This is a genomic window from Kitasatospora sp. NPDC096204 (assembly GCF_044763205.1).
Taxonomy (GTDB): Bacteria; Actinomycetota; Actinomycetes; order Streptomycetales; family Streptomycetaceae; genus Kitasatospora.
In genome coordinates this window covers 1-57,406 of the sequence record NZ_JBIWFT010000028.1, presented here as the reverse complement: position 1 = coordinate 57,406, position 57,406 = coordinate 1, and the positions used below count along the sequence as shown (strand labels likewise).

Genomic DNA, 57,406 nt, shown 5'->3' with positions numbered 1-57,406 from the left:
GTGGCGCCGACACGGAGCTGCCGCGCTCCGGCGGACCTTCGAGTTCAGGACCGACCGAGTTCAGGACCAACCGAGTTCAAGACCGACCGGCGGCGGTGGAGTCCCGGACGTTCAGCGCCCAGTCGTGGCGACGTACGACGCCGGGCTCGGCCTCCCCCGCCAGCAGATCACTCAACAGGGCCGCACACGCGCGCCCGTACTCCGCGGCCCGCAGGTCGACGGCCGTGACCGGGGGACTCGAACCGCGCGCCGCGGCGCCGTCGACACAGACGGCCACCAGCAGGTCGGTCCCCGTCCACAGGCCGGCCCGTGCCGCCGCCGCCAGCACGCCCGGCACCGCGCCGTCGGGGGCGCACACCACCGCGTCCAGGCCCGGGACGCCGGCGATCAGGTCCGTGGTGGCGGCCTCGGCCTCGGCCGGTGTGGCCGCGAACGGCACCGTCCGCAGGAGCACCTCGGTGCCGTGGCGCGCGCTCCAGGTGTCGGCCGCCGCCCGGAGCGCGGCGGCCCAGTCGGAGCCGGGGCCGGGCGCCAGCAGGGCGGGGCGGCGGGCGCCGCGCTCGGCGAGGTGGTCCAGCAGCGCGGCCAGCGAGGCGGCGTTGTCACACACCACGGCCCCGCTGGGTGCGGCCCCGCCGCCGAGGTAGCGCTCGCCGGTGACCACCGGCACCCCCGCGTCCAGCAGGTGGGGGACCTCCGGGTCGTCGACCTCGGGGTCGATCACCAGCAGGCCGTCCACCCGGGCGGCGAGTCCGCCGCCGGACGCCGTGCCGGGGGCCAGCAGGACGAGGTCCAGGCCGTCCTCCCGGGCCCGCTCCACCGCGCCGAACGCCAGGTTCATGTAGTACTCCAGCCGGGTCGCGGTGCGCGGCAGGTGCAGGCCGATCGCACCGGTGCTGGAGCGGCGCAGGCTGCGCGCCGCGGTGTTCGGCCGGTAGCCGAGCCTCCGGGCCACGTCCTGTATGCGCCCGCGCGTGGTCTCGGACACCCGGCCGGAGCCGCCGAGCGCGTTGGAGGCGGTGCTCTTCGACACCCCGGCCGCCCGGGCCACGTCGATCAGGGTCACGGAGCGGCTGGTCACAGCCAGGAAGTCTAGACGCAGCCCGGAACAGGCCACCCGCTCCGGTACGCGCTCCTTGCTGGAACGTTCCAGCAATGCATAAGGTGCACGTGCTGGAACGTTCCAGCAGCGGCTGCCGACTTCTGACGCGGTGCACGTGCGACCGGAAGCATGCGGGCCGCGCGAAACCCGATCACCCCAGGAGCCATCCGCATGACGCGGGGATTCGACGTAGTGGAAACCGGTATCGCCGACCTGCGCGCAGCGCTGGAGAAGGGCGAGACCACCGCGGTCGGGCTGCTCGACGCCTACCTCGCACGGATCGAGGCGTACGACCGGCCGGGCACCGCCACCGCGCTCAACGCGATGGTCGTGATGAACCCGGACGCCCGCGCCGACGCGGAGGCCTCCGACGCCCGCCGCGCGCGCGGCGAGACCCTCGGCCCGCTGGACGGCATCCCGTACACCGCGAAGGACAGCTACCTCGCCAAGGGCCTGACCGCCGCGGCCGGCTCGCCGGCCTTCGAGCACCTCGTCGCCCAGCGCGACGCCTTCGCCATCGAGCGGCTGCGCGCCGGCGGGGCCGTCCTCATCGGCCTGACCAACATGCCGCCGATGGCCAACGGCGGCATGCAGCGCGGCGTCTACGGCCGCGCCGAGAGCCCGTACGACGCCGACTGGCTCACCAGCGCCTACGGCTCCGGCTCCTCCAACGGCTCGGGCACCGCGACGGCCGCCTCGTTCGGCGCCTTCGGCCTCGGCGAGGAGACCTGGTCATCGGGCCGGGCACCCGCGTCCAACAACGCGCTGTGCGCCTACACACCCAGCCGCGGCGTCATCTCGGTGCGCGGCAACTGGCCGCTGGTGCCGACCATGGACGTCGTGGTCCCGCACACCCGCACCATGGCCGACCTGTTCGAACTGCTCGACGTCATCGTGACCGACGACCCGGACACCCGCGGCGACCTGTGGCGCGCACAGCCCTGGATCCCGCTGCCCGCGGCGTCCCGGGTCCGCCCCGCCTCCTACCCGGCGCTGGCCCCCGCGGACACGGCGGCGGCGCGCGCGGCCCTGGCCGGCAAGCGGGTCGGCGTGCCCCGGATGTACGTCAACGCCGACCCCGACGCCGGAACGAACCCCGACGGCGGCATCGGCGGCAGCACCGGACAGCGGATCGACACCCGCCCCTCGGTGATCGACCTGTGGAACGCGGCGCGCCGTGACCTGGAGGCGGCCGGCGCCGAAGTGGTCGAGGTCGACTTCCCCGTCGTGACCAACTACGAGTCCGACCGCCCCGGCGCGCCCTCGCTGCTCACCCGCGGGCTGGTCGGCCGCGACTTCCTGAAGGTGGAGATCGAGGACCTCTCCGCTTGGGCCTGGGACGACTTCCTGCGTGCCAACGGCGACCCCGCGCTCGCCACCCTGACCGAGGTCGACGGCGACCGCATCTTCCCGAAGTGGGAGGGTGAACTCCCGGACCGCTACGACGGCTTCGAGGACTCGATCAGCGACTACCCGCGCTTCGTGCGCGAGCGCCCGTACGCGTCCTTCACCGACATGCCGCACCTCGAAGAGGGACTGCGCGGGCTGGAGGAGACGCGCCGGATCGACCTGGAGCAGTGGATGGACGAACTCCGCCTGGACGCGGTGGTGTTCCCCACGGCCGCCGACGTCGGCCCGGCGGACATGGACGTCTGCGAGGCGTCCGCCGACCTCGGCTGGCGCAACGGCGTCTGGGTCGCCAACGGCAACCTGGTCCCCCGCCACCTCGGCATCCCGACCGTGACCGTCCCCATGGGCACCATGACCGACACCGGCATGCCCGTCGGCCTGACCTTCGCCGGCCGCGCCTACGACGACAACGCCCTGCTGACCCTCGCCGCCGCTTTCGAGGCGACCGACGACCGCCGGACGGTACCGCCGCGCACCCCGCGGCTCACGGCGCAGTGACCTGACGGCGTCGCGGCACCGCCCTGCGCGGTGCCGCGGGCCTGCACCCCCAGGTCGCCGTCTCCACCCTCGACCTGCTGACCGCGAACGACGTCACCGTGGAGGCCCGGGTCGGCGCGGAGTCCGACGGCCACCAGTCCGCCGACCGGTCCGTCTTCGGACGCGACGCACACTGACGGCACACGCCCGCCGAGCCGAAGGGGCCGGCCTCCCACCGTTCCACCGATCGGGCGAGCGAGGCCGCCCAGGTGGTCACAGCGGGGTGCCGGTACCGGCGGGGTCGGTGGGCAGGGACGCGATGTCGATCGCGAGGTAGCCCGACGAGGTGCCCGCGATGAGCAGCCCGTGGCCTTCCGCCAGTGCCTCGACTCGGTCCGCCAGGTTCAGTGTCTGCCCGGTCCGGGTGTGCGGGTCCCAGATCCGCACCGTCTTGTCGATGCCGCCACTGGCCACCCGCGCCGTGCCGTCGGGCGCGTCGAACGCCACCACCGCGCTCACCCAGTGGTCGTGCCAGGTCAGGGGTGCGCCCTCCAGGGCGCCGGTGGCCGGGTTCCAGACCCGCACCGTCCCGTCCTCGCCACCGACGGCCATGCGTGGCGCGCCGTCGGCCGCGGTGAACGCCGCCGCCTTCCGCGCCCCGCTGGTGCTCCCGGTGAGGGGGCCGTCCTCCTGGGTGCAGGTGACCGGGTTCCAGATCCGCACGTTCCCGTCGCTGTCGGCGACGGCCAGGCGCGCAGTGCCGTCGGCGGGGGTGACCACCATCACCGAATCCACCACCCTGCCGTTCCCGGTGAGGGGCACGCCCTCCTGGGCGCGGGTGGCGGGGTTCCAGATCCGCACCGTCCCGTCGCCGTCGCCGGCGGCCAGGCGCGGCGTGCCGTCGGGCGCGGTGAACACCGCCACCGCGCGCAGCCAGCTGGTGTGGCCGGTGAGGGGCGCGCCTTCCTGCCTGCCGGTGGCCAGGTTCCAGATCCGCACCGTCTTGTCGTGGCTGGCGGTGGCCAGGCGCGCAGTGCCGTCGGGCGCGGTGAACACCGCCACCGCCATCACTCCGTAGATGCTGTCGTCGGCGGGTTCGCCTTCCTGGGGGCGGTCGGCCGGGTTCCAGATCCGCACCGTGTGGTCCTCGCCGCCGGTGGCCAGGCGCGGGGTGTCGTCGGCCGCGGTGAACTGCACCACCGCGCTCACCCAGTGGTCGTCGCTGGTGACGGGTACGGCTTCCAGGGCGCCGGTGGCCGGGTTCCAGACCCGCACCGCCCCGTCGAAGCCGCCGGTGGCCAGGCGCGGGGTGCCGTCGGCCGCGGTGAGCACCATCATCGCCGCCACTCCGAAGTTGTGGGTGATGGTGTCGCCCTCCTGGGTGCCGGTGGCGGGGTTCCAGATCCGCACCGTCCCGTCGCCGCCGGTCGTGGCCACGCGCGCGGTGCCGTCGGGTCCGGTGAACGCCACCATCGCACGCACGACGCCGCTGTGGCCGCTGAGGGTTCGGCCCTCCTGGGTGCCGGTGACGGGGTTCCAGATCCGCACCGTCGTGTCGTCGCTGCCCGTGGCCAGGCGCACGGCGCCGTCGGGTGCGGTGAACACCGCCACCGCGTTCACCTTGTCGGTGTGGCCGGTGAGGGTTCGGCCCTCCTGGGCGCGGGTCGCCGGGTCCCAGATCCGCACCGTCCGGTCGTCGCCGCCCGTGGCCAGGCGCACGGCGCCGTCGGGCGCGGTGAACACCGCCACCGCGGCCACTCCGCTGCCGTGGCCGGTGAGGGGAACGCCGTCCTGGGTTCCGGTGGCCGGGTCCCAGATCCGCACCGCCCCGTCGTCACCGCCCGTGGCCAGCCGCACGGTGCCGTCGGCTTCGGTGAACACCGCCACCGCACGCACCTTGTCGGTGTGGCCGGTGAGGGAAGGACCGTCCTGGGCTCGGGTCGCCGGGTCCCAGATCCGCACCGTCCGGTCCGCACCGGCCGAGGCCAGACGCGGAGTGCCGTCGGGTGCGGTGAACAGCGCCACCGCGTTCACCTTGTCGGTGTGGCCGGTGAGTTGCAGGTGGAGTTGACGTTGCCGGAGTTCGCCGACGGTCAGATCCGGAGGCCATCCGCGCGGGTCGCGGGGGCGTGCTTCGGCCGGGGGCGGGGCGCCCTGGATGTAGCTGGTGCCGAGTCGGCGCCACCAGCGACGCCAGCCGGCCGTACTGCCCGCCGCCTGCTCGGTGGCGGCGGTGTCGCGGGCGTGGTGCTGGAGCAGGACGGTTCCGGCGATGGCCGGGGGCAGTTCGTGGGAGGGCAGGCCGTGGTCGAAGGCCGCGGCGGTGATGCTGGTGAGGTCGAGGGCGTCGAGGACCTCGGTGTGGTCGGCGAGGGTGTGGAGGGCCCCGGCACTGTGGCCCAGGCGGGCGTGGACGGCGAGGTGGTGGCGGATGTACGGGCTGACGACCGCGTCCGGCGGGACGGTGGCGTCCTCCTGCGTGGCGTCCTCCTGCGCGCCCAGGCTCTGCCGGCCGTGCCCGGCGAGGGCGGCGGTGAGGAGGGCGTGGCCGCCGGCCGTGTCCGGGGCGGCGGTGAAGTGTTCGGTGAAGGTGCGGTGGGCGAGGCGGTAGACGCTCCGCTCGTGTTCGTGGTCGAGGGTGAGGTAGGGAGCGGCGTCCCGTAGCAGCTCGGGGATGCTGCCGCCGGTGTCGGTGCGGCCGTCGAGGGCGTCGGCGGCGAGGGCCCAGATGCCGTCCTGGGCGGGCAGGCCGCGCCCCTGGGCGAGGCCGAGGGCGCGCAGGAGGGGGGCGTAGTCCGGGTTGGTGCGGTGGAGTCGCCGGAGGGCGCGGGTGAACAGTTGGCGGTGGGTGCGGCCGATCAGGGGGGTAGGGTCGGCGAGGAGGCCCGGGTCGTTGAGGAGTTCGTGGGCGGCGAGCCGGGCGTAGAGGAACTGCTGTGGCTCGGCGCCGTGTTGCTGGTGGTCGGTGACGAGGCGGTGGACGGCGTCCTCGATGGTCGCCTCGTCGGCGTCGAGGACGCCGCGGTGTCTGGCGGCGTCGAGCTTGGTGCGCAGGTATCCGGCGAGGGCCTGAGGGTCCTGCTTCACCTCGACGTGTTCGACGTCGGCCCACGGTCCGGCCTCGCCACGGGACGGTCGGGGGCCGGTCGGCCGGGGGCGGAGCGCGTCGAGGATGTCGGTGTCGGTGGGGGTGGGCTGGTCGGGGCCTTCGTGGGTGGAGCGGCGGGTGCCGATGACGACCCGGACGGCGGGCAGGGCGGCGAGGGGGCGCAGCAGGAGGGCGGCGATGAGCAGCGGCTGCTCGGCTTCGTCGAGGGCGTCGAACAGCAGCGTCAGCCGGGTCGGCCGGGCGCGCAGCCGGGCGACGAGTCGGGCGGCGAGGACGGCGGGTGGCTGACCGTCGTCGGCCTGCCGGACGAGGTCGGGCAGGCCGGCGGCTTCGGCGAGGAGCTGGACGGTGCGGGCGAGGGTGAGGCCGGAGAGGTGGGCGACGAGGTCGAACGGGTCGTCCGGGCACGGCACTTCGGCGGGCAGCGCGGTCAGGTGGCCGTGGCGGACGAGGACGTCGCGCAGCCGGGTACGGGTGTGCAGCAGGACGTGGCCGAGGAGGGCCGACTTGCCGGAGCCGGCGGGGCCGGTGACGACGAGGGCGCCCCGGGTGGCGGTGGCCAGCCAGCGCAGGATGCGGTCGCGTTCCTCGGTGCGGCCGTGGAAGTACCAGGCGAGTTCGCCGAGTTCGGCACCGGACGCCTTGGGGAGGAAGTGGCGCTGCTCGTCGGTGGGCAACCGGTCGATGACGGCCTGGAGTTCGGCGAGCTGGTCCAGCGGCGCGGACACGGTGGTGGCGGCATCGGGGGTGAGACGCACGAGCCGGTCGCCGTGCACGGCCCGGTCACCGCGGTAGCCACCGCGGAGTTCGCGGTTGAGTTCGACGCCGAGTTCCGCGAGGCCGATGTCGGGCTTCCCGCGGAAGGTGACGGTCAGGACGCGGCGGAGGGCGCCGGTGAAGGTGCCGAGTTCGGTGTAGCCCTCGGCCGCGGTGGACAGCAGCAGGTAGCGGCCGGCATCGCGGTACTTCTTGCCGAGGAGGATGCGGTGCACCTCCTGGGCGAAGCCCTGGGAGAAGCAGGCGTCGATGACGACGATCGCCCAACTGTCCTCGCTGTCGGGGTGGACCTGGCGGCTGCCGATGGCGCGGGCGACTTCCTCCGGGGAGATTCCGTCGTCGATGGGGGTGGGGGTGCGGTGGTGGGCGAGGTGTTCGGCGCTGCCGTGGCCGACCCAGTAGAGCACCGTGTTGCCACCGCGGGAGGCGGTGGGCCGCTTCCATTCGCCGAGCCGGTCCTCGACCGCCTGCCGGTCCCGTTCGTCCTCGGGGGTGGCCCAGCTGTTGACGCGCGGACCGTACGGGGCGAGCAGGTCGGCGATCGCCCGGACGTGGGACCCGGTGTCCAGGTCGTGGTGGTGTTGGTAGGCGGTGAAGTTCACCGGGAACAGCTCGATCCCTCCGCCCTCGGGGGGCGGTTCGGTCGGGTTCCGGTCGGTACCGACGGGTGTGGTCAAGGCGGGGTTCCGATTCAGGCGTCGGGCGGGTCAGGCGTCGGGCGTCGGGCGGGGTTTCCGGCTCAGGCGTCGGGCCGGCTCTCCGACTCAGGCGTCGGGTGCGGTCGAGGCGGCGTTCCGGCTCAGGCGTCGGGCGGGCTGACGAGGACGAGCTGGGTGATCGGTACGTGGTCCTCGACGTCCAGGGTCACGCGGTACAGGTCGGGCGCGTCGGCGGTGAAGCGGGCGGCGAGGGCGCCGTCCGTTCGGTCGGGGTCGCGGCGGAGGGTGAGGGGGTGGCCCATGCGGCCGGTGGTGGCGCTGCGGACGGTGAGGCTCCCCCTGGCCGGGGTGTCGAGGCCGGTCACGTGGAGGGTGAGCGGCTGCCCGAACGTCCCGCCGAGCCGCGGGGTCTCCAGGCCCGGTCCGGCGCTGGTGCCGGAGAGGCGAGGCCCCTGGGGGCGTTCCACGGCGATGTTGCGGAGTTGGCGCAGGACGTCGTCGTGGCGCATCAGGGTGCCGTGCTGGCCGAAGACGTAGGTGCGCGCCTCGGTGCCGCCGGCCTGGGCGGAGGGGGTGTGCACGGTGCCGTCGCCGCGGGAGTCGCGGCGGGCGGGGATGCCGGTGGCCGGGTCGCGGACGAGTTCGCCGTCCGCGCCGGCGTCGAAGGAGTGGTGCCGTCCGACGGCGACCGCATGCCCGGCGCGCTGCTGTTCGTCGAGGGTCTGCACGGTGGCCTGTCCCTCGCCGACGATCGCGCGGTGCCCGGGCATCGCGAACGGGTGCTCCCAGCGGCGGGTGTGCTCGTCGAGCGAGCGGGCGGCCAGGTGTTCGTCGCCGCCGAGCCGGGCGACATCGGCGGGGGTGAGACGGTCGACCTCCAGTCCGCGGTCCAGGCAGCGGTAGTCGGGCAGCAGGTCGTGGACGCCCGGCAGGGTCGCCGCCATCGCCTGCACCTGTCGCAGCAGCCTGGCCGGTTTCGCCCCGGCGTGCAGGAGGTTGAGGGTGAGGACGGACTTCACGGAGCCGAGGAACGGGGTCCCGACGGTGACCACCGCCCGGGTGTCAGCCGCGAGTTCGGGGTCCTGCTCCAGTGCGGCCCGCACCACCAGCCCGCCCATCGAGTGCGCGGCGAACAGCAGCCGCGGCTGCCGCCCACCGGCGGCCCGCCACTCGGGCCGGGCGGCGACCCGCTCCCGCCAGTCGGTCAGGTGCGCGCGGGCCGCGCGGGCGAGCACCGCGCCGTTGTAGGCGACGGCGAGGCGCCAGTCGTACGGGAACGGCGCCACCGCCTCCGGCGCCAGCGTGACCTTCCGCAGGCTCTTGACCGCCTCGCCATAGGGGTCCAGGCCCTCCAGGACGGGCAGCCACCACGGCTTCGCCAGCAGCCCGGTCGCCCGGACGCGGGTCAGCGGCGCCCGCCGGAAGGTGTCCGCGTCGGCGGCCCGCTCCGACTCGTCCGCCCGCAGCGCACCGAACAGCCCCTCACCGGCCGACGCACCCGTCAGCATCCCGAGGTCCACACCCCACAGCGGGCGCCCCGTCGCGGCGTCCTCCAGGACGCTGCCCATGATGCCCGGCACCACGACACACGCGTCCGGCGTCCGGTCCTCGAACACCGGCGGCACACCCGAGTAGGGCACCGAACCGCCGAACCCGCCGTCCCCCAAGCTCCCCATGCCACCCGACGATAGGGGAGCAGACCCGCCACGCGTGCGGCTTCGTCGAGAAACCACCAGCCGTCCGACCGCCGCCACAGGGTGCGGAACTCGGGCCGGACGTCGACGGCCGGCTCCCCGGGGCGGGAGCTGTCGTCACGACCTGTGGCCGGGGTGATCGTCGTCAGTCCGGTTCGGACGGGTTGACGGCGACGAGTTCGACCTCGAAGCCGTCGGTGTTCTCCAGGTAGGCGGCGTAGCTCTGTTCGCCGCCGGCGTGCGGGTGGCGGTCGGGGAACATCAGGTTCCAGCCGTGCCGCAGTGCCTCCGAGGCCAGTGCCTCCACGGTGTGGTGGTCTTCGACGTGGAACGCCAGATGGTTCAGCCCGGGCCGGCACCGGTCGTGCCGGCCGGCGGTAAGGTCCGGGGACTGCTCGAAGACCAGGTAGGTCGCTCCGAGCCTCCAACTGCGGCCGTTGCCCCAGCTCTGGAAGAGCGTGTAGCCCAGGGCCTCCAGCAGCCAGCCGAAGGAGACGACGGCCCGCTCCAGGTCCGGCACCCAGATCTCGACATGGTGCAGTGCCCCGTTGGTCGGCCGGTTCATGCCGCCACCGCCGGGGCCGGTCCGGCCGGGCGCCCTGCGCCGGCGAACGTCGACTCGATCAGACCGGTCGAGCGCCGGTGGGCCCGGTGCTCGGCCGGGAAGTCATGGAACGTCAGCAACTCGTCCTCATCGTGGGTGATCTCGCAACGGCCTCGGGGAACCTCTCCCCCATACTGCCCGACGAACGCCTTGATGCCCCGGCCCGTGTGCTCGCGGAGCGCCGACGACTCCCACACCCCAGACCTCGACCACGCTCGCCACCTCCCTCACGCCCTCCGCCGGAACGCCGCCCCGGGCTTGGCAAGCCACCGCCGACCAGCCGGGAGCACCGGCGTTTCCTCGGGCACGTAGGGTGCCGCAACCGACCCAACTGCCCGCCGAGATTGCCATCCTCGGCCCGCACCCGGCCTCCATCGACGGCCTGGCTCGAATCCTGGGCCGACGAAGTGGCCGCGTACTACGCGGACGCCCCATGCGGGCCGCTGGTTCGGGCCCGATGGCCGGCTTGTCAGCCTGTGCGAGGGGAACCGGGTGCCGGGGCACCTGAGCGACTGGCCTTCCGCAGTGAGCGTCCAGGAGGGCGACCACGCGAAGGGAGTGCCGGCGTCCTGGTTCTGTCTGACGGGCTGAAGCTGCTCGGTGTACTGGTACGTCTCGTTGCAGAGGGCCGGGGCCTGCCGACGGTGCTACGCCCCGTGATGCCTATTGGTTGTCCTCGTCATCCTCTGGCTCGGCGGTCCACCACAGGTCGATCCGGTAGGTCCCAAGGACCTCCCCCATGGGCCATCCCGGACTCCCTACCGCCCACCCTGCAGTTGACGGCCCCGGCGAGGCGTCAGACGGTGCGCCGCAGCAGCGCCGGGTACAGCGCGTCGACCAAGAACTCGACAACCGGACGGCGACCGCCTGCCGCGAGGCCGCTGTCCGGCTCGGGGCGGGTATGCGGGACGCCCGGCGGGCTCCAAGTGCTCCTGAAGGAGGCAGATGGAGCCCGCCGGGCGTGTGACGGCATCCGGCCGAACGAGTCACCCGGGCTGTGCTTGGTATTGGTTGACGCAGCGATCAGGCGAGGGTGTTGGTGGCCCAGATGGCGTTGCCGATGCCTTCGCCGCCGTCGGCCTTGTAGACGACGAGGTTGCCGTCGTCCTGGAGCTTCAGGTAGGCGCCCGCCGACCAGAAGGTGCCGGTGGCCCAGAGGCTGCGGTTGCCGTCCGCGGAGGAGACGATGGCGTTGCCGTCGGCCTGGATGCGAAGGGATGCGTAGTTGTTGCCGGCGGTGTTGCTGTGCCACAGGACCGTGTTGTCGCTGAGGCGGTAGAGGACGAGGTCGCCGTCCCACTGCATCGCCAGGCGGGTGGTCTTCGCGTACACCTGCTGGCCTGCCGCAAGCTGGCTGACGGGTCGGAAGGTGCCGGAGGACCAGACGGAGTTGGCGGCCGTCTCGGCGGCGCCCTTCTTGTACAGCACGAGGCCGCCGTCGTCCTGGAGCTTGAGGAACGCGCCGCTCTGGCCCCACGTGTTGGAGCCCCACAGGGCACCGGTGCCGGCGGACGGGTTGGCATCGCTCTTGTAGACGACGAAGTTGCCGTCCGGCTGTACGTGCGCCCACGCCCCCTTGTTCCCGGAGGTGTTGGTGTTCCAGGTGGGCTCGGCGTCGGCGCGGCGGTAGCGCACCAGGTTGCCGTCCTCCTGCATCTCGACCACGGCGGTCTGCGACTGGAACCACTGACCGGTCTTGATCTTGGTGTCGCTGTTCAGCTTCGGGTCCAGGCGGGTGGCGCCGGTGGACCACAGGGCGGCGCTGCCGTCGGCCTTGACCACGGCCAGGCTGCCGTCGTCCCGGAGCTTGAGGAACGCGCCGCTCTGGCCCCACGTGTTGGACGCCCACAGGGCACCGGTGCCGGCGGACTGGTTGCCGTCGCTCTTGTAGACGACGAAGTTGCCGTCCGGCTGCACATAGGCCCACGCCCCCTTGTTGCCCGAGGTCCCGCTCGACCACAGGACACCGGCGTTGACCTGCCGGTGGGTGAGGACCAGGTTGCCGTCCGCCTGCATGGTCAGCTTCAGATCCGCACCGGTGATCGACTGGCCGGACTGCAGCTTCGTGTCCGACTTGACCACCACGCCACCGGTGGCCACGGCCGAGGTGACCCAGGCGGCCAGGCCGTCGGTACGGGCGGCGTAGGCGCCGGTGCGGGTCTCGGTCGCGGGGGTGTCGAGGCAACCGCCCCGCCAGGAACGGGAGATGACGCCGACCAGGGCGGCCTTGCCGTTCTCGGTGCTCCAGATCGGCCCGCCGGCGTCGCCCTTGCAGATCAGGCCGGGGGCGGTGGGGGTGAGGTCGAAGCCGGCGGCCACGACGGCGCCTGCGATGGCGGCAGGCGCGTGGAGCTTGCCGGGGGCCCACTCGGTGGCGGTGCGGCCGTAGCCAGCGGCGGTCAGCGTTCCACCGGCGGCTGCCGCGGTCGTGGCGAGGGCGATCGGCGCGATTCCGTCGGCCGGGACGTCCAGGCGGGCCAGGACCAGGTCGCGGTCCTGGTGGGGTGCCAGCTCGATGATCCTGGTCTGGTGTCCGCCGGTGGCGTTGAGGTCGGTCCTGCCGATGGTGGCGGTGGTGGGCTGCTTGGGTGCCCCGGCCGTGACGGTGCCAGGGTTGGAGGGGTCGTCGGCGAAGCAGGACTTGGCGGTGAGGATCCACTGCCGGTCGACGAGTGCGCCAGTGCAGGTGCGGCCCTGGTCGCCGACGGCGAGGTGGGCGGCGAACGCGCTGGCGGGATCGGGTTGTCCCGTGGGCGGGGTCACGGTGGAGCCGGTGACGCGCAGTTCGAGGAGGACGGCGTGGGCCTTGGGGTCGAGTGACTCGCCGATGCCCTTGGTGCCGTTGGCGGGGACATCGGTGGTCTCGGTGGGCTTCTGGTCGGTGGACAGGCTGGCGCGCACCGAACGGTTGTAGGTGGTGATGCGGTAGGCGTCGGGGATGGTGAAGGCGAGGTAGCCGGTGGCGCCGGGGGCGGCGAAGCAGATGATATCGCCGTCGTCTTCGAGGGCGGTGCGTGCGAGGACCTTGATCTGGTAGCCGCCGGGCTGGGTGCAGTCGGCGAGGGTGATACCACCGTCGCCGCGAGTGAGGGTGATGCCCTTGTCGGCCAGGATCTGGGCGGCGTCGGGATAGGCGCCGTCCTCGACCACGGTGGGGGCGTCCGCGGCGGAGGGGGTTTCGGCGAGTGCGGGCGCGGCGGACGCCAGCCCGGCGAACACGGTGAGTGCCACGGCGGCTGACGCCGCCCTGGCACGGGGAGCACGGTATCTCATGAAATTCCTTTGACTTGTCCCGGTTTGGTTAATGTCTTTATGCGTTTTTTCGAGGGCAAAACCGGACATCATGGCCGGCCACAGTCCCGACAGCCCCACCGGCCACCCGACCCTAATGTATGGTCAGCGACCGCGTCGACATGGATACTTGGGTGTTGCGGAGACTGCCTAGGAATTGCCTAAAGCACTCCGATTGTTCGTGCTGAAAACAGGTCAGGCCTTCGATGAAGGCCTTATTTGTGCTGCCCGCGTCCAATTTCCTTGGTTCTTTTGGAGGGGTTTTCGTGAATTTGCCGGAACTGAGAAGAGCATTCCGAGAGAGGGGGCCGGGCACACGGTGGTTGTGCCGCGGGATCCTGCCGATCGCGTTGATGGTGTCGCTGGTCTCCGCGACGCCGGTGTCGGCGGACACGGATCCTGCGGCTCCCGTGCTGTCCGATCGGGGCCGGGTTCTGCAGGCCTGGAAGGGCGGCGGTCTGGCAGTTCAGGCCGCCGCGGAGGAGGCGCTTGCAGGGGGCGACGACAAGGTCGCGTCGTTCCTCGGCCCGGCGGGCCCCGGCCAGGACAGCGAGTGGGCGAAGGCCGAGGCCAAGGACAACAGCCAGGCGGTTCTCCAGATCGTTGTGACCGGGGGCCCGGCCCTGCGTCGAGCCGCGGCAGCCGCACTCGACAGCCACGACAACGCCGTCGTCGCCGCGTTCCTGACCCAGGGCTTCAAGGCACCGCTGGAGCAGGACCAGCGGGTACTGGTCTCACAGCTCGCCGAGTCCGGCGGCCCGACCACCAAGGCCGCCGCACTCAAGGCGCTGGACGGTTCGATCGAGGACGTCCGCACGTTCCTGAACCACACGCAGGACGTCACGCGCGAGAGCGACCAGCGGGTCCGGGTTTCCCAGGTCGTGGAGACCGGAGGACCGGCCACCAAACAGGCCGGCATGCTGGCCCTGGAAGGGTCGCTCGACGACATCACCGAGTTCCTGGCGGTCGGTCAGCACATCTCCGCGGCCCGGGACCGGGAGTACGCGGACGTCGCCCAGCTCGCCCAGCAGGCCAAGGAGGCCGGCGACCAGGCGGAGCGCGAGAAGAACTCCGCCGTCGAGACCGCCGACCAGGCCGTCACGGGAGCGCGCCTGGCCCGCGAGGAGGCCGAGAAGGCCAGTAACGAGGCCGCGGCCGCACAGGGCGACGCCGTCAAGGCTGCCGCCGCCGCGAAGCGCGCCGCCGAGGCGGGACGCCAGGCCGCGATGGCGGCGAAGGCTGCCATCGCCTCCGCACAGGCTGCCAACACCGCCGCACGTCTGGCCGCGGCCGCCGCGTCGCAAGCCGAATCCGCCGCTGCCGGCGCGGAGAAGGCATCCACCCAGGCGCTGGCCTCGGCGGCCGACGGAAAGGTCAACGAGGAGGCGGCGAAAGCCGCCGAACACGCAGCAGAACGTTCCCTCTACGCCGCCGACGCCGCCGACCGCGCCGCCGGCGCCGCGACCGCGGCGGCGAATGCGGCCCGCGCCGCGGCCGCCGCGGACAGGGACCTCGAAGCCACCAGCCAGGCAGCGGCGGCGGCCAACAACTACGCCAACGCGGCGGGCGCCTACTCGGAGGAGGCCACACAGGCCGCAATCTCCGCCGGTCGGCACGCCGCCGAGGCGACGCGCTCGGCGAACAAGGCCGCCGCCCTCGCCGACCAGGCCTCCGCGGCAGCCCGCGAGGCCGGGGCCGCGGCCCGGTCCGCCGGCACCCACGCAGCGAACGCGGCCGAGGCGGCCCGCAACTCCGCCCTGCACGCCGGGAACGCCGCCACTGCGGCGGAGCGCGCCACCGCGCACGCCGCCAGCGCGACGACGGCCGCCAACACCGCCACGGAGGCGGTGAACAAGGCCGTACAGGTCCACCAGATCGCCCTGGCCGGTGAAAAGGAGGAACGCGAGGCACGCAAGGCCACCGGCATCAACCAGGCCCGGGACCTCAAGGCCGCCTTCGACCTCGGCGTCATCGAAGCCGACAAGGCCAAGACGCAGGCCCTCGCCCTCGACCAGAGTGCCGCCCAGCTCGCCGCCCAGGCATCCCAGCCAGGCGCCGACACCGCCACCGTCGTGGCCAACGGCCGCAAGATGGCCGTCACGGCGCTGAAGACCCGCGGGCCGTGGAGCAAGGCGGCCGCCGAGTACGCCCTCACCGGCTCCGACCAGGCCGTCATCGACTACGTGCGCTCCGCCTGGACGGCCTCCGGCCAGCAGGACGAGATCACCCAAGCCCGACAGCTCGCCCAGGACAGCGAGTTCCCGGCGGTGCGCACCGCCGCCACCACCGTCCTCGCCGGCGGCGACGCCGCCCAGGTCCACACCTTCCTCACCACCGGCCGCCACCAGGCCGCGCTGAGCGAGTACCGGGTCAAGGTCTCCCAGCTCCTGGAGACCGGCGGACCGGGGGTGAATGCCGCCGCGCAGGCAGCGCTGGAGACCAACACCGCCGAGGCCCTGACCGCCTTCCTGACCCGCGGCCAGTACACCGCCAAGGCCAGCGACGACCAGGTCGTGGTCTCCCAGCTCATGGAGTCCGGTGACGGCAGCGGGGAAGAGGTCAAACTCGCCGCGGCCATCGCCATCGAGAGCCCCGGCCCAGCCAAGACGGAATTCCTCACCAGCGGCCGCTACCGGGCCCGCCAGCAGGACGACCTCGCCCGCGCGCACGAGGCGACGGTCGCCAACACCATCGCCTCCGCCTACCAGGTCGCCGCCCTCGCACAGGAGAACGCCGCCGTCGCGGCCAAGGCGGCAGCCGATGCCAACAACGCCAACGCTCAGGCTCAGGAAGCCGCCGCCCAGGCCCAGAAGTCCGCGGACAATGCGGCCCGCTACGCCAGGGACGCCAAGACGTCCGCCGACCAGGCGGACACCTCGGCCGCCCAGGCCAGGACCTCGGCAGCCACCGCGGGCAAGGCCGCCGCCCAGGCCCGGGCCAGCGCCAGTGCCGCACAGGACTCCGCGCTCCGCGCCACGGCCAGTGCCACCGCCGCCCGACAGTCCGCCGACGTCGCCTACGCCGCCGTCACAGCCGCCCGCCAGTCCGCGGAGAACGCGCACGAGTCCGCGGACCGCGCGACCGCGATCGCCATCGAGACGCAGAAGCAGGCCATCGCGGCGGCCCAGGCGGAAAAGGCCCGCGCGGCGCAGGACGAAGAAACGTTCTGGGCCTACACGAAACTCCGTCAGTTCGCGGAGGACAGCGGCATCTCCTGGGAGGACGCACTCAACGGCTACCTGACCTACCAGAAGTACTTCGGCACCAGCGTCAACCCGGCGGACTACGCCAGCTACGACAGCTTCGCCGACATGATGCACACCAAGCTCGACCTCATCGGGCTCGTGCCCGGGCCGGGCGAGGCCGCGGACCTCATCAACTGCCTCTGGACCGGCGGCGAGTACCTGGCCGACTACGCCAGCGGCGTGGACTTCGGCCTGTCCTGCTTCAGCATGATCCCCATCGCCGGCTGGGCCAGTGCCGGGGCCAAACTCATCAAGAAATTCGGCAAGAAGGCCCTCGCCGGGGTCGAGGCCGCCTGGAACTGGATCACCGGCACCAAGAAGGCGGCCAAGGCTGTCACCAAGGCCTGCCGCAACAGCTTTCCCGCAGGCACCCTCGTTCTCATGGGCGACGGCACAACGAAGCCCATCGAACAGATCAGGATCGGCGACACCGTCCAAGCAACCGATCCGCAGACCGGCGAAAGCGGACCACGCCCAGTCGAGGCAACTATCTACACGCCTGACGACCGCGATTTCACCGATCTGACCGTCACCTCGGCGGATGGTGCCGACGGTACCGTCACCGCGACTGACAACCATCCGTTCTGGTCGGAGAATCGGCACACCTGGCAGGACGCTGTTGCACTTGAGCCCGGCGACACCGTACTGACTGCTGCCGGCCAGGCCGCGTCCATCACCACCACCACGCACCGGAAGGCTCTTCAGCCCGCCTACAACCTGACTGTCTCGACCGTTCACACGTACTATGTACTCGCTGGCGCCACGCCACTCCTGGTGCATAATTCCGGCGGCTTTTCCTGCGCCGTCACGATTGACCCCAAGCAGCTAGATAAGAAGTTTAAGCACGCGATAGACTTCGGCATCACGGGCAACAACAACGGAGCGAACAGGAAAGCCTTCGAGGCGGCAATCGGGAAATTTCTGGACGGAGACAACGTGAAGCACGTTTTCATTAGCTACAGGGGCAATCCCGCAAGCGCCTTCTACGACGACAAGACCGGCCTTGCCGTGCTCGCAAACCCGGACGGCAGTTTCCTGAGCGGATGGAAGCTGAGCCCGAGTCAACTGCAGAGCGTAATTCACGATGGGTTTCTTTTCTGATGGACAGCAGAGTTGTTCCATTTGCTGTAGTATCGAGGGCATTCGCGGAGGACAGGATTTCCGCGAGCGAGTTCGAGGCCGTTTTTCTTGCACTGTTCCGCGCCATTGATCCCGGCCTCGACGCAGGGTCGGCAAGGGCCGTGGACAAGCTCTTTTCGGCCGTTGATTCCTACTGCGCGAATCCGAACCTTCGAGATGATTCCGACATAGACGAGATGATGCTCAAGGCCGCATCGGTGGATTTCCTTGAAAATATCTAGGCGGACGCCAGATCATCAATCGTCAATGGCGTGATCTCCGGTAGCGGTTCCTAGCAGCGACCATCAGTGAATGTTCGGGTCCCTGCCGCATCTGTCGGCAGGGACCCGAACGTTTTGACGATCGGCCCGGTCTCCCACGCGGTGATCCACCACGCCCAGGCTCCGGTCGCCGTCGCACGGCCGCTCGCCGCACGTCAACGGCCCGCCACCGTGGCTTCGGTGGCGGGCCGTCGGCGTGCGGACCGGGGAGCGGCCCCGCCGGGCCGGCTCGCGCCGGCTACCGCACGGGGGTGATGACGCCGTAGTGGCCGTCGTACCGGTGGTACAGCACGTTGCCGCGCCCCGCGGCGGCGGGCTGCCCGGCGTGGTGGTGGTGCCGGTGGGCCCGGACCCGGGCGATCCTGGCGTTCAGCCGGTCCTGGAGCAGGTCGACGGCCTCCTGCATGGTGGCGGCGGCGACATGGGCCCGCACCGGACGGCCGTTCAGATCGATCGTGGCCTGGGCGGTCGACGGCCTGGCCACGGCGTGGTTGGGCTCCTGGGTGAGCCTCACCCGGACGGAGAGGACCGGCTCGTCGAGACGTTCGAGTACGGCGAGCAGCTTGGTCCGGGCGTAGTCGGGCGCGGCCAGGGCGACCTCGCCGCGGGTCGTCACCGTGACGGCGGGGGCGGGTCGGGTCTGCGGTCGGTTCATCGTGGTTCCCTTCCTGGTGTGTCAGACCGTGGTGCGCGTTCCCGCGCGGCCGTGGACCGGGGTTCCGGCCGGCAGCGCCGCGGGCCGCGGCCCCGCGACCGTCGGCAGTGCGCGGACGGTGGTGCCGGTGGTGCCGAGGAGCGCGCCGAGGGCGTTGTCGAGGGGGCCGATGGCCGCGAGGCCGCCGGTCCGTTCGACGAATCCGGCGGCGGCGTCGGCCTTGGGCCGCATCGAGCCCTCGGGCAGGTCCAGCGCGCGCAGCCGCTCGGGGGTGGCGGTGACCAGCGGGCCCGGGCGGGTCGTGCCGTAGTGGGTGAACACGTGGGTGACGTCGGTGAGGATCAACAGCGCGTCGGCGCCGAGCTGTTCGGCGAGCAGCGCGGCGGCCAGGTCCTTGTCGACGACGGCCTCGACGCCGCGCACGCGGCCGGTGTGCGGGTCCCGGGTGACCGGGACGCCGCCGCCTCCGGCGGCGATCACCACCGTTCCCGTGGCCAGGAGGGCCTGGACGGCGGGGAGTTCGACGATCGCGGTGGGGTGGGGCGAGGGGACGACCCGGCGCAGGTGCGCGCCGTCCCGCGCGGTGGTCCAGCCGCGCTCGGTCTCCATCGCCCCGGCCTGCTCGTCGGTGAGTTGCCCGCCGATGAACTTGCCCGGGCGCCGGAAGGCGGGATCGTGGGGGTCGACCTCGGTGTGGGTCACCAGTGCGGTCACGGCGCGGCCCGGCAGCCGCTCCATGAGCTCGCGGGCGAGCAGGGTGCCGATCATGCCCTGGGTCTGGGCCCCGAGGACGTCCAGCGGGTACGGCGCGGTGAGCGCCGGGTCGGCCTCGCTCTCCTGGGCGAGCAGGCCGATCTGCGGCCCGTTGCCGTGGGTGATCACCACCTCGTGCCCGGCGGTGACGAGTTCGGCGAGCGATCGGGCGGCGTCGTGGACGTGGTGCTGCTGGACGGCGGCGTCGGGGTGCTCGCCCCGCTGGAGCAGGGCGTTCCCGCCGATGGCGGCGACGATGCGCATGGTCACTTCCTCCCGAGGGTGGCGACGAGGACCGCCTTGATGGTGTGCATGCGGTTCTCGGCCTGGTCGAAGACCAGCGAGGCCGGCGACTCGAAGACCTCGTCGGTGACTTCGAGGCCGTCGAGCCCGTGTTCGGCGGCGAGTTCGGCGCCGAGGTCGGTGCGGCGGTCGTGCAGGGCGGGCAGGCAGTGCAGGAAGGCGGTGTCCGGGTTGCCGGTCGCCGCCATCGTCTTGGCGTTGACCTGGTAGGGCAGCAGCCGGGTGATGCGCTCGGGCCAGCGGGCGTGGTCCTCGCCCATGGACACCCAGACGTCGGTGTAGAGGTAGTCCGCGCCGCGCACGGCCTCGTCGACCTCGTCGGTGAGGGTGATCCGGGCGCCGCTGTCCCGGGCGAGCCGCCGGCACTCGGAGACGAGCAGCGGGTCGGGCCACAGCTCGCGCGGTGCGGCGATCCGCACGTCCATGCCGAGCAGGCTCCCCATCGTGAGCAGGGAGTTGGCGGTGTTGTTGCGGGCGTCGCCGAGGTAGCAGAAGGAGATCTCCTCGACCGGCTTCCCGCTGTGCTCGCGCATGGTGAAGACGTCGCACAGGCTCTGCGTGGGGTGGCACTGGTCGGTGAGGCCGTTGTACACGGGGACGCCGGCGTTCCGGGCGAGTTCGGTGACGACGTCCTGGCCGAAACCGCGGTACTCGATGGCGTCGTACATCCGGCCGAGGACCCGGGCGGTGTCGGCGATGGTCTCCTTGTGGCCGATGTGGGACCCGTCCGGGCCCAGGTAGGTGGTCATGGCGCCCTGGTCGGCCGCCGCGACCTCGAAGGCGCAGCGGGTCCGGGTGGAGTTCTTCTCGAAGATCAGGGCGATCCTGCGGCCGGTCAGCCGGGGCGTTTCGGTGCCCGCCCGCCGGGCGGCCTTCAGCTCGGCGGCGAGGTCGAGGAGGCGGTGGATCTCGGCGGCGGTGAAGTCGAGTTCGCGCAGGTAGTGGCGGCCGGTGAGGTCGGTGGTCATGGGGTTCGCTCCTCGCTGGTCAGTTGACGGCGTCACGCTGGACGGGGCAGCTCATGCAGCGCGGGCCGCCGCGGCCGCGGCCGAGCTCGGAGCCCGCGATGGTGACGATCTCGATGCCCTGCTTGCGCAGGAAGGTGTTGGTGGTGGTGTTGCGCTCGTAGCCGACGACGACGCCGGGTTCGAGCGCGAGGAAGTTGCTGCCGTCGTCCCACTGCTCGCGCTCGGCGGCGCGGGCGTCCTGGTCGGCGGACAGGAAGCGGACCTTGTCCAGGCCCAGGGCCTCGGCGAGCGAGGCGGCGAGGTCGGTGTCGGTCCGTACGTCGAAGCCGGCCGCCCGTTCGGGGGCGGGGGTGAGGGTCCACGAGCGCAGCTGGTGGGCCAGGCCGGGGTAGAGCGTGAAGGTGTCCCGGTCGATCATCGTCATGACGGTGTCCAGGTGCATGAACGCCCGGCTCTCCGGCAGCCGCACGGCGATCAGCCGGTGCGCGGTGTCGGTCAGGAACAGCTGCCGGGCGAGGTTCTCGACCGCCGGTGCGGTGGTGCGCTCTCCCATGCCGACCATGACGACGCCCGGGGCGATCACGTGGACGTCCCCGCCCTCGACGCTGAGTCCCGGCGCCGTGGTGGTGCCGTCGAGCAGCGCGGGCGCGGTCTCGGCGAACAGCGGGTGGAAGCGGTAGATCGTGGCGGTGTGCAGGGTCTCCCGCCGGCGGGCCGGCTTCGCCATCGGGTTGAGGCTGTACCGGGCGCCGATCCAGCAGGAGTTGTCGCGCGGGAAGAGGTGGTTGGGCAGCGGCGGGAGGGCGAAGTCCTGGTCGCCGAGGGTGTTCCACACCAGGCTGTGCGGCTTCTTCAGCGGCAGGTCGTCCTTGAGGACGCCGCCGATCAGGTACTCGGCGAGCGTGGCGCCGTCCAGTTGCTCGCACAGTTCCCGGACCGGGTCGACCAGGGCGGGGCCGACGACGGCCGGGCTGGCCACCCGGTCGAGCAGCCAGGACCGGGCCGACGGCAGGTCGAGGGTCTCGGCGAGCAGGTCGGCGTAGTGGTGCACGCGCACGCCGTGGTCGCGCAGCGCCTGGGCGAAGGCGTCGTGCTCCTCGCGGGCGCGCTTGGCCCACAGGATGTCGTCGAACAGCAGCTCGTCGACGTTGTGCGGGGTCAGCCGGGCCAGCTCCAGGCCCGGTCGGTGCAGGATCACCTGGTGCAGGCGGCCGGCTTCGGAATCGACACGCAGGGTGGACATGGGTGGTGCTCCTCGGGGTTCGGTGCGGACGGCGTGGGGTCAGCGCGGGGTGGCGGTGCCGGTGGGAGGCGCCGCGGCGGGTCGGGTGTGCGGTCGCTTGAGCCAGATGTAGACCGGGATGCCGAGCAGGACGGTGAACAGGCCGTAGTAGACGGTCTGGTAGCCGCTGCCCTGGATCGACCAGTACGAGAAGCCCATCGCCAGGACGGTGACGGTGACGTCCCGGGCGAAGCGGCGCCGGCTCAGCTCCTCCCGGCCCCGGCGGACCAGCCAGTACAGCTGGGCGGCGGCCGAGACCAGGTACGGGATCACGGCGGTGAGCACGCTCAGCAGCACGATCTCGGTGAAGACCTGGGTGAAGCGGGTGTAGCTGATCACGGTGAGCACCGACGCGAGGACCGTCGCCGAGACGATGCCGAAGACGGGCACCTCGCGCCGGGTCCTGGTGAAGGCGGCCGGGAACAGTCCGTCGCGGGCGGCGGCCATGGGCATCTCCGCGCAGATCATCGTCCAGCCGTTGAGCGCTCCGAGCCCGGAGACGATCGCCGCGGCGGCGACCAGGTTCCCGGCCCAGGTGCCGCCCGCGATGCCGTTCATCGCGTCCGTGAACGGCGCGGTGGAGGAGGCGAGTCGGTCGTGCGGGACGGTGCCGAAGACGGCCAGGGTGCCGAGCAGGTAGATCGCCGCGCAGGCCAGGGTCCCGTACACGGTGGCCCGGGGCACGTTGCGCTTCGGGTCCCGCACCCGCCCGGCCGCCACCGAGGCGGTCTCCAGGCCGATGTAGCTGAACAGCGCGATCGCCCCGGCCGCCGAGACCGCGCCCAGGGCCGAGCCGCCGCCGGCGTTGAAGGCCCCGAAGTTGCCGGACTTCACGAACAGCAGGCCGGCCGTGGCCATGAACGCCAGCGGCAGGAACTTCAGCACCGTGGTGACCACCTGGAACGCCCCGATGCTGCGCACACCGGCCAGGTTCACGATCGCCGGCAGCCACAGGCCCGCCAACGCGATCGCGACCGAGGCCCCGGTGTGGTGGCCCTTGTTGACGAACACCTCGACGTAGCCGACCCAGGCCACCGCGATGGCCGCGTTCCCGGCCCAGGCGGTGATCCAGTACGACCAGGCGGTCAGGAAGCCCGCGAACTCACCGAACGCCTCACGGGCGTAGACGTACGGTCCGCCGCTGCCCGGCACCCGCTCCGACAGCCGCCCGAAGGTCACCGCCAGCGCCAGCGCCCCGACGGTCACCAGCACGAACGCCACCAGCGCGACCGGCCCGTACGGCGCGAGCGCCAACGGCAGCGCGAACACGCCGGTGCCGATGATGCTGCCGACCACCAGCGCCGTCGCGGCGGGCAGCCCGAAGGACGCGCTGCGCCCCCGTGGGCCCTCCTCCGACGTGTCCACCGGTGGTCTCCCGCTGTCGTGTACGGACATCACAGGCTCCTTCGCGAGGTGCTGAACCGTGCGGACGGGCCCCGGTCCGCGCCGTTGCCCGTCGCGGAAATCCTCGATCCCGCGAGCGGCGCGCCCCATGGGCCAACGGTCCCGTCACCCGCGTCCGGCGGTCCCTGACTCCCCCGCCGGCGGTCCCTGTTCCCCCGCCCGATGGTCCTGGCAGCACCGGGCCGCGCACCGGCGTACCGGCGCCCGGCGTACGGCGTACGGCGCCTGACGCACCGCCGGGCCCCCTCGGGACCACCGGCCCAACGGCGGGTTCCGTCCGGCCCTGGGCTCCCCACGAGGCCCGGCGGGAGATTGGTGCCACCGGGCGGCGCTCGCGCCCGGCCCACGACCCGATCCCGAGGGAGCACTTGTGACGACGCGACACGTCCTGGCCGGACTCGACGGCTCACCGCGGAGCGAGAGCGCCGCCATGTGGGCGGCCGCGGAGGCCCGGCGGCTCGGGGCGCCCCTGCGCCTCCTGCACGTCTGGCCCTGGCTGAGCGGCGAGAACCTGGACCGGGCCGAGCCCGGGGACCTACGGCCCGCCGCACTCGACGCCCTCGCCCGGGTCGCCGACCGGATCCGCCTCGCCCACCCGGACCTCACGGTGGAGACCGCGGTGAGGCCCGACGACCCGGTGGACGGGCTGGTCGCCGAAGCGCGGGAGCAGGAACTGCTGGTGCTCGGCTCCCGCGGCCTCGGGGGTTTCGCCGGCCTGCTGGTCGGCTCCGTCTCCCTCGCCGTGGCCGCGCGCGCGACCGTTCCGACCGTCCTCGTCCGCGAGACGGCGCCCGTCCCCGACGGGGACACCGCGCCCCCCGGCGAGGTCGTGGTCGGGCTCGACTCCGGCGAGCCCGCGGAGGCCGTCCTCGCCTTCGCCTTCGCGCAGGCGCGACGCCGCGGCGCCGCACTGCGCGCCGTCCACGGCTGGGAACCGCTCCCCGCCTGGGCGTACGCCGGCATGATGCCGCCGCCGGTGGACGTCCCCGGGCAGGAGCGCACGGAGGCGGCCCTGCTCGCAGAGCACCTCGCGGAGCACCGCGGGAGGTACCCGGACGTGCCGGTCGTCGAGGACGTCCGGCTCGGCGGCGGGACGAGGGCCGTCCTGGACGCGGCCGCCGGCGCCGAGCTGGTCGTGGTCGGCCGGCGCGAGCGCCGTCATCACCTCGGCATGCTGCTCGGCCCCGTCGCCCACGCGGTGCTCCACCACTCCACCACCCCGGTGGCAGTGGTCCCCCATCCGTGAGACCGGGCCGCAACCGCCGCCGTCCGCCCGGCAGTCGGAGAACCCGCCGCTTCCACCGGGCTGTTGGAGAAGGAGCACCCACATGACCGCCGTTCCCGACCCCGCCGGACGGGTCCCGCGCCTGCGCACCCACCTGCGGCAGGCGTTCCGGCGGGACGGCAACCCGCTGGTCCGCCCGATCGACCGCGCACGCAGCCGGGCCCTGCTGTCGGCCGCACTCGGCATCGTGCTGGCCCTGCCCTGCTGCGCCGCCGCGGCGACGGCCGGCTTCGTCTCGCTCCGGCACCGGGACTCCGTGACGGCCACCGGTCCGCACGACGTCCAGGCGGTCGCACTCACGCCGGCACACCGGCTGGTCGGGGCCGGCACCGGAAGGGCGCGGTACGAGGCCGACGCCGCGTGGACCTCCCCCGACGGCCGCGGTGCCACCGGAACCGTCGCCGTTCCCGGCGGCACCGTCCCCGGTTCGACGGTCGGGATCCGGGTGGACGACGCCGGCCTGCCCGTCTCCGCCCCTCCCGGTGCGGTCCGTACCGCCGCCGAAGCGGCCTGCCTCGGGCTCCTCGCCTTCGGCGGCCTCGCCGCCCTCGTCATCGCCGCCCTCGGCGTCCGGCTGACGGCCCTCGACCACCGGGCCGACCGGGCCTGGCAGCACTCCTGGGGGCTCCTCGAACCCCTCTGGAGCGGCCGCACCCCCCGCGACGACCGGACGGGCTGACACCACCGACCGCGTCCCGGAGGACCACACCGGCGACACCGACGGCCCGGCACCGCGACACGGGCGGCAGCACGCCCGAACGGCCCGTCAGCATCGCCCGTGCGCGGATGGGGCCCGTCCGGCCCTACCTGGGCCGGACGTGGAGGCGACGGCCGGTGGTGGCGGCGTCGGCGAGGAGTGTCCTGAGGTCCGGGAGGCCGACGGTCCGCGCTGTGGTCGGGTTGTCGCCCTCGGGCTTGCGCGCCCCGAGCGCGCCGCCCCGGTCGACTTCACGGGACCGCGGGGACGTGCACCGGGGCAACGCGGCGCACCCGACCGGCGGGGCGGGTCGGTACGCGTCCCGGGTCAGTCGCGGGCGGGGCCCTCGGGCTGGGAGAGCAGGCCGTCGAGGAGTTCGACCTGTCCGCTGATGACACCACCGAGGATGACCCGGGCGACCCGCAGGAGCTCGGCGACCTGGGGGTTGGTCAGGCGGTAGTAGACGGTCGAGCCTTCCCGGCGGGCGATGACGAGGTTGGAGCGGCGCAGGACGGCGAGCTGCTGGGACAGGTGCGAGGCCTCGACGCCGACTTCGGGGAGCATCTCGGCGACCGCGTACTCGCGCTCGCTCAGCAGTTCCAGGACGCGGATGCGCACGGGGTGCCCGAGGGTCTTGAAGAACTCCGCCTTCAGCTGGTACAGGGGCGCGCCGACCACGGGAGGCGGGGTGGGTGTTTCGGCGTTCACGTCGTCACCGTCTCCGTCGGGTGGGCCATCGTCAAGGAGTTGACCTTAGCAACCGGCCGGACGGGCTCGCCCGCCGGACGGGCGTCGAGCGCGTGGTCGCGCTCGCCGCCGTCCCCAGGCACAACTCCGGGGACGGCGGCGAGCGCTCATGCACCCCGCGCGACCAGCGGGGCCGGACAGGAACCAGGGATGCCCGCAGCACCCGCACGGGCCGCGCCCACCCGGCACACGGCGGCACACCACCACTGCCGGCACCGGGTACGGAGCGGACGTGGCCGCCGTGCGGCTCTGCGGTGAGATACGCACTCCTCTTCCTGACCATGCATGCAATTGACAATCTTATCAACTGCTAAGGTCATCATGTGCAGCGGTCCACCGGAAGCGGGCCGCGGCAACGAGGCCGCCCCGGAACCGACGCCGGGGCGGCCTCCGTCCGGGCGGGAACCGGCCACGTCTCCAGGGCCCTACCTCGACGTCCGCAGGACGGGGAACGCGCAAGTTGCGATCACCCACACGGGGTAACAGGCTGAAAGCGGAAACAGGACGGGTGTCGAACCCCAGCCGTGCCCGTCCCCCAGCCGTGCCCGTCACACACGGTGCGGGCCGGGGCCGGGGATGCGACCGCGAACGGCTCGTCCCGGGTTCGCGCCGCCGTTCGACACCGCCGTTCGACACCGAGCCAGGCTCGGCCGCCACCCCGCGCCGACGCCCCCGTACCGGGGCCGGTGCCGCATCGGATGCGGATGAGGTTTTCCCATGCCCACACCCACACCCTTCACCCTGCGCGGCCTTCGTCGAGGTCGTCTGCCGCACTCCTTCCGGGCGGGCGCGCCGGCCGCGGCGCTCCCCGGGGTCGTCACGGAGTACGCCCTGTCCACCCCGGGCAGCTCCTCCTACCCCTGGGACCTGGCGGTCGGGCCGGACGGCAATCTGTGGTTCACCGAGTACGACAGGGGGTTGGTCGGGCGGATCACCCCGGGTGGGGCGGTCACCGAGTATCCCCTGCCCACTCCGGACGGCGGGCCGACCGGGATCACGGCCGGCCCGGACGGGAACCTGTGGTTCACCGAGTACGACAGCGGCATGATCGGACGGATCACCCCGGCCGGTGCCGTCACCGAGTACCGCGTCCCCAGCCCGAACAGCTTCCCGTGGGGCATCACGGCCGGCCCGGACGGCAACGTGTGGTTCACCGAGTACAACAACGGTGTGATCGGGCAGATCACCCCGGCCGGTGCCGTCACCGAGTACCCGCTGACCGACGCGGGCAGCGGGCCAACGGGGATCACGGCCGGGCCGGACGGGAGCCTGTGGTTCGTCGAGTCCACCGGCAACCGGATCGGACGGATCACCCCGAGCGGGACCATCACGGAACACCCGGTCCCCACCTCGGACAGCTCCCCGTGGGACATCACGGCCGGTCCGGACGGCAACCTGTGGTTCGTCGAGGGCGGCGGCAACCGGATCGGACGGATCACCCTGGGCGGGGACATCGCCGAGCACCCCGTGCTCACGGCGGGCAGCCAGCCCTCCGGGATCGTGGCGGGGCCGGACGGGAACCTGTGGTTCACCGAGTACCTCGGCGGCAGGATCGGGCAGATCACTCCGGACGGGTCCGTCACCGAATTCCACCTGCCCCCCGCGGACAGCGGGCCGACCGGGATCGTCGTGGGGCCGGACGGCAACCTGTGGTTCAGCGAGTACGACAACGGTGTGATCGGGCAGATCACCCCGAACGGGTCCATCGCCGAGTACCCCTTGCCCGTGCAGAACAGCCATCCGCTCGGGATCGCGGCCGGGCCGGACGGCAACGTGTGGTTCACCGAGTCCACCGGCAGCCGGATCGGGCGGATCACTCCGACGGGATCCGTCACGGAGTACCCGCTGCCCACCCCGGTCAGCCTCCCGTTCGGCATCACCGCCGGGCCCGACGGCAACCTGTGGTTCACCGAGTACTTCGGCGGTGCCGTCGGACGGATCGCTCCGGCCGGGGGCGTCGCCGAATTCCGCGCGCCCCACTCGAATGCCTTCCCGTTCGGCGTCACGGCCGGGCCCGACGGCAACCTGTGGTTCACCGACTACTGGAACGGTGCGATCGGGCGGATCACCCCGGCCGGGGACATCACCGGGTTCACCCTGCCCACCAAGGGCGCTCGCCCGCTGGGGATCGTGGCGGGACCGGGCGGGAACCTCTGGTTCACCGACTACTGGAACGGCACGATCGGGCAGATCACCCCGACGGGATCCGTCACCGAATACTCCCTGCCGACCCCCGACAGCGGGCCGACCGGCATCGCGGCCGCCCCGGACGGAACCCTGTGGTTCACCGAGTCCAGGGCCGACCGGATCGGGCGGATCACATCGAAGGGATCCGTCACCGAACACCCGTTGCCCAACCCGGACAGTTCCCCGTACGCCATCGCGTTCGGCTCCGACGGAAACATGTGGTTCACCGAGTCCACGGGCAACCGGATCGGGCGCATCACGTCGACGGGATCCGTCACCGAGTACCCGCTGCCCACCGCGGACGGCCACCCGTACGCCATCGCGTCCGGACCGGACGGGAACCTGTGGTTCACCGAGTACGTCAGCGGCATGATCGGACAGATCACCTCGGGCGCCGGCCCCGCGCCGAATCCGCTGGAGCAGGAGCTCTTCGACCTGGTCAACCAGGCACGGACGCACCCGGAGTCGTACCCGCTCCTCGAACCGGACCCGCAGGGAGAGGCGAAGATGAGCGCCTGCCCCAGCCCCTTCCGGTTCTCCCCACAGCTCAGGACCACCGCGTACGACCACAGCAGTTACCTGTCCACCGTTCCCAGCGCCGAGGTCCAGCTGGACACGAACATGCATCGAGGGCCCGACGGGAAACTGGTGTGGGACACCGGCGAACCCATGGACCTCGCGGGCTACCACACCTACCGCGGGGAGAACGTCTACTTCCAGCAGGGGCAGCCCGAGCCCGCCCCCGATCCCGCTCAGGCCCTGGAGTACTGGATGCAGCGGGACTCGACATGGCACTGGGCGCACCGCAACCTCATCCTCAACTGCGCGGCCCTGGAAGCCGGCGTGGGCTACTACCACCAGGCCCGGCCGCCGGGCAGCACCGAGTTCCAGCACTACTGGACGCTGGACGTGGGGACGCGCTGATCCGACGCGGCGTCGCCGGGTACGCCACCGCGGTGGCAGCCGGCGTCCCGCGCGCTGCCGGCTCACGAGACCGGCCGCCCGACGCGGTCTTGGCGTCGGGCGGCCGGGTGGAACGGGGAGGTCAGCAGGTCCAGACGGTTCAGAAAGTCCGGACGGTTCAGCAGGTTCAGACGGTTCAGCAGATTCAGAAGGTGAGGTTCCAGGCGTCGATCGTGCCGGTGTCGCCGGCGGCGCCGTCCTTCACCCGGAGCTTCCAGGTGCCGTTCGCCGCGCTCGCGGCGGCGTTGACGGTGTAGGTCTTGGCGACGTTGTCGGTGCTGTCGCTGTCGGCGAAGTCCTCCAGGAGGTACACCGTGCCGTTCGGGGCGACGAGGGAGAGGACGAGGTCACCGCGGTAGGTGTGCTTGACGTCCACGCCGACCTTGAGCGTCGAGGGCGCGTTGCCGGTGACGCCGGTGACGGTGATCGGGCTCTCCACCGTGGTGTTGTCGGGGATCGCCACGTCGGCGGTGTTCTCGAAGTACTTGCCGGTGGGCGGGGTGGCGCCGCCGACGGCCTTCAGCGCGTCGACCTGGCCCTCGCCGAAGAAGCCGTTGTTGGCGGTGGTGCCGGTGCAGCGGCTGTCGGAGGCGGGGCAGGCCAGGTCGTTGGCCTGGCTCGCGAGGCGGGCCCGGATGTCGGCCGGGGTGAGCGTCGGGTCGGCGCTCGCGATCAGCGCGGCGACGCCGGTGACGTGCGGGGAGGCCATCGAGGTGCCGCTCTTGGTGCCGTACTTGCCGCCGGGCAGGGTCGAGTAGACGCCGGTGGCGCCGTCGCCGCCGGGCGCCGCGACGTCGATGACGCCCCGGCCGAAGTTGGAGTAGGAGGCCTTGCCGCTGCCGCTGCCCGTGGCAGCGACGGTCACCACGCCGGGGAGTTCGGTGGGGATGTCGAGGCAGGCGTTGCTGATGGTCCGGGTGGTCGGGGTGGAGTCGTTCGGACTCGCGGAGTCGGTGGTCTTGTTGGCCAGGTCGTAGTTGGAGTTGCCGGCCGCCGCGACCTGCAGCGAGCCCTTGCCCTCGGCGTACTCCTGGGCGCGCTTGACGCCCTCGATGAGGGCCGCCTGGTCGAGGTCGTTCGGGCAGTTGAACTGCCACGGGTCGGTGTAGTAGCTGTTGTTGGTGACCTTGAAGCCGTGGTCACCGGCCCAGACGAAGCCGCAGACGGTGTTCTCGGCGTAGAAGAGGGTGCTGGTCGGCTCGGCGATCCGGACCGAGGCGATCTTCACGCCCGGCGCGACGCCGATGACGCCCTTGCCGTTCTTCGCGGCCGCGATGGTGCCCGCGACGTGGGTGCCGTGGGTGTCCACGTCACGCCAGGCGCCGCTGCGGGTGTCGGGCTTGCCGTAGGCGCAGGAGACCGAGTCGGCGGCGTCGAAGTTCGGCGCGAGGTCCTGGTGCTGGTCGTCCACACCGGTGTCGAGCACGCCGACCTTGACGGACGACGAGCCGGTGGTGACGTTCCAGGCCTGGTCGGCCTTGATCTGGGTCATGTCCCAGCGGTTGGACTCGGTGAGCGTGGTGGCCGCCTGGGCGGGGTTGGCGGGCAGGGCCGGGCTGTAGGCGTCGGCCGGCACGTCGGAGGTGCGGGTCGCGCCGACCTGCTGGATTCCGGTGACGCTCCGCAGCGCGGCGGCGAAGCCGGTGCTGGTGGAGTGGGCGACGACGACGCCGATCTGGTCGTAACTCGCGAAGACCGTACCGCCCTTGGCCGCGACGGCGGCCTTGGCGGCGGCGACGTCGGCCGGGGCGCTGATCACCAGGTAGGCGCGGGTGCCGGCGGCCCAGCCGGCCGCGGTGCCCGCGACGGCGGGGGCCTGGGCGGCGGGTGCCTGGGCGGCGGGCGCGGAGACGGCGCCGGGGACGGTGGGGGTGGTGGTCGCGGTGGCGGCGGTCGCGAACGCGGTGGGGGTGGCGAGCGCCATGGCGGAGAGAACGGCGAGGGCCGCGGCCGGGCGGCCGAGCCGCCGGGATATCAGGGGTGACACGTGTCCTCCGATTCGGCCCGTGCGTGAGGGGGATGGGGATCGCACGGGAATTGAAGGAAACATGCCAGATTGAACAGGACTTGGGGAAGACTTTACGCCTGACGACTTTTCACGGAAGCGTTACGTTTTGATGTCATGGCCCCGCGCCCCGGGCGAAGCAACCGCTGGGCCCGGTCACCGCGACTGTCTCTCCGGCGGCGGCGTCGATGTCGATGTCGATGTCGACGCGGTTCAGGGCGTGGACGCCGCTGCCCCCCGCTCCGTACTGCTTCGGGACGCTCCGAGGAAGCGCAGAACGGCGAGCACGCGGCGGTGGTCCGTGTCGATCACCGGCAGGTCGAGCTTGGCGAAGATGTTGTTGATGTGCTTGGCCACCGCGCTCTCGCCGACCGTCAGCGCCTCGGCGATGCCGGCGTTGGAGCGCCCCTCGGCCATGAGGCCCAGTACGTCCCGTTCACGAGGGGTCAGCCGGTTCAGCGGGTCGCTGTCCCGTCGCAGCAGCAGCTGGGCGACGACCTGCGGATCCAGCGCCGTGCCCCCGCCCGCGACCCGCTGCACCGCCTCCACGAACTCCCCCACATCGGCGACGCGTTGCTTGAGCAGGTAGCCCACGCCGCTGGTGTTGGTCGCCAGCAGGTCTGCCGCGTACCGCTCCTCCACGTACTGCGAGAGCAGCACCACCGCCGTCCGCGGCCACCGCCGACGGATCACCATCGCGGCGCGCACCCCTTCGTCGGTGAAGCCGGGCGGCATCCGGACGTCGACCAGGGCGAGTTCGGGCCGGTGCTCCTCCACCGCCGCCAGCAGCGCCTCCCCGTCACCGACTTCCGCGGCGACCTGGAAACCACCCATCTCCAGCACCTTGACCAGACCGATCCGCAACAGCACCGAGTCCTCGGCGATCACCACTCGCACGGCAACTCCGCCGCGATGGTCGTCGGTCCCCCGACGGGGCTGCTGACGCGGAAGGTCCCGTCGACGGAGCCGACCCGCTTGGCCAGCCCGCTCAGCCCCGTGCCGGCGGAGGCGTGGGCACCACCCAGTCCGTCGTCGGTGACATTCACCCGCAACACCTTCCCGACCCGCCTGACGGTCACCTCGGCACGTGTCGCGCGAGCGTGCTTGGTCACGTTGGCCAACGCCTCGGAGATCACGAAGTACGCGACCGACTCCACAGCGGGCACCGCCCGCTCCTCAAGATCGACCCGCAGGCGCACCGGCAACGGCACCCGGGCGGCCAACCCGGACAACGCCGCGTCCAGCCCTCGGTCTTCGAGGACGGCCGGGTGCAACCCACGTACCAGATCGTTGAGTTCGGCGATCGCCTCCTTCGCCTCGAAGTGCGCCTCCGCGATCACCTCGCGGGCCTCACCCGGCAGGTCGGGGCGCGTGGCCATGGCCAGCCCCAGGTTGACCGCGAGGGAGACCAGCCGCTGCTGGGTGCCGTCGTGCAGGTCACGCTCGATCCGGCGGCGCTCGGCGTCGACTGCCTCGATCAGATCGGTGCGACTCCCGGCCAGGTACTCGACCCGCTCCTGGAGCCGCTGGGCCCGGCTGGGCCCGAGCAGCGCCAACGCGAGCCGCGACTCCGTCCGGGCCACCGCCCCCGCCACCCAGGGCACGGCACACAGGAGGGCGATACCGGCCACCGTGTAGCACGGCACCTGCATCGCGTAACCGAACCAGTCCTGACGGACCCCCACCGGCAGCACCCACGCCCAGCCGCAGGTGACGGCGCCCGCCAGGCCCGCGGCCCCCATCGCGAGCACCGACAGCTCCAACGCGGCCACCAGCGGGCCCAGGAGGAGGTGGTACCCGAGCCGGCGCCAGATGCGCGTCAAGGAAAGCCGTCGGGCGACTGCCGCCCACGACCACCGCTCCGGCGTGGGCGTCGACCGAGGGATGTCCACTCCGAGGAGTGCCCGGTGGCGGTACCGTTGAACAGCCGTCAGCACCGGGACACCGAGCAGGATCAGGGCGGCCGACACGGTGAGCACCAAAGCCCGGTTCCCCGTCTCGGGGCCGACCGTCGCGTCCCAGGCCCACACGGGCACCAGGGCCAGGTGCGGCATGACACCGGCGGCCAGGAAGCCGGTGTCCCGCCGCACCCGAAGCGCCGAGCGCCTCAGCACGGGTGGAATCATCATGATCCGACACTAGGACACCTCGGCGGGGGCCTGCCATGAGCCTGGCACCCGAATCCATGGTGGCACCAGCACCACCCTTGCTCGCCGCCTACTCCGGACAGGTCGTGCACCTCTCGGGCGACGGCATGACCTTCGACGCGGGCGCGGGCGAATGGTGGCCGAACCTGCCCGACCGGTTCAACGACCATGCCAACGCGGCCTACTGACGGTTCGGAAGGGCCGCCTCTGCGGTCTGCGGCGGTGCCGTGGGTCGAGCGCTGCGCGAGCGGCCCCGGCTTGTGGCGCGCCTCGGTGCGGCCGGGCTGGCGGCTGGTTCGAAATGTTCACGAGTTTCGACTGCAGCAGCGACCGGGTGTGTCGTCCCGGGGTGGAACGGCCCTCGTCGTCGAGGCTGACTGGCGGTGCCCACGGCAGTGTCCCGGGGCACGGCGGCGTTCGTCCAGGTCGGGTTCATGCGGCGGCGTCGACGAGGGCTTGGAGCAGGCGCTGGGGGTCTTCGGCGAGTCGGTTGCAGACGTAGAGCCACCATTCCGTGCCGAAGACGACGTACTCGCGAGTGGGGTGGCCACGCTCGGCCATGGCGTCGAGGCGGTCGGGCCCGAGTCCGAGGAGGGTTTCGAACTCCCAGGGGGCGTGGTCCCGGTTCTTCCTGCCGACGTAGTGGTCGATACGGTCGATCAGATCCCAGTCGTGGGTGGCGAAGGAGCACAGGTGGCCCGAGTCGGCCAGCTGCTCCGCGTACTTCAGGTAGGCGGCGGTCAGAGCCGGGGCTTCCCGCCGGTGGGCGATGCTCTCGGGTTCGAGGAAGGCGCCCTTGACCAGGCGGATGCGGCCGGGACGGGTGAGCAGTTCCGGTAGATCGTCTGCGGTGCGGTGCAGGCGTGCCTGGACGGTGATGCCCACGTGGTCGAAGCGCTCGCACAGCGTGCGGTGCAGGGCCAGCACCGCGTCGGTACGGTCGGAGCCTTCGGCCGAGATCATCATCTCCCGCCCGGTGGCGGCGGTGGCCTCGGCGATGCGGGAGGCGTTGGCCAGGGCGAGCTCCGCGTCGACGGCGAGGCCGATGTGGGACAGGTCGAGGGAGATCGAGCACTCGGGCGGCAGGAGCCGGGCGGCGGCGAGGAACGTGTCGGTCTCTTCGGTGGCGCGCTGCGGGTCGCGGCAGCTCTCGCCCATGTACTCGACGTTCACGCGGTGGCCGGCGGCCAGGATCTGCTGCGCGCGGTCCAGGGCGTCGGGGAGGGTTTCGCCGGCCACGTACCGCCGGGCGACCTTGCGGGCCAGGGGGCCCAGAACGGGGTCTCCGGGGATGCGCCACTTCAGCTCCTCGTCGAGCGCCAGTGTGCGCAGGACCTGGGCCGTCTGTGACGAGAGGGCGGCGTTGGCGGTGTGCGTGTGCGTGGTCATCCGGTGCCTAGCTGTTCGCGTGGTGGGGGGAAACACCTGAGAGCCTTCCAGAATGGGGGCACCCGCCGGGAGTGGCAGAAACGACGGATAGGCTGAAGTTCCTGCCATCGTCGTGAGAGGAGATCGGGAGCCCGTGCTTCGCGATGTCGCCGTCCTGGCCCTCCAAGGAGCCCACGCCTTCGAGCTGGGTGTGTTCTGCGAGGTCTTCGGCATCGACCGCGGCGACGATGCGCTCCCCGTCTACGACTTCGCCCTCGTCTCAGGAACCGGCGGCAGCGTGCCGATGCGGCACGGCTTCGAGGTGCGGACCCGGCACGGCCTGGAGCGGCTGGCCTCGGCGGACCTCATCTGCGTCCCGGCCTACGACCCGCACGTGCGGCAGCCGGACCACCTGGCCGAGGAGCTACGGGCCGCCGTCGAGCGCGGCGCCCGCGTCCTGAGCATCTGCACCGGGGCCTTCCTGCTCGGCGAGGCCGGGCTGCTGGACGGGCGGCGCTGCACCACCCACTGGCGCTACACCGACGAACTCGCCCGCCGCCACCCGCGCGCCCGGGTCGAGTCGGACGTGCTCTACATCGACGAGGACCCGGTCATCACCGGCGCCGGCACCGCCGCCGGCGTCGACACCTGCCTCCATCTGATCCGCAAGGAACACGGCAGCGCCGTCGCCAACGCGATCGCCCGCCGCATGGTCGCGCCCCCGCACCGCGACGGCGGCCAGCGCCAGTACCGCGAACGCCCCCTCCCCCGGCACGGGACCGGTTCCCTCGCCCCCGTCCTGGCGTGGATCGAAGCCAACCTCGACCAGAACCTGACCGTCGAGGCAATGGCCCACCACGCCCGTCTCTCCCCGCGGACCTTCGCCCGCCGTTTCCGGCAGGAGACCGGGACCACCCCGTTGCAATGGCTCACCGGGCAGCGCGTCCTGCTCGCTCAGCATCACCTGGAGACCACGGACGAGCCGGTCACCGCCGTCGCCCACCGCACGGGCTTCGGCAGCATCGACACCCTCCGCCACCACTTCGCCCGGCGCCTCGGAACGACGCCGCAGGCCTACCGGCGCACCTTCGGAGCCCCGCCCACCAGCGGATGACCCGCCCGAGTCCACAGCTCCGCAGGGTCTGCGGCATCGCCCACGTCCTGCACTGGTCCCACCGGCGCCGCCGACGCCAACACCAGGCCCGCACCAGCCACTACCAACGACGAGGCCACAGCCCAGGGGCTGAAGCCTCGTCACACTAACCACCGTTGCAGTCCTAGCAGGTCCAGCGGTGGGAGCGGAGGTGGACGCCGGTGCCACCGTTCTGCGAGAAGTTGCCCTTGGCGCCGGCCGCCGTGCACACCACGCGCTGGCCGGTGTAGTCGGCACCGGTGTAGAAGCCGACGGGCCTGCCGGAGGTGCCGTGGTTGTAGACCGAGCGGACCTTGGTGGTGGCGGACCAGCTGCAGGTGTCCCCGGCCTGCCAGTCCGGGTCGTCGTAGGGCCAGGCACAGACCTGTCCCGTCCCGTTGGGGCCGCTGTAGGCGCAGACGCGTCCCTCCACGCACGACCACGGGTCCAGGGCGGCGTGGGCGGGCTGCGGGGCGGCGAGCAGGGCGGCCGCGGCCGCGGCGAACGAGGCGATCAGGCCGAGGCGCTGACGGGCGGCGCGTTCCATGACGATCGGTCCTTCCGGTTCGGGGGTGTGGGCGGGTGCGAGGTGGGCTCAGGCGCCGGGCGGGCTGACGTAGCCCGAGACGGGCTGGTGGTTGGTGCTCACCTTCGAGGGGTCGAGGCCGGTGCGGAGGGCGACCGCGTCGCCGAGGTTGCCGTCGACGGTGTCGAGGGTCCCGTCGCGGTGGACGGCGGCGACCACGCCGACGTGGCCGGGCGTGCCGCCGTCCGGCTCGCCGTAGATCACCAGGTCGCCCGGCTTCGGGGTGTACGCGCCGCGCGTGTGGAACAGTCCCTTCTCCCTGCCCCACTCGCCGATGCCGCGCGCGGCGAGGACGTCGGGCGTCTCCTCGATCCCGGCCCGGTGCCACGTCCACTCGGCGAAGGCCGCGCACCACGGAGTCTTCGCGCAGGATCCGCCGTTCCTGTGGTAGGCGAAGTACTTGTCGCAGGAACCGGTCTTCTCGGGCGAGGCGCCGTCGGGGGTGACCTCTCCCCTGGCCACCGAGACGACGCGGTCCCGCACGGTGGCGGCGGACACGGCCGGAGCGGCGGTCGCCGCGCCGAGCAGCGGCAACAGGGTGAGGGCGGCCAGCGTGGCGGCGGTCGAGGTGCGCCTGTACGGCTTCATGAGAGTTCCTCCATTGGGGTGAACCGGTCCTGCCAGTCGCCCGGTCGCCTCCCCTACAGTCGGCGGGCGTGCCGGAGGCACGCGGGGACCGGGAGGCGGTGGCACGGCGGGAGTCGACGAGTCGGCGAGTCGGTGCGCTGCCGCGGAACCATCCTGCGGAAGCTCCCTGGCCATCGCCAGGCCCCTCGGCCGGCGCGGCGTCCCAGAGCTCGCCCACTTCCCGTCCCACCGCTCCGACCTGCGGAAACGATGCACACCGGGACAGCGATTGGGACAGCAGCACATGCATGACGAACCGTCGGACGAGACCGCGCGGGCCACGGCGGAGGAGCCGGAACACCCCAGGGTCCTGCTCGTCCGCGCACTGAACGACGGGCTCGGCGCGTGCGGCCTCTCCCTGGACCGGGTGGCGGCCCGGCTACGGGACCGGCTCAGCGGCTCCAAGGTCCGGGGGCTGAGCACCTCCTCGATCAGCCGCTACCTCGACCCGAGCCGTACCGAGCTGCCCGACCTCGCCGTCCTCGCCGAACTCGCCCGGATCTTCGGCACGGACCCGGCGGAGCTGGCCCGCTGGCAGCACTGGCACCGGCAGGCCAGGCTGGCGGCGGACCACGGGCTGCGCGACCGCCGCGCGGCGCGCCGGACCGCCGCCGTCCCCACCGCCGTCCCCACCGCCGTCCCCACCGCCGCGGCCGCCGCCGTCCCGGTCCTGGCACGTCCGATGGTCGCTGATGGGCCACCGGACGCCCGGCGGGCGGTGTGGCGGGTCGCGTGGGAGTGGCGGCGCCGGCGGGGTGCGGCGTTCGGGGCCCTGGCGCTCGCGGCCGTGGCCGTAGCCGTGGCCGTAGCTGTGGCCGGCGGGACGCTGTGGGCGGGGAAGAGCGGGCCCGACGACACCGCCTCGGTGGTGACGGCGCCGTCCGCGGACGCGGCCCGGCGGGGGCCGGCGGCGGTCCCGGCGGAGTCGGCCGAAGGCCTCGCCCAGGCGGTGGAGGTCGGCGCGCTCGGCGGGGACAGCCGCTGCTCGGCGCCGAAGGCCGGGCCGTCCGGCACCTGGCTGCGCGCCTGCGCGATGGTGCAGCCCCGTCAGGTGCTGTTCGCAGTCCGGGTCGACAATCCGACGGGCACGCCGATCGAGGTGACCGCGAAGGTGGCCGGCTTCTGGTCGGGCGTCCTGCACTCCTGCGCCCCAGGGCGCTCCGTCGTCCACACCACCGTCGCCCCGGGGGCCACCTTCACCAGCGACCCGGAGGAGTGCGTCACCCCCCGCCGCGGCACACCGCTCGCCTACCAGGCGGAGGCCTTCGTCGCCGCCGGGAACGGGCAGCAGTGGGTCGGCCACATGCTCTCTCCGAACGCCCACGTCTACCCGGACCGCGAGACCCTGTGGCGCTGCCGCGGCGACGTGCCCTGCTAGGGATCGTGAACGCGACCCTCTGCGTCAACCGCACGGACGCCCCTGTGCGTACCCGCCCCGGTCCGGGCCGACGAGAGGTGGGTGGTGGAGCGGATCCACTCGTCGTCACACTGCGTGTGCTCATCCGCCGCGCGTCCCCGCGCCACCGCCGGATGACCGCCCCACCACCAAGCCCTGAAGGAACGCCTACTGGTGGGCGCCCTTGACGTTGGGCTGGGTCTTCTGGTTGTAGATCTCCTTGCCGTCCGCGTTGTAGGCGTGGACGTAGGGGGCCGGGGGGAAGGACTTCGCGTTGTGGTCGGTGGAGATGGCGGCCGTGTGGACGAACGCGCCGCCCGCCATGACGGCCGGGTACTGCGTCGGGTCGTCGCCGTAGCTGATGGTGACCTTGGCGACATCGGGCGTGTAGTGCCCGGCGCCCAGCGAGAGGAACTGCCCGGCACCGGTCGGCGCGCTGAAGCTGTCGAAGAACTCGACGAGGTGACCGGCGCCCCACAGGCGGTCGTTGATGAACGTCGCGGGGACGGACATGCTGCTGCCCTTGCTGCCCTTCGACTCGCACTGCACGTACTGGCCGGCGGAGTTGACGGCGACGACCACGCCGTCGGTGTCCGAGGAGGCGACGGGAGTGCGGACCGCGATCACCGCATGGTACTGCGACGCCTCGGAGCCCAGGCAGGAGGCCAGGATCTGGGCGGCGGTCCCGGCGTCGATCGGGGCCGTCGTCGTGCTGGTGACGGTGAAAGCGGCCGGGGTGGCAGTCACAGGGGCGGCGGACGAGCCGCTGCCGGAGACCACCGGGGCGTCGGCCGAGCCGGCGCCGTTGGCCGTGGCGGCGGGCGCCTCGGCGGGCTTGCCGTGGGCCGTGGGGGTGGCCGTGGGGGTGCCGGGCGCGGCAGTGGCCATTCCCCCCGCGGTCGCGATGGCCGCGGCGGTGGCGGTGGCGGCGATGAGCATGATCGGGCGGATGCGCATGAATCCGTGTCCTTTCCTGCGGCGTCCGGTTGACGCCGGCACCCCTGTACGCCTCCCGACGCCCGGCAGGTCGCACCCCGCACACGTGATCCAGGTCATAGGCCGTCGGTGCGACCCCGGGACGGCGCTCGTGCGTACAGGGCGGGAGGCTCCGCCCAGGACCCCCGGCTCCACCGCCGCGGCCGAGGAGCGCTTCCTCGCGAGTCGCGAGTCGCGAGTCGCCTGTGCCGTGAACTGACGGACAGTCCCAGAAGAGAGGCCCTTGATGACGCCACAGGAGTTCGACGCGTTCTACGCCGCGTCCTTCTCCCGCCTGACCGGGCAGCTGTACGCGTTAACCGGCAACTGGTCCGAAGCACAGGACGTGGTACAGGAGGCCTTCATCCGCGCGTGGGACCGAAGGCGCACCTTCGACCCGAACGAGGCCCCGGAGGCATGGATCCGGACCACGGCCCGGCGGCTGGCACACTCCCGCTGGCGGCGTCTCGCCCGGGGCCTGCACTTGGCCGGACGCCACCACCGCCAAGAACCCCCCACCGTCGAGCCGCCCTCCGAGGAGCACCTGATGCTGGTCGCCGCGCTCCGCGACCTGCCCGAGGCACAGCGAGGCGCCCTGGTCCTGCACCACATGTGCGACCTCTCCGTCGAGCAGGTCGCGGCCGAGACCGGCGCCAGCGTCAGCGCCGTCAAGAGCCGCCTCGCCCGAGGCCGGACCGCGCTCGCGGCCAGACTCGCTGACCAGACCCCCACCAGCGAGGAAGGAAAGCTCCGTGTCTGACCCCATCCACGACACCCTCGCCGACCGGCTGCGGCTGCTCGGCACGCAGATGCCCGCACCGGCCCTGCCCGCTGCGGAGATCCGCCGACGCGCCGACCGGCGCCGCCACCTCCGGCACGCCCTGGGCGCGGGCGCGGCCTGCACTGCGGCAGCCCTGTGCCTGGTCCTGCCGTCCGTGCTGCACTCTCCGGGACCACAACACTCATCGAGACCACAACACTCGCCGGGGCCACAGCACTCACCGGAACCACGACAAGGAGCAGCCACCACGGACGCCCCCTCCGTGTCGGCTTCCCCCCACCCCCCGGCTGCTTTCACCGTCTCCAGCACGACGACGGCCTCGATCGACGCCGGGACCGCCGCCCAGATCCTGGCGTCCTGCCTGGGCTCCGAGGCGTCGCAGTACCACGCGGTGATCGCGGTCCGCACTCCCGTCGCCTCCTCGGACACCGACGGCGTGGTCGTCGCCGTCAACTCCGCCGACCAGTACGTGCAGTGCGAGTCGAAGGGCAGCAAGGGCAGCAGCATGTCCATCCCCGCGACGTTCATCAACGACCGCCTGTGGGGCGCCGGTCACCTGGTCGAGTTCTTCGACAGCTTCAGCGCGCCGACCGGTGCCGGGCAGTTCCTCTCGCTGGGCGCCGGGCACTACACGCCCGATGTCGCCAAGGTCACCATCAGCTACGGCGACGACCCGACGCAGTACCCGGCCGTCATGGCGGGCGGCGCGTTCGTCCACACGGCCGCCATCTCCACCGACCACAACGCGAAGTCCTTCCCCCCGGCCCCCTACGTCCACGCCTACAACGCGGACGGCAAGGAGATCTACAACCAGAAGACCCAGCCCACGGGCAAGAACCGCTGACAGAACCCGCTGTCCGGCGCGGCGATGTTCACACCGGGCGAGGTGAACGTGCTTGCCGGAGCAGGCGGACGGCCCGCACCCCGGCGCGAGGCCCGCGGCCGGGGTGGCGCCGTCGAACGGAGGCCCGCCTCCCCCGGCAGCGACGTCCTGGTGGGCCGCCGCCTGCCCGAGCGCGGTGGTGGCCGACGCCGGGGCCCGCCGTCACCCGCGCCCTGGCGCGGGCCCGGGCCTGCGCGGTCACGGAGCCACGTCGTCCCGCCCGCCCCGGGCGCCGGCCCCCGGCGGGTCCTCGGCGCCGGCCGCGTGGAGCGCGCCGGGTTCGGCGGCGATGGCGTCGAGCCGCGACTTCGGGAGCAGCCAGGAGCCCCATGGCGCGTTGCTCCTGCCCTGCGGTCCCTCGCGCCTCGTGTGCGCTGTCCCGGATGCGGCGGACCTCGTCCAGGCAACGCGTCGCCTCCACCAACCGGACCCGCCGCTGCCCCGCGGCACCCACGTCGGGCGGCAGCAGTGCGGAGGGGCCGTCCCGCCCTCGACGCCGACACCGGCGCCCAGTTCGCCCCGCAGTTCGGCCACGCTCGCCACCAGCACTCGGATCAGTTCCTCTGCCTCCGTCACACCGGCCTCGGCCTGGCGTTGCGCCTGCCTGGCCGGATCCAGAGCCTGCTGCGCGGCCGACCGCCCCGCCACGGGTGACAAGAGCCCCGTAGCTGCCAGGCCTGCTCGTTCGTGTAGGCGGCCCGCCCGTCCATGCCCCCTGCCGTGTCCGTGGCCAATCCGGGTTGTCCGCTGTTCACCTGGGCCGCGGCTGAGTCTTGTAGATGGACAATCAAATCTGCCCGCACTGTGGGAACTCCACCGGGTCTTCGGACAACTCGCCGGAGCCCGCGCCAGAAACACGACGAAGGAGCTCTCCGTGATCAAGAAGCACCTCGCGGCCGTACTCGCGGCCACGGTCCTCGCCGGAGGCTTCGTGGGCCTCTCCGCCGGTGCGGCCCACGCCACCGACCGGGTCAACAAGTGCGGAAGCGCGTACGCCTTCAAGAAGAGCTGGAACATCACCGACGACCACATGGGCAAGGTGGTCGGCTTCATCGACATCTACTACAACAGCGGGAACGGATACAACTGCGCGATCACCCGCGGAAACGACGCGACAGTCACCGGCCAGCACAAGATCGGTGTCGAGATTCGGCGCTCCGGCGATGCCAACTGGATCGGGGACGGCCCCGGCCACAACTACACCCAGTACGCGGGCCCGGTCTACGCGTACGCCAAGGGGGCCTGCATCGACTTCGGCGGGGAGGTGTCGTACAACGAGTTCACCGGACACGGGCTGGACATCTACAGCTCCCAGCACTGCGGCTGAACCACGGCCGGCGGCCGACCGCCAACAACGAGAGCGGTCGGCCGCCTACTGCGACCAGGCACACCCTGGAGCCGGATCCGAGCCGCCCCACGACGACAATCAACCGGCCGTTCCGGCCCTCGGCAACCAGGACACGACAAGGGAGCTCTCCGTGATCAAGAAGCACCTCGCGGCCGTACTCGCGGCCACGGTCCTCGCCGGAGGCTTCATGGGCCTCTCCGCCGGTGCGGCCCACGCCACCGACCGGGTCAACAAGTGCGGAAGCGCGTACGCCTTCAAGAAGAGCTGGGACATCAACGACCGTTACAACGTCGGCGTGGTGGTCGGCTTCATCGACATCTACTACAACAGCGGGAACGGATACAACTGCGCGATCGCCCGCGGAAACGACGCGACAGTCACCGGCCACAACCGGATCGCTGTCTTCATCCGGCGTTCCGGGGACGGCAGCTGGGTCCGGGACGGCGCCGACCAGAACTACACCCGGTACGCGGGCCCGGTCTATGCCTACGCCAAGGGGGCCTGCATCGACTTCATCGGGGAGCTCAGGTACAACGAGTTCTCGGGATTCGGTGACGGCGGTTACAGCTTCGAGCACTGCGGCTGAAGCGCGGCGGAGCGGCAGGGCTTGCCGGAACGGGCCGCCCCCACCCAGCGCGTCGCCGGGGCGGCGGAGGATCGTGGGAAAGCCCCAGGTCGTCGAGCCTGAGGCTTCACTGCTGGATCGGGCGACGGGGCGGAACCTCGCGTCCCCAACCTCACGGGTCAGAACACCGGCCTCCTGAGGTTTGTTGACTCGACATCACCGAACTGTGCAGGAGGCCCTACTTCTATGCGTCGGCTGCGGAGCAATCATCCGAACAAGGCTGATGCACGCAGAAGTTCGAGCGGCAGCCGCCTCCGCCAGTTTGGGAGTCGCTTCTCACCGCAGTTGGTTGAATGCCTGGTCGGCGTCGGCGACGGCCTCGGCGTGGACATCGCGGGCAGTTCGACCGTCGGCGATCTTCTGCCAGTTGGCGCGGGCGAGCACCCGCTGGGTCGCGATCACCTGGGCGGCCCGCACGCGCGCCTGGACGCCGTCACCGAGGGCCCGCGCCAGCGCCTCCTCGTCCTCGAGCTGGTACTGCGCGAGCCGTCCGGCCAGGCTGGGCGTGCTGAACACCAGCCCGTGGAACGCGACCACCTGTGGATGATCGTTGAGGCCAGTGACGGGGTCGTGGCGGTCGAGGGCGGCCCGGAAGTGCCGATGCAGCGCCGCCGCCGGCGCGATGCCGGGCTCCCGGTCGCGGACCACGCGGGCCGCCTCGCCCTGGTGGTCCGCGAACCGGTGCAGTACCAGGTCTTCCTTGGTGGGGAAGTACCGGAAGAGGGTCGGTTTGGAGATCTCGGCGGCGGCGGCGATGTCGTTGACCGAGACGCGGTCGAAGCCGTGCTCCAGGAACAGCGACGCGGCCGCCTCGGCGATGGCGTCGCGCGTCCGCTCCTTCTTGAGGTCCCGCAGACCCGTCGGCTCGCTCATCGGACCACCGTACCATCAGCGTGACTGAGTTGCATTTTTAACCAAGTAACGTTTTTATGGGCGGCATGAGTCAGACAGACAGTGCTCCCGTACTCGTGACCGGGGCGACGGGCCGGATCGGCCGCCTCGTCATCGACCAACTCCTCGACGCGGGCGTACCGGTCCGCGCCCTCACCCGCCGCCTGGAAGCCGCCGCGGTGCTGCCGCCGCAGGTCGAGGTCGTCACCGGCGACCTCACCGCGCCCGACTCACTCGAGCCGGCCCTGAACGGCGCGGGCGTGGTCTTCCTCCTCTGGACCGCCCCACCCGCGACCGCCGCCGAGGTCGTGGCGCGGCTGGCGGCCCGGGCGCGGCGGGTCGTCCTCCTCTCCTCCCCGCACCGGACGCCGCACCCCTTCTTCCAGCAGCCCAACCCGATGGCCGCCCTGCACGCCGACCTCGAGCGCCTGATCGCCGCGACCGGCCTCGAGTCGACGGTCGTCCGACCGGGGATGTTCGCCTCGAACTGCCTGCCCTGGTGGGCACCGGCGATCCGCGCGGGCGACGTGGTCCGCTGGCCGTACGCCGCCGCCGCGACGGCACCGGTCGACGACCGCGACATCGCCGCCGTCGTGGCCCGCACGCTCCACCAGGACGGACACGTCGGCGGCGACTACGTCCTGACCGGCCCCGAGTCGCTGACCCACGCCGAACAGGTCGCCGTCATCGGCGACGCCCTCGGCCGTCGCCTCGCCTTCGACGAGATGACGCCGGACGAGTTCCGCACCCTCTCCCAGGGCGCACCCAGCGCGGCCGTCGAGATGCTGCTCGCCGCCTGGCACGCGGCAGTCGGCCAACCCGCCCACGTCACCACCACGGTGTCCGACCTCCTCGGGACGGCGCCGCGAACGTTTCGCCAGTGGGCCGCCGACCACGCCAGCGCGTTCGCGAAGGATTCGTAACCTCATCGGCGCGACCTGCGTCCCAGGCCTCCGCCTCCGCGACCCGCCGGGCGCGCGGTCACGGGACGGTCGTACCGACAGGAGGCGACTCGCCCCGAGCCAGGAACGGCGCCCTTGGAAGTGGCGTCACGGTCTGTGACAGAGCTTCCCGGTATGCCATTTGAACTGGCCGTCCATGGGGACTGCGAAGCGATTCCCAAAGCGGACGTAGCTTCAGGTTTTCGCTGCTCAGGCATGTAGCCGTCGTCGGGTAGACAGGCGGCGGATCAAGGTCCATTCCACGTCCGTCAGATCGCTGGCGTATCGGCGGACGCGATCCGACTGGTCGGCGGCGTTGCCGAACTGGTGGGCGACGCAGTCGCACGACATGCCGGAACTGGGCGAGGACAGGACGGACGCGCCACAGTGGGGCACCAGGACCTCCTGGTTCTCGGCTGACTCGACATCACCGAGTTGTGCAGGAGTCCCTTCCCTCATGCACCCACCACCGAGCAGTCACCCGAACGAGATCGATCCGGACGAAATCGACCACGAGGCGTCTCACGCGGTTTGGGAATCGCTTCTGAACGCAGGAAGTCGAGCGCGGCGTCTTCGGGGCGGTGATCAGGTGCAGTCGACATGAGGGCATGGTGGCAGAGGAGTCCGACACCGTGATCTTGTGGCCCGGAGCTCAGGCCCTGCTGCCCAATCCGGGGTTCTGGTCCAACTTCTGGGCTCTGTCGCTGATTGAGGGGTCCGTGCCGACCAGGAGCGGGTGGTGGGCATGACCTGGGCGTGATGGATGCGGCGTGTGTGGTCGACCTTCTCTTCCCTGGGATCGGCGTGGAGGTCGAGGAGATCGTGCTTGGGGACGGCGAGGTTCGTCTCGCCGTGCGGTCGGTGGCGGCGTCGGCTGCCTGCCCCGGGTGTGGGCGGAGGTCGTCGCGGCTGCACTGCTACTACAAGCGGCGTCTGGCGGACCGTCCGATAGCCGGCCGGCGGGTACGCCTGGAGCTGAGGGCGCGTCGTCTCGTGTGCGGGAACGACCGGTGCGGGCGACGGACGTTCGCCGAGCAGATCCAGGATCTGACGTCCCGGCACGCGCGCCGCACGACCGCCCTCACCGCTCAGCTCACCGACATCACCCTGTTCCTGGGCGGACGAGCCGGAGCCCGGATCTCCGGACATCTGGCCATCACCACCTGCCGCGACACCCTGCTTCGCCTCATCCGCGCGCTGCCCGTCCCGTCGTCGGGACTCGTCCCGCGTCTGGGCGTGGACGAGTTCGCCGTGCGCCGCGGTCGCACCTACGCGACCGTCCTCGTGGACATGGACACCCACCGGCCGATCGACGTCCTCGCCGACCGGACCGCGAACACCTTCGCCACCTGGCTGCGCGACCATCCCGAGGTGCGGACGATCTGCCGCGACCGCGCCGGCTCCTTCCGCGACGGCGCCAGTTCAGGTGCACCACAGGCCCAGCAGGTGGCCGACGCCTGGCACCTGCTGCACAACCTCGCCGAAGCCGTCGAGCGCGTCGTCGGCCGCCACCGCGCCGACCTGCGCGAACCCCTCACCGTGAGCGAAGACCAGGACGACGCGCCCCGCTCCGCGGCCGCCGGCTCGAACGAGCTGGACGTCCACGGCAGGCCACGTCCCTTGGTCGCCCGAACCCGCGAACGCCACCGGCAGATCCACGAACGCATCGAACGCGGCGACAGCCTGCGTGCCATCGCCCGCGAGCTCCACCTCAGCCGCGGCACCGTCCTGCGTTTCGCCCGAGCCGCCGACGTCGAGCAACTCCTCGTCGCAGCGACCCACCGCCCGAGCGTGGTCGACGACTACCGACGCTACCTGCACCACCGGTGGATGGAGGGATGCACCAACGCCGCAGCGCTCACCAGGGAGATTAAAGAGCCGGGCTACCGCGGTGACGTGAACACGGTCCGGCGTCACCTACGGCCCTACCGCACCGGAGCGATCCCGACACAGGCCCTACTGCCCCACCTGACCGTCCGTCGCGTCACCGACTGGATCATGCGCCGGCCCGAGCGGCTCGACGACACCGAACGCAAGTCCCTTGAGGATCGGTGCGGACGCAACCCCGCTCTGGCCGCTACCACCGAGTACGCCCGGCGCTTGGCCACCATGGTGCGCGAACGCCGCAGCGAGCACCTGGCCCTCGACATGTGGCTCGCCGACGTCCGCCTCGACGGTCAACCAGAGCTCCGCACCCTGGCCGGCGGGATCCGCCGCGACCGCGCAGCCGTTCTCGCGGCCCTGAACACCACGCTCACCTCGGGAGCGGTCGAGGGCAACGTGACCAGGATCAAGCTCCTGAAGAGGCAGATGTACGGCCGGGCGGGCCAACTTCGACCTCCTGCGACGTCGCATCCTCCTGTCACCATGATCGACCAGCCAAGACCCCTCAATCGGCGACAGAGCCGGTTTGTGTGGCACGGTCACGTCGAGTAATGGGCTGGGGGGCATGCCGCTCGGCTGGTTAGGCTCCCGCTATGGGTGGTCCAGTGTTGGTGATTGAGTTGGCCGAGGCGGTTCCGACCGCAGGTGTTAAGCGACTCCGGGGTTTCCTGGTGGGATCGTCAGCTCGCTTCGAGGAGAAGCGCCCTGGCGGCTATGACCTCAACGTGTTCGCCGACCGACTCGGCGCCCCGGCCCCAGGGGAACTCGACGGTCGCCGGCCATTCCTGGTTTACGTAATGGGTCCCGGAATCGGCGACGAGGAGACCTTCGAGGCCGAGCACGCGGACGGCCCCGATCTGGAGCCCCTCATCGGCTTCAGCCCGACACACGCTGTGGATGTCATCGCTGGGTGCAACAGACCGATCGATCACCTCGCCACGGCCCTGCTGACGGCTGCCATCATGGACGTGGTCGGCGGCGTTGCCAACGCTGAGCTACTGGATGACCAGGTTGCAGTCGTGGACGGACTTCCGGGTGTGCTCGCGATGACGGACGGCCCGTTGCCGGCCGTGTTCGGCACGGCGGAATTCCTGCGCGCGTGGGCTCCTCAACCGGGCTTCAGGCTTCTCAAATAGTCAGCGGCGAGAACGTGTTCAGCCCACGAGAAGGACACGCTTTCGCAGGGGGTCGAATCCCGCTCGTCCGTACATCTGTCGCTTGAGCATCTTGATTCGGTTCACATGGCCTTCGACCGCTCCCGAACTCCAGGGCAGGGTCCGGCCGGCCATTACGGCGTCCAGGTCGCGTTCAAGTCCGACGGCAGGGGTGTGGAGACCAGGGAGGTCGTCGCGCCGGACCGCGTCGATCCACTGTGGTAGCCGCTCGCCCTCACGCCCGGTGAGCATCTGGGCGAAGGACCTGACGTGACTGGTGAGGGCGTCGAGTTCGGGGCACTGGGCCAGGACGGGATCGTGCTGAGCTTGTTCGAGAGTTCGGCTCGCCTCGAGTGCTGCCGGGTGGTGGTTCAGTGCGACCAGAACGGGTCGTCGTACCGGGGAATGATGTCGAGGTTGCCGTTTGGCAGAGTCGGCTCGGGGACGTAGGTGCCAAAGGGGTCGCGGTCGCGGATGACGGGGATGGGGCCCACGGTGGCTTGGAAGGTGATGTTGCCGGCGGCGCCGAAGAGCATGCACACGCCGTACCCAGTGGGCGTGGTGGCGAACATGGCGGGCTGGCCGGGGTTGACGGAGGAGATCCGGTAGCCGCGGGCCTGCCAGCCACGTTCGGCGACGCCCAGCAGCGCGCCGTACTTGGCTGCGGCGACCTTGGTCATGATGTAGCGGTCGCGGGTGGCAACGGCGTAGCCCAGGGAGCGGTCGTCGGGGCCTGTGGTCTGCTCGGTGGACCGCGGCCAGCCGTCCCAGTACTGCAACCGGGGGCGGATGGCGGACATCGCCTCGTCGAGGAGCGCGTTGAGTGCCTGGACGGCCTGTTCGGGGGTCATTCGAGGACTTTCCAAAGGTGCGGGCGCCGTACGGCGGCAGCCCAGCAGACGGTACGTGGAACAGGGGACGGGCCGGTGGTCAGGCAGACCAGTACGGGTCGTCGTACTTGGGCAGGATGTCCGGGTTGCCGTTGGCCATGACAGGGTCGGGTGTCGGGGTGCCGAACAGGTCCCGGCCATCGGGCACCGGGATCGGGCTGACAGTGGCCTCGATGTCGATGTCCCCGGCGGAGCCGATGCCGATGCGCACGCTGAACCCCTCCGCCGTGGTGGCGGACACGGCCTGCCCGGCGGGGCCCGTTTCGATGCGGTAGGCCTTGGCCTCCCACACGCTCCGCACCGTTTCCAGCAGGGTGGCGTACTTGGCGGGGGCGACCTTGGTCATGACGTGGCGCTTGCGGGAGGCTTTGGCGTAGCCGAGGGAGTGCTCGTTCAGGCCGGAGGAGTACTGCTCCCTGGTCTCAGGCCAGGCATCCCAATACCGCAGCGTCGGCTGCAGGTTCGAGGTCGCCTCTTCCAGCAGGGCGTTGAGCTTCTGCAGGGCCTGCCCGGGCGCCATGAGCGGGGCCGTCGCCGTCGGGTCCGGGCGGGCGCCGTCGCCGACGGCGGCGGTGAAGGCCCCGCAGGCCGTCAGCGTCAGCACGAGCGCGATGGGCACGGCGGCCGCAGCGAGACGCCGCGTCAGCGGCTTGCCGGGTCGCGGGGCGTTCGAGGGTGCGGCGCTGACGAGCGAGGTGCGACGGGATGGGATGGTCATCGTTGGCCCTGCCTTGTGACGTGGTCGTACTTGCCGGCCACGATCTGGCCGATGTTGTTGACCGAGACCGCAGCATCGTCCGGTGCGGGGTCCTTCTTCGGCTCGTCCATGTAGTGGGAGTGCGAGTCGAAGGACAGCGGCGCGCCGTCCGGGACGGCGAAGCGGTTGGCGCCGAATTCCTTGCTGGCCGGGTCCTGGCCGAACCAGAGCTGGTTGTCAGGGGAGTACATCTTGTACACCTCGTCGCCGAGGGGGCCCAGGGCAGGGAAGAGGGCCACGTCGTTGGCGACACGCGTTGCAGGCGGAAGATGGCTCACGGGGTCGTTCTCCGCGTCGCCGACCCACACGTGGCCGGGATCGACGTTCAGTTGGGATGCCTTGGTGGCGCCGGTGCCGGGGGAACCGACGAGGATGATGTCGTCGGCGCCGGTGCCACCGGTCATCTGCGCGCCCAGGCCGACGGTGGTGGAGCCGTAGCTGTGGGCGAGGGCGACGAGGTGGGCCGGGGGGCCGTCGTGGGTGGCGCGCAGGCCCGCCATGAACCTGTCGTAGGCGGCGCCGCCCTTGGCGGCGCGGTCGGTGTCCATCACCTCCAGAGGCCGGGGGTCGCCCTGGGCGAGCTTCTCCAGACCGGGCGGCGGATCGTAGCCGAGCCAGACCATCGAGGCGACCTCGGCGTTGGGATCGGCGGCGGCTGCGGCGTTCCACACGTTCAAGGCGCGGTCGGCGTCCTTGCCGCCGACCGCGGAGAGCGTGGTACCCAGCCCCGGCACGTACGCGCTGACGTTCTTCGCGGTGTCCGGGTTGCCGTAGGACAGGATGCCGCGGCCCTGCCCCTCCTCGCTGACGCCGATCAGGAAGACGGGCGGCTGCTTGCCCCTGCGTTCCTCCAGCTTCTTGCTGATCGCGATGAAGCCGTCGAGCTTCTGCTTCTCGTCCTCCGTCAGGTTGGATTTCTGCTGGTACTTGCTGATGAGGTTGGCGAGATTGAGCTGATTGGCCTCGTTGCGGGCCACTGCGGGGATGCCGTCGCGCATGCCCAGCAGGTCCGGGTGCGCCTCGATGAGCCGCTGCTGCTCGCCCGACGTCAGGCCCTTCCACCAGGAGTTGACCTCGGTGGGCGAGGCACCGGCGGGCGGGAAGCCCGCGGCCATCAGGTCGACGCCCTGCTGTGTGACGGCCTTGAGGTCGGCGGCAGCCTTGTCCGTCTCCAGCCCCGTGCCGTTCCGGGCGCGCTCGGTCAGGGAGTTCAGGAGCCCCGCGATCTTCTGATCGGCGTTGCCGGCCTCGGCGACGGCGCCGGATATCCGGTTCGCCAGCGCCTTCGCCTGCTCGGGGATGTTGTACCCCGGGTCGTTCGTCTCGGCCTTGGACGGAGCGGGCCAGGACACCGTCCCGTCATCGGCGACGGTCAGCCCCAGCTTCTGGGCCTCCTGCAATGCCATCTGCAGCTTGGACTGCGCCAGCAGGAAGCTCTCGGAGGCCTCGCGCAGCAGCCCAGAGACCGCCGACATCTCCGTGTGGGCGGCATCCAGCCGACTGCCGGTGCGCTGCAGCGAGGCGTTGGCGGCGCCGGCGGCGTTGCCGACCCAGTTCGCGTTGAAGACGTGCTTGAGGACCTCGTGCTGCATGTTCTGGACATGCTTGCCGAAGTTGGCGGCAAGGGTGTCGTAGGCGGTGGCCGCCGGCGCCAGGCCGGACAGGTTGGCATCGCGCAGCTGGGCGAGGCTGACCATCAGTGCGTCCCCTGCGGGAACAGCCCGGAAGGCTTCAGGCTCGTGGCGCCGTTCTTGTCCGCGTTGCGGTAATCGGTGGCGGTCTGGCTCAGCTTCAGGGCGACCCCGTCGACCTCGGAGGCCAGCTTGTTCAGCAGTTCCTCCCACGCCGCGGTGCAGTTGTGCAGCGCGGCGCCGACCTGCCAGCCCGACAGAGCGGCGACCGCCGTGTCGGAGGGCTGGTGGATCGCCTTGAGCTCACCGGGTATCGCCTCACCGCTCTCCTTGGCGGCCTTGGCCGCCAAGTCCAGGTCCGCCGGATTGACCCCGAAGGTCGGTCCGAGCGGCGGCGTGGTGGAGGGGACGGCGTAGAGCCCTCCCGGCCCGTCCGAGCCTGCGTACGCGTTCATGGACTACGGTCCCCCTGCCGGCCGTCCTGTGCCCGCTCACGGAGCAGCACCGCCACAACTGCGATGACTGCACATCTGAGCGATTCATTCGTGCATGTGAACGTAGCAGACCGGAATCACGGCCCATCTCGTCGGACCGGTCGGGCCGGCCGCGGCCCGCCGCGAAGGCGGATGACCGTGCGGATGCGGTCCTCGACCAGGTCGGCGCGCCGTCCGGTCAGCAGCTTGAGCTCGATCGCGGCCTCGTCGCCGGGCCGGATCCGTTGCAGGTCGCGGCGCATCCGGGCCTGATCGGCGATCACGTAGGCGTCGCGGGCATCGGTCTTGCCCCCGCCGCGGTACCCGTCAGCGGCCCGGTTCACCAGGCTCCCGGGACTGTAGAGGACCTCCTGGCCCGTGGGCGATCAGCAGGCTCAGCAGCAGAGCCGGCTCCCCGCCGAGCACAAGGTGGGCGGCTGACCCCCGCGGGTACGGGGAGGATCCTTTCCGAGCTCGGGCGATGCAGCCGCCGTGCCATGCCTTTGCCAATGCGCTCCGCATCATCCATGCGAGTCCGGTCTCAGCGTGTGCGGAGGTTTTGAACTTGACACCCTCGGCCTTTCCGGACTTCTTGGCCAGGTGGCATCGATTTCCGGCGACCATGCGGTGTAGCCACTTTCCAGGCTGGTGGAGAGCTTCTCGATCCCGTCCTTGCCGATGTAGAACGCCTGGCCAACGGTTTTGACCTATGCGGGCAGTTCGTCGAAGAGGGGCCTGGGGTCGAGGCTGTTGTGGGTGAGCAGGGGGGTGTCGCCTGCGACCGGTCCGCAGGACCCGCTGGGAACCGTTTCGCCGATCTGCCACTCGACGACGCCCCCGTGCCCGGGAGCAGTTGCGGGTGGCCGGTCAGCCGCCCGGGAGAGGCGGCCAGGCGCAGCGCCCACCCGACCGCCTGCACGATGTCGATCACGGAGGACTTGGGGCCGGCGAAGCAGACGGCGCCGACGGCGGCGACGTCGATGCCCTCGGTCAGCAGCCGGGAGTTGCAGATGATGCAGCACTGCTCGCCGTCCTCGCCCGTGGAGGCCTTGAACGTGGCGAACGCGGCCCGGCGATCCTTGAGGCGGTCGGTGCCGGCCACGGCGAGCGCGGTCAGCCGTTCGGGACGGTCCGCGTCCTTCAGCATGGCGGCCGCCGCCGGCAGACCGTCGGCGAACTCCCGCGTCCCCGACACCCGGGAATGGAACGTGATCACCCGCCGTAGCTCCAGATCGGCGACCGCGCGCAGCACCGCGAGGCGCAGGAGTTCCTCGTTGGTGCGCTGGGAGCGCAGGTCGGCGACGGCGGGCAGGTTGAGCAGGTCGCGCAGGTCCTCGTCGGTGACGACGGGGACCAGGACGCGGTAGTCGTCGAGGTAGCCGTGCTCGATGCCCTGCCCAAGGGTCCAGGTGAAGACGGTGGGGCCGTAGATGGACTCGTCGTCCATCGAGCACAGCGCCGGCAGTTTCTCCGTGACCTCGCTGTCGGTGTCGGTGAGGTCGGCCAGGCCGTCCTTCGCCCGCCGGTCGTCCGCGATCCGCGGCGTCGCGGTGAAGTACAGCCGGCGCACGGCGGGGACCTGGGCGTCGTCGTGCACGGCCGCCCAGGCCTTGCCCTCCGCCCCCGCGGTGCGGTGCGCCTCGTCGATGACGACCAGGTCCCAGGCCGGAAGTCGCGGTGGGCCTGGACGATCCGCTCCAGCGACGCGTAGGTCGCGTACACCGTCGCCGGCTCGCCCGGCTTCGCCGAGGCGACCAGGTCCGCGATCCGCGCGGCCTGCGTCGACACCTGCGCCCGCACCCGGCCGCCGGCCTCCGCACTCTCCAACGCTTCCTCCCGCAAGCAGGCTGCCACCACCAGGCCCGGCGCCCGCCCTTCAGCGACCACGCTTCCGCGGTCTGTTCCAGGAGTTCGATCGTCGGCACCAGGACCAGGACGACGCCGCGCGCGGCCAGGCGGCGGGCGCAGCCGGCCGCGATGAGGGTCTTGCCGGAGCCGGTGGTGGCGACCACGGCGTCCTTCTGGAACCAGTGCAACGGCAACGGGTTCATCACACCGGCGCAGGCGGCGGACGGCTGCATCGCGGCCACGACCAGTGGTGCGAGGAACGCGCCGACCAGCCACCGCCGACCCGCGACCGCCGACGTCTCGGCCGCTTCCCGGGCGCGGGTCTCCGCAGTGAGGTCTCGTTCGATGACGACGAGTCGCTGGTCGATCAATCGCTGGTCGGACGAGTAGACGTCCTTGGTTACGGCCTGCTCGATCCGGCCGGCAAGGACCTGAAGGTCGGCTCGCAGATTCTCGCGCAGTCCCGCGATGCCGTCCCGCTGGTCTTCGCGGAGCTGTAGCAGAGCGCGCTGGAGCTCCCCCAGGGTGGGTTCTGCGGTCGGCGGGACGCTCACAAAGACTCCGAACAGGCGTTCCTCGCGCCGGAAGTCATCATGCGGCTTCCGCTACACCGCGAGCTCGCCGCCCGACATGCTACGCACACCTCGCCCGAAGTTGCCCTGACGTGGAGTTTCGCAGGCATCTTCAAGTATTCAGTTGGCGAAGAGACCCAACGCGCGACCATCGCGACGAACGGGAGCCCGTTCCAATATTAATCCGACATGTCGCAATCTGGATTTGATTTCACCTGACACACCCTTTGGGAGCACCGCCCACAATTGACCAATAGGATCGCCTTTGGGTTTTTCCCGGAAGGCCCGTACGGAGTTTGAGACATGTTAGCGATCGCTTCCAGCCAACGGCACATTGCCGACTATTCGATCATCGATCCGCCGCTACGGTCGAAATACGCCGTAAGCAAACGGTGTGCCGCAAATCGAATGGACGGAGCAAGAATTGAAATTTCGCCGCACTTTCATAGCCGCCGTTATCCTGGCCATGTCGACAGCCGGAGCCAGTATTGCCAAGGCCGCCCCCGACGTCCCGCTCGCTTCGGAGACTCCGGAGAACGGCGTCACATCATGGATAACCCCCGAGCCCGAACAGTCCGTCCTTGATTTTTGGACCCCCGAGCGGATCCGTCAGGCCGCCGCCAACCCACTGCCTGCACCAACAGTCACCAAGGACGCCGCTGGCAAGGCACACGAACGGGCGCTTCGTCACGCAGAAGTCAAGCCACAGGCCACCAAGGCTGCCATCGCAGATTCGGTCGCGCCGCTCAGGTTGCGCCAGAAAGCGGCTCAGACCTCGCCGCTAACGGCTGCCACGATCGGGGATCTGTCACGCTCGGACCTCGCCTCACCTCTCGGGCCGGACATCAACATCACTGGTCGACTCTTCTTCGACGCCGGCAACGATAGGCTCGGAACGTGCAGCGCCGCCGTCATCGTCGCGAACAACAAGAATTCGATCTGGACTGCCGGCCATTGCTTGCACAGCGGCAAGGGCGGCGGATTCTACTCGAAGTTCCTCTTCGCGCCAGGGTACGACGAAACGGCCCCCTGGGGGTTCTGGCCCGTCAAGTCGATCATTGTCTCGTCCGCTTGGGCCGATGACAGCGACCACCTCTGGGGCGACATGGGCGGAGGGATCGTTACCGCGCAATCAGAATACGGCAATCTCCAGGACTGGATCGGCGCTTACGGTTACCGCTTCAACAGCGCATCCGACATCAACGGAGTCACTTCTCTCGGGTACCCGGTCGATGGCTACAACCGCCCCAACTCCGAGTTCCACAACGGGTCTAAGCCCATGTACTGCCACGGCAACGCCGTCGACGCGGGCAACTGGAACCCTTTCGACAACCGGCTGAAGCTCGCCTGCGACATGGGGCACGGTGCCAGCGGCGGGCCAATCGTCGCCGACTTCCAGGGGAGTAGCCAGATCGTGGGAACCAACAGCCACCGGGTGGCAGACGAGAGCGGCAACTGGACCGAGAACTACATGTACTCGTCCAACCATGGAGGTAACGCCGTCGGCGTGATCGACTGGCTCAACTCCCACTGATCCCAGGGGCGATGGTTGCGGGGCTGCGCTGACCGAGTTGCGCAGCCCCGCAGCGGTGCTCTACTTGCCTCCCTCGCGGATCTCACCCATCAGAGGCCGCGGAGGATGCGAACGAAGATATTCCTCGAACGCTTCCGGGTTCTGAACATACTCCTGCATCTCCGGGGTGAGCGGGAGGTTCTCCTGCTTCACCACCACTCCCGAATCCCGGGCGAAGACCGCCGCCGTGACTCCACCAGCGGCCACCAAGACCCCACCCAATGCCAACAGCACCGCCCCTGCCCGCCCAACGGACACCTGAGCCCCCTCCCCTGCCGACTGCCAAGCCCGGCCGGCTCTCGCCGTACCGCGACCCCCAACTGAGCCACCACAGAAGGCTCAGAACCTTCTGTCAACAATGTAGGCGGCCGAGCTCGCTGTCGAGAGCACTTGAACAACTGGGTGCCCCAAACCGAGGCAACGACCAACGACGCTCCGCACAGCGCCGTGTGGGCGGCGAGCCGCCGAATACGGTCAGTCGGCACAGGACCACTCCACACCGCTGAAGCTGATCCAGCCCCCGAACGACCCAGTCGCGTTCCAGACCTCCAGGTTGCCGTTCGGCTGGAGGAAGAGCGTCGCGACCGCCGGGTTGGCGGCGGAGACGGTGAAGACTTCGCCGACCCTGGGGCGCAGTGAGGTCGACCGCGGCACCATGAGCGCCGAGCGCCTGTCATCGAAACTGAACGCCTACGCCCGCTACTGGTCCACCGCACCGCTACCGGCCGGGGTACGGCACGGCACCACCGAGGCCCAGCAGGGCGGGGTGCCGATCTGGGAACGCCGCTACATCCGGTTCCCCCGCCTGCTGTTCGTCCTCACCGGCACCGGCGACACCGGCTTCTTCAACCGGGTCGACCAGCTCCAGCACCACGCCCGAGACCGGCACGTCGCCAAGATGCTGCGCACCGTCCCGGCCGGCGTCGCCCGGCTGGAGGACCTGGAGAACAACAGCTACGAGGGCGAGGTCTGGTGGCCGCTGAGCGATCCCGACGCCAACGCCATGCCCTGGTGGAACCTGTCTGGCACCAAGCCCGACCGACGCTGACACCCTCGCCACCTTGATGCCCGCCCCAGGAACTCCTGGGGCGGGCATCAAGGTATCCACACCCGGCTCCACCAATGCTTTGACCTGCGAGTTTTACCAGGCTTCCAAGGTTCGCGGGGCACACGCGGGACGGTCTCCAAGGCGTCGAGGAAGCCTTCCAAGGTTGGTCGTCAAGGTGCCCGGCCGGACGGCGGGGTGACCATCAAGGAGTCCCGCCGGGGCCTGGGGCGGGCATCAAGATGCCCGGGCCAACCGTCAAGGAATCCGCCCGCCCGTTCCGGGACGGCCGTCAAGGTGTGTAGGCGGGGCGCGGCCGGACGCGGATCCGCTCGCGCGTACGATTTGCTGCCGTGGGCAAGCAGCAGAAGACCTTCGAGTACCCCGACCGTCTGATCGAGGCGCAGCGTGCGCTGGTGGCGGTGTAGGCCGAGCGGCGGGCGCATCTGGCCGCGCTGCCGGCCTTCAGCGGTGATCTGGAGGCGGCCCGGGAGGGTCTCGCCGAGGAGGTGCTGGCGGAGTCGGCGCGGTTGGAGGAAGCCGAGCGGCGGGCTGCCCACGCGGTGTGGGCGGACGAGTACTGGGTCGGTCTGTCGGGCGAGGACCGGGTCACCGCCCGCAGCCGGCTCAAGCACGCCGACGAGCCGGCGGAGGACGCGGCCGCGTAGTCCGGCCCCAGGACCTGCCCGTCACGGCCGGTGCGGCGCGGCCGAGGGTGAAGTTCCACCAAGGCCGGGTAGTTAAGGATTTCGGCCGGGGTGCAAGGCGGGGGCCGCTGGTGTGGCGGCTGCCGTGTAGCGGCCCCTGCGGACCTTCTTGATCAGCCCTTTCTCAGCCCAGCGGGTGAGCTGCCGGTAGGTGG

The 57,406-nt window shown here is 71.4% G+C and carries 47 protein-coding genes and 2 pseudogenes; 20 read left to right on the top strand and 29 right to left on the bottom strand.

What is annotated here, in order from left to right; translation table 11 throughout:
* Positions 1–76: 76 nt before the first annotated feature.
* Complete coding sequence (locus tag ACIQ87_RS27290; protein WP_402411220.1) at positions 77–1,081, bottom strand: LacI family DNA-binding transcriptional regulator; 1,005 nt, start codon at positions 1,079–1,081, stop codon at positions 77–79.
* A 192-nt stretch (positions 1,082–1,273) separates the two neighbouring features.
* On the opposite strand from ACIQ87_RS27290, the gene ACIQ87_RS27285 reads away from it, so the two are divergent.
* Positions 1,274–3,010 (top strand): amidase, encoded by a 1,737-nt coding sequence (locus ACIQ87_RS27285; protein WP_402411218.1) that lies wholly within the window; start codon positions 1,274–1,276, stop codon positions 3,008–3,010.
* A gap of 252 nt (positions 3,011–3,262) precedes the next feature.
* Here ACIQ87_RS27285 and ACIQ87_RS27280 read toward each other — a convergent pair whose 3' ends face one another.
* The 5 genes from ACIQ87_RS27280 to ACIQ87_RS27260 all read right to left on the bottom strand — a co-directional run bounded on the left by ACIQ87_RS27280 (position 3,263) and on the right by ACIQ87_RS27260 (position 13,105).
* Positions 3,263–7,552 carry a hypothetical protein gene (locus ACIQ87_RS27280; protein ID WP_402411215.1) on the bottom strand — a complete coding sequence of 1,430 codons (4,290 nt, stop codon included), beginning with the start codon at positions 7,550–7,552 and terminating at the stop codon, positions 3,263–3,265.
* 122 nt (positions 7,553–7,674) lie between these two features.
* Entirely contained in the window at positions 7,675–9,210 is a 1,536-nt protein-coding gene (locus ACIQ87_RS27275; RefSeq protein WP_402411213.1) for a hypothetical protein, read from the bottom strand.
* 163 nt (positions 9,211–9,373) lie between these two features.
* Positions 9,374–9,793: a VOC family protein gene (locus ACIQ87_RS27270; RefSeq protein WP_402411210.1), complete on the bottom strand. Its 420-nt coding sequence runs from the start codon at positions 9,791–9,793 to the stop codon at positions 9,374–9,376.
* Positions 9,790–9,912, bottom strand: coding sequence for a hypothetical protein (locus tag ACIQ87_RS27265; protein ID WP_402411207.1), 123 nt, complete (start codon positions 9,910–9,912; stop codon positions 9,790–9,792). The genes ACIQ87_RS27270 and ACIQ87_RS27265 overlap by 4 nt, the downstream gene beginning before the upstream one ends.
* Before the next feature lie 943 nt (positions 9,913–10,855).
* Entirely contained in the window at positions 10,856–13,105 is a 2,250-nt protein-coding gene (locus ACIQ87_RS27260; RefSeq protein WP_402411205.1) for a trypsin-like serine protease, read from the bottom strand.
* Positions 13,106–13,476: 371 nt separating this feature from the next.
* Here ACIQ87_RS27260 and ACIQ87_RS27255 point away from each other — a divergent pair, with 371 nt between their 5' ends.
* Positions 13,477–17,469, top strand: coding sequence for a colicin D domain-containing protein (locus tag ACIQ87_RS27255; protein ID WP_402411202.1), 3,993 nt, complete (start codon positions 13,477–13,479; stop codon positions 17,467–17,469).
* Positions 17,469–17,729 carry a colicin immunity domain-containing protein gene (locus tag ACIQ87_RS27250; protein WP_402411199.1) on the top strand — a complete coding sequence of 87 codons (261 nt, stop codon included), beginning with the start codon at positions 17,469–17,471 and terminating at the stop codon, positions 17,727–17,729. Before ACIQ87_RS27255 ends, ACIQ87_RS27250 begins: the two co-directional genes overlap by 1 nt.
* Before the next feature lie 277 nt (positions 17,730–18,006).
* Here the strand turns inward: ACIQ87_RS27250 and ACIQ87_RS27245 are convergent, their stop codons facing one another.
* The 5 genes from ACIQ87_RS27245 to ACIQ87_RS27225 are packed head-to-tail and all read right to left on the bottom strand — an operon-like array spanning position 18,007 to position 23,124.
* On the bottom strand, positions 18,007–18,423 hold the full coding sequence (locus tag ACIQ87_RS27245; protein ID WP_402411196.1) for an HPF/RaiA family ribosome-associated protein: 417 nt from the start codon (positions 18,421–18,423) through the stop codon (positions 18,007–18,009).
* 21 nt (positions 18,424–18,444) lie between these two features.
* The gene (locus tag ACIQ87_RS27240; RefSeq protein WP_402411193.1) at positions 18,445–19,440 is read right to left on the bottom strand and encodes a carbamate kinase; all 996 of its coding nucleotides are present in this window, start codon (positions 19,438–19,440) and stop codon (positions 18,445–18,447) included.
* A gap of 2 nt (positions 19,441–19,442) precedes the next feature.
* Entirely contained in the window at positions 19,443–20,447 is a 1,005-nt protein-coding gene (gene argF / locus ACIQ87_RS27235) for an ornithine carbamoyltransferase (RefSeq protein ID WP_402411191.1), read from the bottom strand.
* Between the two features lie 19 nt (positions 20,448–20,466).
* The gene (locus ACIQ87_RS27230) at positions 20,467–21,690 is read right to left on the bottom strand and encodes an arginine deiminase (RefSeq protein ID WP_402411189.1); all 1,224 of its coding nucleotides are present in this window, start codon (positions 21,688–21,690) and stop codon (positions 20,467–20,469) included.
* Between the two features lie 39 nt (positions 21,691–21,729).
* Positions 21,730–23,124: an APC family permease gene (locus ACIQ87_RS27225; RefSeq protein ID WP_402411186.1), complete on the bottom strand. Its 1,395-nt coding sequence runs from the start codon at positions 23,122–23,124 to the stop codon at positions 21,730–21,732.
* Between the two features lie 379 nt (positions 23,125–23,503).
* On the opposite strand from ACIQ87_RS27225, the gene ACIQ87_RS27220 reads away from it, so the two are divergent.
* Positions 23,504–24,379 carry a universal stress protein gene (locus ACIQ87_RS27220; RefSeq protein WP_402411184.1) on the top strand — a complete coding sequence of 292 codons (876 nt, stop codon included), beginning with the start codon at positions 23,504–23,506 and terminating at the stop codon, positions 24,377–24,379.
* A gap of 82 nt (positions 24,380–24,461) precedes the next feature.
* Positions 24,462–25,097 (top strand): hypothetical protein, encoded by a 636-nt coding sequence (locus ACIQ87_RS27215; RefSeq protein ID WP_402411182.1) that lies wholly within the window; start codon positions 24,462–24,464, stop codon positions 25,095–25,097.
* Between the two features lie 345 nt (positions 25,098–25,442).
* Here ACIQ87_RS27215 and ACIQ87_RS27210 read toward each other — a convergent pair whose 3' ends face one another.
* The gene (locus ACIQ87_RS27210) at positions 25,443–25,823 is read right to left on the bottom strand and encodes an ArsR/SmtB family transcription factor (RefSeq protein WP_402411179.1); all 381 of its coding nucleotides are present in this window, start codon (positions 25,821–25,823) and stop codon (positions 25,443–25,445) included.
* A 756-nt stretch (positions 25,824–26,579) separates the two neighbouring features.
* Between ACIQ87_RS27210 and ACIQ87_RS27205 the strand changes: the two genes are divergently transcribed.
* Complete coding sequence (locus tag ACIQ87_RS27205) at positions 26,580–28,973, top strand: CAP domain-containing protein (RefSeq protein ID WP_402411176.1); 2,394 nt, start codon at positions 26,580–26,582, stop codon at positions 28,971–28,973.
* 184 nt (positions 28,974–29,157) lie between these two features.
* On the opposite strand, the gene ACIQ87_RS27200 is transcribed toward ACIQ87_RS27205, so the two are convergent.
* The 3 genes from ACIQ87_RS27200 to ACIQ87_RS27190 form a co-directional block, all read right to left on the bottom strand.
* On the bottom strand, positions 29,158–30,936 hold the full coding sequence (locus tag ACIQ87_RS27200; RefSeq protein WP_402411380.1) for a S8 family peptidase: 1,779 nt from the start codon (positions 30,934–30,936) through the stop codon (positions 29,158–29,160).
* Between the two features lie 294 nt (positions 30,937–31,230).
* On the bottom strand, positions 31,231–31,914 hold the full coding sequence (locus tag ACIQ87_RS27195; RefSeq protein ID WP_402411174.1) for a response regulator: 684 nt from the start codon (positions 31,912–31,914) through the stop codon (positions 31,231–31,233).
* Positions 31,902–33,146: a histidine kinase gene (locus tag ACIQ87_RS27190; protein WP_402411171.1), complete on the bottom strand. Its 1,245-nt coding sequence runs from the start codon at positions 33,144–33,146 to the stop codon at positions 31,902–31,904. The genes ACIQ87_RS27195 and ACIQ87_RS27190 overlap by 13 nt, the downstream gene beginning before the upstream one ends.
* Positions 33,147–33,181: 35 nt before the next feature.
* Between ACIQ87_RS27190 and ACIQ87_RS27185 the strand changes: the two genes are divergently transcribed.
* Positions 33,182–33,352, top strand: coding sequence for a hypothetical protein (locus tag ACIQ87_RS27185; RefSeq protein WP_402411169.1), 171 nt, complete (start codon positions 33,182–33,184; stop codon positions 33,350–33,352).
* Positions 33,353–33,596: 244 nt separating this feature from the next.
* On the opposite strand, the gene ACIQ87_RS27180 is transcribed toward ACIQ87_RS27185, so the two are convergent.
* A complete protein-coding gene (locus tag ACIQ87_RS27180) occupies positions 33,597–34,553 on the bottom strand; it encodes a proline dehydrogenase family protein (protein WP_402411166.1) in 957 nt (318 codons plus the stop codon).
* A 133-nt stretch (positions 34,554–34,686) separates the two neighbouring features.
* Here ACIQ87_RS27180 and ACIQ87_RS27175 point away from each other — a divergent pair, with 133 nt between their 5' ends.
* Positions 34,687–35,646, top strand: coding sequence for a GlxA family transcriptional regulator (locus ACIQ87_RS27175; protein WP_402411164.1), 960 nt, complete (start codon positions 34,687–34,689; stop codon positions 35,644–35,646).
* A 163-nt stretch (positions 35,647–35,809) separates the two neighbouring features.
* Here ACIQ87_RS27175 and ACIQ87_RS27170 read toward each other — a convergent pair whose 3' ends face one another.
* Both ACIQ87_RS27170 and ACIQ87_RS27165 read right to left on the bottom strand, forming a co-directional pair.
* Complete coding sequence (locus ACIQ87_RS27170; RefSeq protein ID WP_402411161.1) at positions 35,810–36,211, bottom strand: peptidase inhibitor family I36 protein; 402 nt, start codon at positions 36,209–36,211, stop codon at positions 35,810–35,812.
* A gap of 48 nt (positions 36,212–36,259) precedes the next feature.
* Positions 36,260–36,838 (bottom strand): CHAP domain-containing protein, encoded by a 579-nt coding sequence (locus ACIQ87_RS27165; RefSeq protein WP_402411159.1) that lies wholly within the window; start codon positions 36,836–36,838, stop codon positions 36,260–36,262.
* 283 nt (positions 36,839–37,121) lie between these two features.
* Between ACIQ87_RS27165 and ACIQ87_RS27160 the strand changes: the two genes are divergently transcribed.
* The gene (locus ACIQ87_RS27160; RefSeq protein WP_402411156.1) at positions 37,122–38,255 is read left to right on the top strand and encodes a helix-turn-helix domain-containing protein; all 1,134 of its coding nucleotides are present in this window, start codon (positions 37,122–37,124) and stop codon (positions 38,253–38,255) included.
* Positions 38,256–38,441: 186 nt separating this feature from the next.
* On the opposite strand, the gene ACIQ87_RS27155 is transcribed toward ACIQ87_RS27160, so the two are convergent.
* Positions 38,442–39,230 carry a hypothetical protein gene (locus ACIQ87_RS27155; RefSeq protein WP_402411153.1) on the bottom strand — a complete coding sequence of 263 codons (789 nt, stop codon included), beginning with the start codon at positions 39,228–39,230 and terminating at the stop codon, positions 38,442–38,444.
* Positions 39,231–39,495: 265 nt separating this feature from the next.
* On the opposite strand from ACIQ87_RS27155, the gene ACIQ87_RS27150 reads away from it, so the two are divergent.
* The 4 genes from ACIQ87_RS27150 (at position 39,496) to ACIQ87_RS27135 (ending at position 42,846) form a co-directional block, all read left to right on the top strand.
* Positions 39,496–40,008 carry a SigE family RNA polymerase sigma factor gene (locus ACIQ87_RS27150; RefSeq protein ID WP_402411150.1) on the top strand — a complete coding sequence of 171 codons (513 nt, stop codon included), beginning with the start codon at positions 39,496–39,498 and terminating at the stop codon, positions 40,006–40,008.
* Complete coding sequence (locus ACIQ87_RS27145) at positions 40,001–40,873, top strand: hypothetical protein (protein ID WP_402411148.1); 873 nt, start codon at positions 40,001–40,003, stop codon at positions 40,871–40,873. The genes ACIQ87_RS27150 and ACIQ87_RS27145 overlap by 8 nt, the downstream gene beginning before the upstream one ends.
* A gap of 913 nt (positions 40,874–41,786) precedes the next feature.
* A complete protein-coding gene (locus ACIQ87_RS27140; RefSeq protein WP_402411146.1) occupies positions 41,787–42,239 on the top strand; it encodes a hypothetical protein in 453 nt (150 codons plus the stop codon).
* Positions 42,240–42,390: 151 nt separating this feature from the next.
* Positions 42,391–42,846 (top strand): hypothetical protein, encoded by a 456-nt coding sequence (locus ACIQ87_RS27135; protein WP_402411144.1) that lies wholly within the window; start codon positions 42,391–42,393, stop codon positions 42,844–42,846.
* A 315-nt stretch (positions 42,847–43,161) separates the two neighbouring features.
* Here ACIQ87_RS27135 and ACIQ87_RS27130 read toward each other — a convergent pair whose 3' ends face one another.
* Positions 43,162–43,758, bottom strand: a complete 597-nt coding sequence (locus tag ACIQ87_RS27130) for a TetR/AcrR family transcriptional regulator (RefSeq protein WP_402411142.1) — start codon at positions 43,756–43,758, stop codon at positions 43,162–43,164.
* A gap of 65 nt (positions 43,759–43,823) precedes the next feature.
* Here ACIQ87_RS27130 and ACIQ87_RS27125 point away from each other — a divergent pair, with 65 nt between their 5' ends.
* The 3 genes from ACIQ87_RS27125 (at position 43,824) to ACIQ87_RS27115 (ending at position 47,737) form a co-directional block, all read left to right on the top strand.
* Positions 43,824–44,699, top strand: a complete 876-nt coding sequence (locus ACIQ87_RS27125) for an SDR family oxidoreductase (protein ID WP_402411139.1) — start codon at positions 43,824–43,826, stop codon at positions 44,697–44,699.
* An 822-nt stretch (positions 44,700–45,521) separates the two neighbouring features.
* Positions 45,522–47,153, top strand: a complete 1,632-nt coding sequence (locus ACIQ87_RS27120) for an ISL3 family transposase (protein ID WP_402411137.1) — start codon at positions 45,522–45,524, stop codon at positions 47,151–47,153.
* A 41-nt stretch (positions 47,154–47,194) separates the two neighbouring features.
* A complete protein-coding gene (locus ACIQ87_RS27115) occupies positions 47,195–47,737 on the top strand; it encodes a DUF6368 family protein (protein WP_402411135.1) in 543 nt (180 codons plus the stop codon).
* Between the two features lie 18 nt (positions 47,738–47,755).
* On the opposite strand, the gene ACIQ87_RS27110 is transcribed toward ACIQ87_RS27115, so the two are convergent.
* The 8 genes and pseudogenes from ACIQ87_RS27110 to ACIQ87_RS27075 form a co-directional block, all read right to left on the bottom strand.
* On the bottom strand, positions 47,756–48,064 hold the full coding sequence (locus tag ACIQ87_RS27110) for a transposase (protein WP_402411377.1): 309 nt from the start codon (positions 48,062–48,064) through the stop codon (positions 47,756–47,758).
* 62 nt (positions 48,065–48,126) lie between these two features.
* Positions 48,127–48,606: a hypothetical protein gene (locus ACIQ87_RS27105; RefSeq protein WP_402411134.1), complete on the bottom strand. Its 480-nt coding sequence runs from the start codon at positions 48,604–48,606 to the stop codon at positions 48,127–48,129.
* Between the two features lie 79 nt (positions 48,607–48,685).
* Positions 48,686–49,363 carry a hypothetical protein gene (locus ACIQ87_RS27100; protein ID WP_402411131.1) on the bottom strand — a complete coding sequence of 226 codons (678 nt, stop codon included), beginning with the start codon at positions 49,361–49,363 and terminating at the stop codon, positions 48,686–48,688.
* Entirely contained in the window at positions 49,360–51,099 is a 1,740-nt protein-coding gene (locus tag ACIQ87_RS27095; RefSeq protein WP_402411129.1) for an alpha/beta hydrolase, read from the bottom strand. The genes ACIQ87_RS27100 and ACIQ87_RS27095 overlap by 4 nt, the downstream gene beginning before the upstream one ends.
* Positions 51,099–51,488, bottom strand: a complete 390-nt coding sequence (locus tag ACIQ87_RS27090) for a hypothetical protein (RefSeq protein ID WP_402411126.1) — start codon at positions 51,486–51,488, stop codon at positions 51,099–51,101. The genes ACIQ87_RS27095 and ACIQ87_RS27090 overlap by 1 nt, the downstream gene beginning before the upstream one ends.
* Before the next feature lie 158 nt (positions 51,489–51,646).
* Positions 51,647–51,926, bottom strand: a pseudogene (locus ACIQ87_RS27085) (IS110 family transposase); the annotation flags it as partial.
* Positions 51,927–52,047: 121 nt separating this feature from the next.
* Positions 52,048–53,103 carry a helicase-related protein gene (locus ACIQ87_RS27080; protein WP_402411124.1) on the bottom strand — a complete coding sequence of 352 codons (1,056 nt, stop codon included), beginning with the start codon at positions 53,101–53,103 and terminating at the stop codon, positions 52,048–52,050.
* Positions 53,104–53,398: 295 nt separating this feature from the next.
* Positions 53,399–53,557 (bottom strand): annotated as a pseudogene (locus ACIQ87_RS27075) (DEAD/DEAH box helicase family protein); the annotation flags it as partial.
* On the opposite strand from ACIQ87_RS27075, the gene ACIQ87_RS27070 reads away from it, so the two are divergent.
* Both ACIQ87_RS27070 and ACIQ87_RS27065 read left to right on the top strand, forming a co-directional pair.
* The gene (locus ACIQ87_RS27070; RefSeq protein WP_402411122.1) at positions 53,537–53,854 is read left to right on the top strand and encodes a hypothetical protein; all 318 of its coding nucleotides are present in this window, start codon (positions 53,537–53,539) and stop codon (positions 53,852–53,854) included. The pseudogene ACIQ87_RS27075 and the gene ACIQ87_RS27070 overlap by 21 nt on opposite strands.
* 466 nt (positions 53,855–54,320) lie before the next feature.
* Positions 54,321–55,460, top strand: coding sequence for a trypsin-like serine peptidase (locus ACIQ87_RS27065; protein ID WP_402411119.1), 1,140 nt, complete (start codon positions 54,321–54,323; stop codon positions 55,458–55,460).
* A 513-nt stretch (positions 55,461–55,973) separates the two neighbouring features.
* Here the strand turns inward: ACIQ87_RS27065 and ACIQ87_RS27060 are convergent.
* A complete protein-coding gene (locus ACIQ87_RS27060) occupies positions 55,974–56,156 on the bottom strand; it encodes a hypothetical protein (RefSeq protein ID WP_402411117.1) in 183 nt (60 codons plus the stop codon).
* Between ACIQ87_RS27060 and ACIQ87_RS27055 the strand changes: the two genes are divergently transcribed.
* Positions 56,155–56,547: a hypothetical protein gene (locus ACIQ87_RS27055; RefSeq protein WP_402411114.1), complete on the top strand. Its 393-nt coding sequence runs from the start codon at positions 56,155–56,157 to the stop codon at positions 56,545–56,547. The genes ACIQ87_RS27060 and ACIQ87_RS27055 overlap by 2 nt on opposite strands.
* Positions 56,548–57,053: 506 nt before the next feature.
* On the top strand, positions 57,054–57,212 hold the full coding sequence (locus ACIQ87_RS27050; RefSeq protein ID WP_402411111.1) for a hypothetical protein: 159 nt from the start codon (positions 57,054–57,056) through the stop codon (positions 57,210–57,212).
* The last annotated feature ends 194 nt before the right edge of the window (positions 57,213–57,406 follow it).

Bases quoted from the DNA above. Each gene is read 5' to 3' on its own strand.
- ACIQ87_RS27285 (WP_402411218.1), top strand. From the start codon at position 1,274: ATGACGCGGGGATTCGACGTAGTGGAAACCGGTATCGCCGACCTGCGC.
- ACIQ87_RS27275 (WP_402411213.1), bottom strand. From the start codon at position 9,210: ATGGGGAGCTTGGGGGACGGCGGGTTCGGCGGTTCGGTGCCCTACTCG.
- ACIQ87_RS27270 (WP_402411210.1), bottom strand. From the start codon at position 9,793: ATGAACCGGCCGACCAACGGGGCACTGCACCATGTCGAGATCTGGGTG.
- ACIQ87_RS27260 (WP_402411205.1), bottom strand. From the start codon at position 13,105: ATGAGATACCGTGCTCCCCGTGCCAGGGCGGCGTCAGCCGCCGTGGCA.
- ACIQ87_RS27255 (WP_402411202.1), top strand. From the start codon at position 13,477: ATGGTGTCGCTGGTCTCCGCGACGCCGGTGTCGGCGGACACGGATCCT.
- ACIQ87_RS27250 (WP_402411199.1), top strand. From the start codon at position 17,469: ATGGACAGCAGAGTTGTTCCATTTGCTGTAGTATCGAGGGCATTCGCG.
- ACIQ87_RS27245 (WP_402411196.1), bottom strand. From the start codon at position 18,423: ATGAACCGACCGCAGACCCGACCCGCCCCCGCCGTCACGGTGACGACC.
- ACIQ87_RS27240 (WP_402411193.1), bottom strand. From the start codon at position 19,440: ATGCGCATCGTCGCCGCCATCGGCGGGAACGCCCTGCTCCAGCGGGGC.
- argF (WP_402411191.1), bottom strand. From the start codon at position 20,447: ATGACCACCGACCTCACCGGCCGCCACTACCTGCGCGAACTCGACTTC.
- ACIQ87_RS27230 (WP_402411189.1), bottom strand. From the start codon at position 21,690: ATGTCCACCCTGCGTGTCGATTCCGAAGCCGGCCGCCTGCACCAGGTG.
- ACIQ87_RS27225 (WP_402411186.1), bottom strand. From the start codon at position 23,124: ATGTCCGTACACGACAGCGGGAGACCACCGGTGGACACGTCGGAGGAG.
- ACIQ87_RS27215 (WP_402411182.1), top strand. From the start codon at position 24,462: ATGACCGCCGTTCCCGACCCCGCCGGACGGGTCCCGCGCCTGCGCACC.
- ACIQ87_RS27205 (WP_402411176.1), top strand. From the start codon at position 26,580: ATGCCCACACCCACACCCTTCACCCTGCGCGGCCTTCGTCGAGGTCGT.
- ACIQ87_RS27200 (WP_402411380.1), bottom strand. From the start codon at position 30,936: ATGGCGCTCGCCACCCCCACCGCGTTCGCGACCGCCGCCACCGCGACC.
- ACIQ87_RS27190 (WP_402411171.1), bottom strand. From the start codon at position 33,146: ATGATGATTCCACCCGTGCTGAGGCGCTCGGCGCTTCGGGTGCGGCGG.
- ACIQ87_RS27185 (WP_402411169.1), top strand. From the start codon at position 33,182: ATGAGCCTGGCACCCGAATCCATGGTGGCACCAGCACCACCCTTGCTC.
- ACIQ87_RS27180 (WP_402411166.1), bottom strand. From the start codon at position 34,553: ATGACCACGCACACGCACACCGCCAACGCCGCCCTCTCGTCACAGACG.
- ACIQ87_RS27170 (WP_402411161.1), bottom strand. From the start codon at position 36,211: ATGGAACGCGCCGCCCGTCAGCGCCTCGGCCTGATCGCCTCGTTCGCC.
- ACIQ87_RS27165 (WP_402411159.1), bottom strand. From the start codon at position 36,838: ATGAAGCCGTACAGGCGCACCTCGACCGCCGCCACGCTGGCCGCCCTC.
- ACIQ87_RS27160 (WP_402411156.1), top strand. From the start codon at position 37,122: ATGCATGACGAACCGTCGGACGAGACCGCGCGGGCCACGGCGGAGGAG.
- ACIQ87_RS27155 (WP_402411153.1), bottom strand. From the start codon at position 39,230: ATGCGCATCCGCCCGATCATGCTCATCGCCGCCACCGCCACCGCCGCG.
- ACIQ87_RS27150 (WP_402411150.1), top strand. From the start codon at position 39,496: ATGACGCCACAGGAGTTCGACGCGTTCTACGCCGCGTCCTTCTCCCGC.
- ACIQ87_RS27130 (WP_402411142.1), bottom strand. From the start codon at position 43,758: ATGAGCGAGCCGACGGGTCTGCGGGACCTCAAGAAGGAGCGGACGCGC.
- ACIQ87_RS27125 (WP_402411139.1), top strand. From the start codon at position 43,824: ATGAGTCAGACAGACAGTGCTCCCGTACTCGTGACCGGGGCGACGGGC.
- ACIQ87_RS27115 (WP_402411135.1), top strand. From the start codon at position 47,195: ATGGGTGGTCCAGTGTTGGTGATTGAGTTGGCCGAGGCGGTTCCGACC.
- ACIQ87_RS27105 (WP_402411134.1), bottom strand. From the start codon at position 48,606: ATGACCCCCGAACAGGCCGTCCAGGCACTCAACGCGCTCCTCGACGAG.
- ACIQ87_RS27100 (WP_402411131.1), bottom strand. From the start codon at position 49,363: ATGACCATCCCATCCCGTCGCACCTCGCTCGTCAGCGCCGCACCCTCG.
- ACIQ87_RS27095 (WP_402411129.1), bottom strand. From the start codon at position 51,099: ATGGTCAGCCTCGCCCAGCTGCGCGATGCCAACCTGTCCGGCCTGGCG.
- ACIQ87_RS27090 (WP_402411126.1), bottom strand. From the start codon at position 51,488: ATGAACGCGTACGCAGGCTCGGACGGGCCGGGAGGGCTCTACGCCGTC.
- ACIQ87_RS27055 (WP_402411114.1), top strand. From the start codon at position 56,155: ATGAGCGCCGAGCGCCTGTCATCGAAACTGAACGCCTACGCCCGCTAC.
- ACIQ87_RS27060 (WP_402411117.1), bottom strand. From the start codon at position 56,156: ATGGTGCCGCGGTCGACCTCACTGCGCCCCAGGGTCGGCGAAGTCTTC.